At 58.3% G+C, this 47875-nt stretch carries 31 protein-coding genes and 9 pseudogenes (1 of these 40 cut by a window edge); 18 read left to right on the forward strand and 22 right to left on the reverse strand.

The features are described 5' to 3' along the window. On the forward strand, window positions 1-277 hold the final stretch of the coding sequence (locus XI06_RS25405; protein ID WP_271606792.1) for a pyridoxal phosphate-dependent aminotransferase. It extends 842 nt beyond the left edge of the window; only the last 277 of its 1119 coding nucleotides appear in the window; its start codon lies beyond the left edge, outside the window; its stop codon occupies window positions 275-277. A gap of 371 nt (window positions 278-648) precedes the next feature. Here XI06_RS25405 and XI06_RS25410 read toward each other — a convergent pair whose 3' ends face one another. From XI06_RS25410 to XI06_RS25445, 8 genes are all read right to left on the reverse strand, one after another. Continuing rightward, the gene (locus tag XI06_RS25410; RefSeq protein ID WP_271606793.1) at window positions 649-2133 is read right to left on the reverse strand and encodes an alkaline phosphatase family protein; all 1485 of its coding nucleotides are present in this window, start codon (window positions 2131-2133) and stop codon (window positions 649-651) included. Between the two features lie 546 nt (window positions 2134-2679). After that, entirely contained in the window at window positions 2680-4101 is a 1422-nt protein-coding gene (locus XI06_RS25415) for an MATE family efflux transporter (protein ID WP_271606794.1), read from the reverse strand. A 905-nt stretch (window positions 4102-5006) separates the two neighbouring features. Further along, a complete protein-coding gene (locus XI06_RS25420; RefSeq protein WP_271606795.1) occupies window positions 5007-6578 on the reverse strand; it encodes a porin in 1572 nt (523 codons plus the stop codon). Between the two features lie 701 nt (window positions 6579-7279). Next, complete coding sequence (locus XI06_RS25425; protein WP_271606796.1) at window positions 7280-8125, reverse strand: ABC transporter permease; 846 nt, start codon at window positions 8123-8125, stop codon at window positions 7280-7282. 27 nt (window positions 8126-8152) lie between these two features. After that, the gene (locus XI06_RS25430) at window positions 8153-9088 is read right to left on the reverse strand and encodes an ABC transporter permease (protein WP_271606797.1); all 936 of its coding nucleotides are present in this window, start codon (window positions 9086-9088) and stop codon (window positions 8153-8155) included. Continuing rightward, window positions 9088-10086, reverse strand: coding sequence for an ABC transporter ATP-binding protein (locus XI06_RS25435; RefSeq protein ID WP_271606798.1), 999 nt, complete (start codon window positions 10084-10086; stop codon window positions 9088-9090). Before XI06_RS25435 ends, XI06_RS25430 begins: the two co-directional genes overlap by 1 nt. Next, window positions 10083-11069, reverse strand: coding sequence for an ABC transporter ATP-binding protein (locus XI06_RS25440; protein WP_271606799.1), 987 nt, complete (start codon window positions 11067-11069; stop codon window positions 10083-10085). The genes XI06_RS25435 and XI06_RS25440 overlap by 4 nt, the downstream gene beginning before the upstream one ends. Before the next feature lie 600 nt (window positions 11070-11669). Continuing rightward, complete coding sequence (locus XI06_RS25445) at window positions 11670-13250, reverse strand: ABC transporter substrate-binding protein (RefSeq protein WP_271606800.1); 1581 nt, start codon at window positions 13248-13250, stop codon at window positions 11670-11672. 1268 nt (window positions 13251-14518) lie between these two features. On the opposite strand from XI06_RS25445, the gene XI06_RS25450 reads away from it, so the two are divergent. Continuing rightward, a complete protein-coding gene (locus tag XI06_RS25450; protein WP_271606801.1) occupies window positions 14519-15259 on the forward strand; it encodes a hypothetical protein in 741 nt (246 codons plus the stop codon). Between the two features lie 156 nt (window positions 15260-15415). Here XI06_RS25450 and XI06_RS25455 read toward each other — a convergent pair whose 3' ends face one another. Beyond that, a complete protein-coding gene (locus tag XI06_RS25455) occupies window positions 15416-15892 on the reverse strand; it encodes a type IV secretory system conjugative DNA transfer family protein (RefSeq protein WP_333909368.1) in 477 nt (158 codons plus the stop codon). A gap of 730 nt (window positions 15893-16622) precedes the next feature. Here XI06_RS25455 and XI06_RS25460 point away from each other — a divergent pair. Beyond that, window positions 16623-17531: a LysR family transcriptional regulator gene (locus tag XI06_RS25460; RefSeq protein ID WP_271606802.1), complete on the forward strand. Its 909-nt coding sequence runs from the start codon at window positions 16623-16625 to the stop codon at window positions 17529-17531. 492 nt (window positions 17532-18023) lie between these two features. After that, window positions 18024-18515: a helix-turn-helix domain-containing protein gene (locus XI06_RS43580; protein WP_333909367.1), complete on the forward strand. Its 492-nt coding sequence runs from the start codon at window positions 18024-18026 to the stop codon at window positions 18513-18515. 666 nt (window positions 18516-19181) lie between these two features. Here XI06_RS43580 and XI06_RS25470 read toward each other — a convergent pair. From XI06_RS25470 to XI06_RS25475, 3 genes are all read right to left on the reverse strand, one after another. Beyond that, on the reverse strand, window positions 19182-19481 hold the full coding sequence (locus tag XI06_RS25470; RefSeq protein ID WP_271606803.1) for a DUF2285 domain-containing protein: 300 nt from the start codon (window positions 19479-19481) through the stop codon (window positions 19182-19184). 187 nt (window positions 19482-19668) lie between these two features. Continuing rightward, window positions 19669-19926, reverse strand: coding sequence for a transcriptional regulator domain-containing protein (locus XI06_RS43985; protein ID WP_442869474.1), 258 nt, complete (start codon window positions 19924-19926; stop codon window positions 19669-19671). Window positions 19927-20075: 149 nt separating this feature from the next. Then, window positions 20076-20354, reverse strand: a complete 279-nt coding sequence (locus XI06_RS25475) for a DNA -binding domain-containing protein (protein WP_271606804.1) — start codon at window positions 20352-20354, stop codon at window positions 20076-20078. A 722-nt stretch (window positions 20355-21076) separates the two neighbouring features. Between XI06_RS25475 and XI06_RS25480 the strand changes: the two genes are divergently transcribed. Further along, window positions 21077-21349, forward strand: coding sequence for a helix-turn-helix domain-containing protein (locus XI06_RS25480; protein ID WP_271606805.1), 273 nt, complete (start codon window positions 21077-21079; stop codon window positions 21347-21349). Between the two features lie 416 nt (window positions 21350-21765). Here XI06_RS25480 and XI06_RS25485 read toward each other — a convergent pair whose 3' ends face one another. Together XI06_RS25485 and XI06_RS25490 are read right to left on the reverse strand one after the other, a co-directional pair. Further along, window positions 21766-22224, reverse strand: a complete 459-nt coding sequence (locus XI06_RS25485) for a hypothetical protein (protein WP_271606806.1) — start codon at window positions 22222-22224, stop codon at window positions 21766-21768. Window positions 22225-23106: 882 nt separating this feature from the next. Continuing rightward, window positions 23107-23323, reverse strand: a pseudogene (locus tag XI06_RS25490) (transposase); the annotation flags it as partial. A 245-nt stretch (window positions 23324-23568) separates the two neighbouring features. Here XI06_RS25490 and XI06_RS25495 point away from each other — a divergent pair. Then, window positions 23569-24042: pseudogene (locus XI06_RS25495) on the forward strand (IS110 family transposase); the annotation flags it as partial. A gap of 616 nt (window positions 24043-24658) precedes the next feature. Here the strand turns inward: XI06_RS25495 and XI06_RS43990 are convergent. Further along, on the reverse strand, window positions 24659-24793 hold the full coding sequence (locus tag XI06_RS43990) for a hypothetical protein (RefSeq protein WP_442869475.1): 135 nt from the start codon (window positions 24791-24793) through the stop codon (window positions 24659-24661). Between the two features lie 207 nt (window positions 24794-25000). Between XI06_RS43990 and XI06_RS25505 the strand changes: the two are divergent. The 5 genes and pseudogenes from XI06_RS25505 to XI06_RS25525 all read left to right on the forward strand — a co-directional run. Then, window positions 25001-25590: pseudogene (locus XI06_RS25505) on the forward strand (IS66 family transposase); the annotation flags it as partial. Beyond that, a complete protein-coding gene (gene tnpB / locus XI06_RS25510; RefSeq protein ID WP_271606807.1) occupies window positions 25548-25874 on the forward strand; it encodes an IS66 family insertion sequence element accessory protein TnpB in 327 nt (108 codons plus the stop codon). The pseudogene XI06_RS25505 and the gene tnpB, both read left to right, overlap by 43 nt. Window positions 25875-25978: 104 nt before the next feature. After that, window positions 25979-27016: pseudogene (locus XI06_RS25515) on the forward strand (IS481 family transposase). A gap of 105 nt (window positions 27017-27121) precedes the next feature. Continuing rightward, a pseudogene (locus XI06_RS25520) lies at window positions 27122-27256 on the forward strand (transposase domain-containing protein); the annotation flags it as partial. Window positions 27257-27315: 59 nt separating this feature from the next. Continuing rightward, window positions 27316-27753, forward strand: a pseudogene (locus XI06_RS25525) (plasmid pRiA4b ORF-3 family protein). A gap of 349 nt (window positions 27754-28102) precedes the next feature. Here the strand turns inward: XI06_RS25525 and XI06_RS25530 are convergent. Together XI06_RS25530 and XI06_RS43995 are read right to left on the reverse strand one after the other, a co-directional pair. Next, window positions 28103-28984, reverse strand: coding sequence for a class I SAM-dependent methyltransferase (locus XI06_RS25530; RefSeq protein WP_271606808.1), 882 nt, complete (start codon window positions 28982-28984; stop codon window positions 28103-28105). 1149 nt (window positions 28985-30133) lie between these two features. Beyond that, window positions 30134-30724, reverse strand: coding sequence for a thiolase C-terminal domain-containing protein (locus tag XI06_RS43995; protein ID WP_442869476.1), 591 nt, complete (start codon window positions 30722-30724; stop codon window positions 30134-30136). Between XI06_RS43995 and XI06_RS44000 the strand changes: the two genes are divergently transcribed. Beyond that, window positions 30723-30950: a helix-turn-helix domain-containing protein gene (locus XI06_RS44000; protein ID WP_442869477.1), complete on the forward strand. Its 228-nt coding sequence runs from the start codon at window positions 30723-30725 to the stop codon at window positions 30948-30950. The genes XI06_RS43995 and XI06_RS44000 overlap by 2 nt on opposite strands. 108 nt (window positions 30951-31058) lie before the next feature. Next, the gene (locus XI06_RS25540) at window positions 31059-31403 is read left to right on the forward strand and encodes a hypothetical protein (RefSeq protein WP_271606810.1); all 345 of its coding nucleotides are present in this window, start codon (window positions 31059-31061) and stop codon (window positions 31401-31403) included. 164 nt (window positions 31404-31567) lie between these two features. Here XI06_RS25540 and XI06_RS25545 read toward each other — a convergent pair whose 3' ends face one another. Further along, a complete protein-coding gene (locus XI06_RS25545; RefSeq protein ID WP_271606811.1) occupies window positions 31568-32422 on the reverse strand; it encodes a class I SAM-dependent methyltransferase in 855 nt (284 codons plus the stop codon). Window positions 32423-35337: 2915 nt separating this feature from the next. On the opposite strand from XI06_RS25545, the gene XI06_RS25550 reads away from it, so the two are divergent. From XI06_RS25550 to XI06_RS25565, 4 genes and pseudogenes are all read left to right on the forward strand, one after another. Then, a complete protein-coding gene (locus XI06_RS25550; RefSeq protein WP_271606812.1) occupies window positions 35338-35646 on the forward strand; it encodes a hypothetical protein in 309 nt (102 codons plus the stop codon). A gap of 464 nt (window positions 35647-36110) precedes the next feature. Further along, the gene (locus tag XI06_RS25555; RefSeq protein ID WP_271606813.1) at window positions 36111-37313 is read left to right on the forward strand and encodes an aminotransferase-like domain-containing protein; all 1203 of its coding nucleotides are present in this window, start codon (window positions 36111-36113) and stop codon (window positions 37311-37313) included. An 801-nt stretch (window positions 37314-38114) separates the two neighbouring features. Next, complete coding sequence (locus XI06_RS25560; protein ID WP_271606814.1) at window positions 38115-39050, forward strand: 2-hydroxyacid dehydrogenase; 936 nt, start codon at window positions 38115-38117, stop codon at window positions 39048-39050. A gap of 700 nt (window positions 39051-39750) precedes the next feature. Next, a pseudogene (locus tag XI06_RS25565) lies at window positions 39751-40670 on the forward strand (DDE-type integrase/transposase/recombinase). Between the two features lie 1132 nt (window positions 40671-41802). On the opposite strand, the pseudogene XI06_RS25570 reads toward XI06_RS25565, so the two are convergent. The 3 genes and pseudogenes from XI06_RS25570 to XI06_RS25580 form a co-directional block, all read right to left on the reverse strand. Beyond that, window positions 41803-42949 (reverse strand): annotated as a pseudogene (locus tag XI06_RS25570) (IS3 family transposase). A gap of 435 nt (window positions 42950-43384) precedes the next feature. Beyond that, the gene (gene proB / locus XI06_RS25575) at window positions 43385-44581 is read right to left on the reverse strand and encodes a glutamate 5-kinase (protein ID WP_271606815.1); all 1197 of its coding nucleotides are present in this window, start codon (window positions 44579-44581) and stop codon (window positions 43385-43387) included. A gap of 77 nt (window positions 44582-44658) precedes the next feature. Continuing rightward, window positions 44659-45411: an enoyl-CoA hydratase/isomerase family protein gene (locus XI06_RS25580; RefSeq protein WP_271606816.1), complete on the reverse strand. Its 753-nt coding sequence runs from the start codon at window positions 45409-45411 to the stop codon at window positions 44659-44661. Between the two features lie 527 nt (window positions 45412-45938). Between XI06_RS25580 and ccrA the strand changes: the two genes are divergently transcribed. Continuing rightward, entirely contained in the window at window positions 45939-47210 is a 1272-nt protein-coding gene (ccrA, locus tag XI06_RS25585; RefSeq protein WP_271606817.1) for a crotonyl-CoA carboxylase/reductase, read from the forward strand. 315 nt (window positions 47211-47525) lie between these two features. On the opposite strand, the pseudogene XI06_RS44005 reads toward ccrA, so the two are convergent. Beyond that, a pseudogene (locus XI06_RS44005) lies at window positions 47526-47875 on the reverse strand (transposase); the annotation flags it as partial.

The raw sequence follows: 47875 nt of genomic DNA on the forward strand, positions 1-47875 counted from the left end.
CGATAGGGACAGACTATACAAAGATTTGCTCGGCATCGACGGGATGAGAGTTCTCAAGCCCGACGCAAATTTCGTCTTCTGCGAACTGCCCTCTCGTTGGCCGGACGGGGATGTGATTGCGTCGAAACTTCTGAAGGATAGACGCATATTGATCCGGCACAACGGCGGCAAAACCCTACAAAATGGCAAACGGTTCTTGCGTATCGCAAGCCGTACTGCCGAAGACAATCAGCTCTTGGTCGCAGCGCTAGAGGGACTCTGCAATGGAACGTGGTAAAATCGGCCTCTATTCGGCGGAGTTGGAGCGCTCTCATGGAAGAGCAAGGCCACCGGGCGCCCGTAGATCGACCCGGATCTGCTGACGGGGTGCAAGGAACCATGCGCGCGAGCCTGCGATACTCTTGCCCGGGTTGGAAGTGGCACCGCGAACAGCTGTAGTCCAGCCCGAGCGAAAGGCGCCGAAACGCACGTTCGTCATTCGGGAGATGTCCTTAGCCGTTCCGATCGTCGCCGTCTGGAATCAAGACCGGCTAGCGATAACCGTCCGACCAGACAGGAGCCGTGAGGACCGCGGACCGAATACCTCGCTCAATCCTTGATCCGTTAGGGGGTCGACGCTCAATCTTTTGCTCATGTGGAGGCAGCTCGTCATAGAACATCGGAAGCATCGAGATACACGGCCGCACCGACCCGCACGCGACGGAGGCGCTGCCGGTATGCGCCTTCGCGTGTTTCGTGGACCACCTCGGTCATTCCAGGCACCTCCCTTCCGACTTCGCTAAAAACCTCGGCAAGGGCACGACCCGTCATGGAAGATGGCGGAGAGATGCCAAGCAGACGTAGCACGGTCGGTGCAAGGTCGCAAATACTCGAGGGGATTTGCGAGGCGAAGCCGTGCTTGATCAGCGGTCCCGCCAAGATGCCGAGCGACGACATCTCCTTGGCGTGCAATCCGCCATGAACACCGACGCCAATCGGCCAGCTTGCGCTCCAGCTGCGGCCACAAAGACCAAATGCATCTAGACCGTCGTCGGCCCGGAACGAAAACAGGATGTCCGCCGAACGAGCATGATCGGCGAAGACAAGCCGGCGGGCGAAGCTGCCTGGTGCGATGCCGTCGAGCTCGCCGCGACCGGCTGTGAAAATCGGTCCACACCAGGGCCGCCTGATCATCGCTGCTACGACCTGGCGGATGAGAAGGTCTGTAGGCTCGGCCAGGTAAATTGCTCCGACTTGCCCTGGTATGACGATAGCGTCGATCCCTGGCCCGGTCGCTGGGCCACAGCGCAGCCCGGCCGCCTCGAGTGTCTCGATGAGATCGGCCCGCGCGTGCACCGTCACGTGGCCATGATCGGACATGGCGATCAGATGCACCCCTTCGGATTCGCCTTCGCTCTCCCACCAATCCAGCACTCGACCGAACTGCCGGTCGACAAAGCCGATCGCCTCCAGCGTCTTCGGCGCGCCGACCCCGTGATCGTGCGACGAAATATCTGGCTCGCCGAAGGAGAGGATCGCGACGTCAGGGCGAATTTGGGGCCAGATCACGTCCAGGAAAGCGGAGGTCAGAAAGGCTTGAGCGTGCAGATCCGGTGTGCCCGACGGGGGCGGCGTAGGCGTGGGTCCGAGCAGGGCCTCGACCCGCTCGAGCATCTCGGTCGAGGTCGCGACCCGAGGGAAGTGGCCCGAGAGCGTCACTTGGCCAAGCTTTCGCGCCTTATGGTTCAGCAGGCGGGTTGCACCGGCCGAGTTCGACGCGAGAACTGTCAAAGTCCTGCCGCTCGCCTGAAGAATCTCGCCGAGTGACGGCACGCCGAGCAAATGGCCACCGCTCGCCTCATCAATATCCTCGATCGTGTGCGCTTCACTCGTATCGACATGCCGTGGCGTCGGGGATAGTCGGTCGAAATACTCGTTCCCGACGATGCCGTGTCGTTCTGGCGTCGTTCCCGTGACGAGGCTTGTCAGGGCGATTCGTGTCTCGCTGGGATAGACCGTGCGCTGCCGCGCAAGCGTCGCGCCCCGGCGCTGAAGCCTTACAAGATTCGGTGTCAATGATGAATTGACGAGATCGGGCCTAAGCCCATCAAACAGCACGATGAGGACCCGATTTCGGGCCGAACGCTCGGACATGATGCAAGCCTTGCTAGCTGGGATATAGCGGGCAGTAGTCGGGGTTTCGCGCCAGATCGAGGCATTCTCCCTGAACCGGCGAACCACATGGGCCGGCTACAAAACGACCGTGATCGCGGTGAGCGCGAGCAACTCTCATCGGGCAATGCTGGCCGGGCTGATCGACGTCTGATCGACTATGACATTCAGCTGTATCTCGTGAGCCCGTCCTGGAGTTCGCAGATTCCAAGGTTCGCACATCTATCGAAATCCGGTTGGCCCTGAGTAAGCATGATCGCACCGCGGCCTGGTCGTGCCACCGTCCGCTTAAGCCCCATGGCATGCACTTCAAAGCAGAAGGACGAGGCTGAAAGCTCGCGAATTATGAATAAAGCATGCCGACGCTACTCGCCCTTAAACAGGCTAGCCAATTTGATCATCGTATTTTTTGATTCATCGATCGAAATTTGCGTTGTTTGCGTCAGGCACGGATCTCCTGGAACGTGCACGTCGTTGACGGCCCGTTGCGCTGCGATTTCTATGCAGCGGTAAAAGTTCGCCAGCCGCTCAACCGTGACAGTAAGAGCGCGTGGTCAGGTACTGAAACCGCAGTACCAGCAACGCCGCATAGAGGGTCGTCCCGCTCGACAACCCAATCCAGATGCCAACGGCGCCAAGACCGATCTTCAAACCAAGCAGGTAGCTAAGCGGAAGGCCGATCAGCCACCAAGCTATGGCGGCGAACAGAAGTGGCATTCGCGTGTCCTTAAGTCCGCGCAGGCCCCCTGTCGCAACGCACTGCAGGGCATCGGTGACAAAGAGGGTTGCGCCGACCAGGAGAAGCCTTGCGGTAAGGCTGATCGTCGCATTGGCATCATCGGCCGATCCAATGAGAAACAGCGCGGCGATCTTGAAACGGGCGGCGATCACCGCAAGCGTCAGCGTCGCCGCGATGGCGATACCGAGCAGCATCGCCGCCAGATTTGCCCGATTAATGGCGGCGCGGTCGTTGCGGCCGACCGCTTGGCCAACGCGCACCGCCGCTGCCATACCGACGCCGAAATAGATCATGTACAGGATCGCGGCGACCTGAACCGCGATCTGATGAGCGGCGAGCGCGTTCGTGCTGATCACGCCTGCCAGAAGCGATGCGGCCCAGAATAGCCCCGACTCGATCAAGGAGGCGATTGAGATCGGGGCTCCGATCGCGATCAGCTGCCGCAGGACGGGCCAATCGAAGCGCCACAGATGCGCAAAAACGTGGTAGTCACGAAACGGCTGACGCTGTGTAGCGAAATAGGCACTTGCCAGAAACGTGCCGCAGTTCACCAGCGCGGTCGAAAGACCTGCCCCGAATATCCCGAGCCGGGGCAGTCCGAAATTTCCGTAGGTGAGCGTATAAACCAGCAGTGCGTTGAGCGGGATGGCTGCCATCGTAATCCAGAAGACCGGCTGCGGCCGATTGACCGAGCCCATGAAACCGCGGATGGCCAGAAACCACAGCGTGGGCGCTGCGCCCCACACCAATCCGGACAAATACTGCTGGGCGAGCCGCGCCACGCCCGGGTCCTGATCAAGAGCAAGCAGTATTCGCTCACCTTGCAGCGCGCTCGCCATGATCGGAACGGAAAGGATCAGCGCAATCCATAGGCCCATGCGCAGCGCGCGCCGCACCATACCCGGATTATTGGCCCCAAATGCCTGCGCCGCCAAAGGCGCTATGGCTGACATCAGGCCCGCGCCGAGCGTGATGCTGATGAAATAGAACCGGCTCGCAAGCGCCGCTGCGGCCAGCGCCTCAGCGCTGATGCGTCCGATGAAAGCGATATCAGTCGTCATCATCGCGATCTGCCCGACCTGCGTCAGCACCATGGGTAAGGCGAGTTTCGCTGTTTCAGCGAGCTCTTTGGTGAATTGATCGGCGGCCGCACCTCTCGTCAGATGGTGCCGAAAAGCCGAGACCAGCTTTGTTTTGATCAACTTGTACATGGAACTTGAGCTGCCCTGCTTGTGTCGCCAAACGAGGGACGGCGTTTTCCCACAAGACATCTCGTGCCGCCTGAAGTCGGGAGGCCTCTTTGTGATGCGAACTGACGCGCAGCCTTGGTGCACGCACGCGTCACAGAAGCTGATCGCGCAATCGGCTTGGACCTACCCGGGCCCACCAGCGCCTTCGATCTTTTCAGCGCAGCTCTGAGCGCCAGGAATATGCACGCAGTGGCTGGCATCTTCGATTTGCCAACTGGACCATACGGCGAACTGAAGAATGATTGTCATGCGGCCATGGCTGCGATCCTTCTCGCGCGTCTTCCCTGTTCAAGGTTTGTGCCAAGCGAGAGGGATTGATGAAGGAGGTTCGCTCAAAATCGGACCTGTCGCGGCTCCGACGACGTCGGAAGGCCGACACGATATCAGCTACTCTTGATTTGCACCGTATTCTCGCGCTAATCCCCGGAAGGGCCGCGCTTGTCGATGGCGACGACTTAGAGAGATCGTTCGCCTGGAGATACCCTGGCTCAGCGCCGACTGGAGCAGACCAATGAGGAAAATGCGTTCGCACGTTGATGAGCCACGTCGCCTTGAACGAGGCTTGCCGCCTTGATGTGCGGCACGGCCACTCGGCATTAGAGAGCATAGGCTATCGGCGCAAGGTGCAGCCGATTATCACTGCGCCGCCTTCGATGCCTGACAAGAAGCTTTTGCCGGCTTGTCTGTTCAATCCTTCATTCGGACCGCGTATCACGCTCGAGAGGTCGCCCAGGCCATCAGCTTCAATAACCGCGTGTCGAACCCAGAACGAAAAAGGCCCCCGACGGGCACGTCGGAGGCCTCCTTGGGAGGTTGACCTGGATTCATGGAGCCGGCTTAGCATCTTCTTTCGCCGGCTTCGACCCTCACCAGTTGCGCTGAGCTCGGAGGAGCAGGGTCAGCGTACTCTGGTCTTTCAGCTCGTAGACAGCAGCCGGTTTGGCGATCGCCGACTGGGTTGGCAACGTAACCGTGCTCCCGCTCGCGTATTTTTGGTCAAGCATGGTGTAGGCCAGGTCAACGGTAAAAGTCAGGTTCTTGAGTGGCGTCCAGCGCGTGACGACGCCAACAACCCCATAGTTGAAGTCGGGATTGCAGCCGGAAACGCCGCTCGAGAACGACAGGTTCGCGACGAAAGCGCCGCAAATATACCCTTTGGCGGTTCTCGAATACCGAACGGCGGCCCACCCGCCGTAGAAACCCGTATTCCAGCGTGGACCCCAGTTATGCGTGTAACCGCCATGGAATCCGTAGGTCGTTGTCAACTCTTGGCCGGCGCCCGCAACGAACACGGAGTCGGATAGGCCGGCCAAGCCGACGCTCTGGTAGGCGCCCGTCAGGGCGCTACCGCCATACATCGCGTAAGTCGTCGCCATCAGATCGTTGAAATTGTAGCGGGTCGCACCAGTCGTGTAGGCGCCGGACAAATTGATGGTGTCGCCGACCCCAGTCGGAATGTTCTTGAGAGACAAGGCCAACTGAGCAGCCCAGCCCCACTTGTCGCCTGGATGGCCGCTCGTCTCGTCGATGCCATAATGAGCCGCATGGTTATCATGTGCAGCAAGTGAGGCCTGGAACAGACCCCAGCTCTGATCCACGCGAGTCATCGCGATGAGATCGGGCGAGCGCGAACCGCCGATGTCATTGACGCCATACGCTCCTGTGGCAAGACCGGCGGCCGTCGCACCGCTTATGTTCCAGATGTTGGTGGTGCCATAGGCAACTTGATCCTGAGCGGAAAAGGAAGCCGTAATTCCTTGGCCGAAATCAGCGGTATAGGTCAGCTGGTTTACGCCGGTCACCCAGCCGCCGCCGCCGGGTAGATCATCAAACTCGTTCGCCGGATAATTGGTCCAAGGTGCGGAAAATTGAGAGACGGCCTTACCCAGGGTAAAGCCAGCGAACTGGATGAACGCCGAATAGACACCGAGCGATCCTTGTGCGATCGCGCCAGTGCCCTGTCCTCCGGCCACAGCTGCCGTATAGGTCGTTGCACCGCCGGCATCGCCTGCACCTGCACCAGCATAGCCACCCGAAGTCCAGCTGAATGCGGCTTGGAAGAAAGTGCGGACCACGCCATACTCGGTTGCAGTGCGCGTATCGATACCCAAGCTTTCACGAGAGCGCCAAGTGTAGGAGTTGCTCAAGCGGTTCCGCGCCCCTGCCACGCCATTGGCAGCCGGATCAAAATCGCTGTTACTGTTCGCGATCAAGTCGACGCGTAGATAACCGCCCAACTTGATGCAAGTGTCCGTGCCAGGGACGTAATAGAAGCCGGCGCCATACAGCGCGCAAGCCCTCACATATTCGATTCCCTTGGCTTTGACGGGAAGGTCCGCAGCTTTCGCCGCACCCGATGCAATCAAGCCTGTCGCTGATATCAGTAAAACTCTCTTGATCGTTCGAAAGAACTCCGAGCTCATCTTCAGGAATGTCATTGCCTCTATCCTCCGGGTCAGAACTTATGCGGGCGAGGCAGTAGCGTCGGGGCGCAAACATCCAGTGACAGAAATCAAATAATGCGATGGGATCTCTCCGATTTGATGATGGACTGGATTCAAACCGCGATCGAACTCTCACCGTTGTACCAATCAGGATCCGGCCGCAGCAAGATGATCCAGCAAATCGTCTTTTGCCCGCGATATCGATCACGTTTAGCAATGGCGTGACTGACGGCGCATTCTCAAATCTTTCTTGTAACGCAACACCGTTCAGAGATTTCTGGCGGGCGACTGCACCACGATGTATTTGCGGCCAAAGTCGCGTCTAGCTTCGCGGCGCGCTCGCCATCACGGCGGAACGATCGGTCAGCTCGAACAAGATCGTGTTTGCGCCATGCCTCGATTGGATAGAGGACCGGCGCTGAGTTCCCTGCTGGGCTCATAGCAGTGAAACGTCGAAGTGAGCGGGAGAGAGAGCCAATCATCGCTCAGACGACCACTTAGCATTGGCCGCGCGATCGACTTCGTTCGTGTGCCCAGGCAAGAGCACCAGCCCTTTCTCTGGCCGGCCGCTTCCGTCCAGCGTAAGGCTAGCGTGAGGCAGCTCCGAATGGGATCACAGGCGACCTTGTCGTTGCCGCACTGACGCGGACGATCGCTCGCTTTGCCGCGGGCTGATTGGCATGGCCGCGCAGACCTCAAGCCAACGTTTTGTCGATCCGGTCGCGCAGCCAATCTCCGACGAGCGACATCGATAATGTCGTGAGCGAAATGACCAGCGAGGGAAGGACAAGTATCCAGGGCGCTCGCGCCAGATAGTCACGACCGTAGCCGACCATGTTGCCGAGGGACGTAAGCGGCGGCTGGACGCCAAGCCCAAGAAAGCTGAGACCGCTTTCGAGCAGGATGATGTCCGGAAAGGCGATCGTCATGGTCACTATCAGGGTCGACGCGATGTTCGGCAGGACATGTCGCAAATAGACGCGCCATGGTCCAGCGCCAAGCTGGCGCACCGCGATCACATAGACTTGCGCATTCGAGCTTATCGCGAGCGCGCGCGTGATGCGGGCGTAGCGTTCCCAGCCGTGCAGGCCGACGAGCGCCACGAAGAGGAACAGAGAATTTCCGAAAAACGCGAGAACGGCAAGCGCCAGAACGAGAAATGGCATGCTTGCCTGGAAATCGACGCATGCGAGGATCACCTGTTCGACGTAGCCGCGGAAATGAGCAGCGAGCACGCCAAGCGTGGTCCCGAGAGCGGCCCCGATCAGCGTAGCTCCGAAGGCGATGAGAAGGCTGACGCGGATCGACATGACGAGACGCGCCAGCACGTCGCGGCCGAGCTCATCCGAACCGAAAGGATGCGCGAGGCTCCCGCCGAATCCGAGAGATGGAGCGAGACGATGACGAAGGTCGAGGGTTGAATAATCATGAGGGGTGATCCGATCAGCCAAGAGCACGATGGCGAGCATGAGGGCGAGCCAGACGAGTGCCGCTACGATCGCGCGATTGCGCCACCGCTTGCCCGTCCTCGACGAGGGCAAGACCCGTTCTGCAGAAACGTGGGACAATTATGCGCCTCCGGCCGAGCGTGATTCGCGCAGGCGCGGATCGAGGACGCCATAGAGCAAATCGACAGTGACATTGGTGGTAATCATGGCGGCCGCCACGAGGAGCATGATGCACTGAACGACGGCCAGATCCCGGCTTGCGACCGACACGATGAGCAGGCTGCCAATGCCTGGCCATGAAAAGACGCTTTCGACGAGCACGGTTCCTGCGACAAGGTTACCAACCATGAAACCTATGATGGTCAACAACGCTATGGCGGCGTTCGGCAAGGCGTGCCCCGTCACGACGCTCCGCCATGGCACCCCCTTCGCGCTGCCGGTCCGGATATAGGGCTGCCCAAGCACCTCGAGCATGGCGCTGCGGGTGAAACGAGCCAGAACGGCAGCACCAGAAAGCCCGAGCGTAACGACCGGCAGCACCATTTGGGGCCAACTGCCCGCACCACCCGAAGGAAACCAGGGGAGCTCGACGGCGAAGACCAGGACGAGAACGAGGCCGAGCACGAAAGACGGCACGGTGAACCCAAGAACCGCCACCGTCATCACCAGCCGGTCCGCCAGGCTATCGCGTTTCAGGGCGGCGTAGATGCCGGCGGGGATGCCGATGCAAAGATTCAGGATGAGAGCAGGCATCGTCAGCATCAGCGTGACGGGAATGCGCTCGGCAACGACCCTGATGGCGGCCCGTCCGTCACGCATGGATTGGCCGAGATCTCCGTGGGCGACGGCACCCAGATATCTGACGTATTGGACCCAGAGCGGCGCATCGAGGCCCCATGATTTCCGGAACGCCTCGACCGCCGCGGCGGGGGTCTCGGGCGATAAAAGCGCCCGGGCGGGATCGCCAGAGGCACGCAGCACCACGAACGCGAATGTGACCACGATCGTGATGGTGAGCACCGCGCGTACCAAGCGGACCGCGACGAAGCGAGCCATCACCCTTCGCCTCCGCGCTCGGCACCATCGCCGACGAGATGGCAGGCGACGCGGCGCCCGTCAGGGACAACGGATCTCAGCTCTGGCGCGAACCGCGCACAAACCGGGCGGGCGGCAGGACAGCGGGGATGGAATGCGCAGCCGCTCGGCCGCGCAGCTGGATTGGGCGGATCTCCCTGAAGGATCGTGCGTTCGCGATGGCGTCCGGGCGTCGGCACCGCGGAAACGAGTGCTCGTGCATAGGGGTGCAAAGGATCCAGCAGAACCGCGTCGGACAAGCCTTCTTCGACGATGGCACCGAGATACATGACGGCAATACGGTCGCAGATCTGCCGGACCACGCGCAGATCATGGCTGATAAAGATCATCGCCATGCGGCGACGCTCCTGAAGGTCATGTAAGAGGTTGATGACTTGCGCCTGAATGGAGACATCGAGAGCCGATACGGGTTCATCGCAAACGAGGAGATCTGGATCGGTCGCGAGCGCACGGGCCAAGACGGCTCTTTGTCGCTGGCCGCCTGACAGCTCATGCGAAAAGCGCTTGATGTGGTCGCTCCCGAGCCCAACATCGGCGAGAAGCGTATGGACCCGATCCTCGCGCTCGGATTTGCTGCCGAGTTGATGAATGTCGAGCGGTTCGGCGATCTGCGCACCGATCGTCGAGCGAGGATCAAGCGCGCCCAGCGGATCCTGAAAGACCATTTGGATTCGCATCCTGAGACGCCGCCATGGAGCATGGCCAATAGGAGGTAAAGCTTCGCCGTCGAAGCTGACCACGCCAGAGTCAGGTCGTTCCAAGCCGATCAGGAGCCGGCCCGCCGTGGACTTACCGCAGCCGGATTCGCCAACTAATCCGAGCGTTTCACCGCGAGCCAAGGCCAGAGAGAGCCCATTGATGGCGTATACCTTCGCTGGCCGTTGGAACAGGCCCTCTCGCAAGTGATAGTGGCGGACAACCTTGTTGGCTTGGAGAAGTGGTGGAGTGGTCCTCGTCATGCCGCCACGATCTCGCCTGCAGAGGGTTCCTCGACGGCACGCAAACAGGCAGCCCTGTGTCGGGCCTCGCCACGGAGCGGAGCGAGCTCGGTCACCCATTCACCACAGCGTTCGATCCGCAGATCACAGCGGGGAGCGAACGGGCAGCCTGGCGGCAACTCGGCCGCGCTTGGAACAACACCACGAATGGCCGGCAAACGGCGCCGTGGTGCCTCCAGGTCGGGAAGCGCCGCAAGAAGACCTCGCGTATAGGGATGAACAGGCTGATCAAAGAGACGGTGGGCGGGCAGCTCCTCGACGATGTGCCCCGCGTAAAGGACCAGGATGCGTTCGCACATCTCGCCGACGACGCCAAGATCGTGCGAGATCAGGACCAGCGCCATGCCTGTTTCCCGCTGGATCTGCTGCAGAAGGTCAAGGATCTGCGCTTGAATGGAGACATCCAACGCGGTGGTGGGCTCATCAGCGATCAAGACGTCAGGCTCCCCCGCAAGTGCCATGGCGATCATGACCCGCTGGCTCTGCCCACCGGAGAACTCGTGCGGATAGGCTCTCAGCCGGCGCGCCGCGTCCGGAACGCCAACCTGGTCCAGCAGACGCCGCGCTTCGGCCAAGGCGGTGTGCCGGTCCATGCCGCGATGGAGCCGCAGGGCTTCGACGATCTGATCACCTACCGTGTGTACCGGGTTGAGCGCGCTCGCCGGATCCTGAAAGATCATCGCGATTCGACCGCCGCGCACCTTGTCGAGGCGAGAGGCCGAAGCATGGAGGAGCTCCTCGCCGGCCAACCGTACGCTGCCCGTTATCCGGGCACGGCGGGTCAAAAGCCCTAGCGCCGCAAGCCATGTCACGGACTTGCCGCAACCGCTTTCGCCAACCATGCCGAGCGACTCGCCGCGCGCGAGCGTGAGATCGATTCCGCGCAGCATCGGGACATTGTCGAACGCCACACCAAGACCGGCGATCTCGAGAATCGGCTCCATTTGAGATCTCTGTCCTTGTCGCGTCATGGCGGCCCCTACGGTTCAAGGCGAGCGGCATCGTCGCGGCCGCACGGACGGAACAACGCGATCGCATCGCTGACCGCGCCGAGAAACTCCGCGGCAGCTCGTGTACCGGTCGCAAGGGCCCCTACCCGCAGACCGACTCCACGAAGCGTGCGTCCATGCGCCGGACTTTGTCGGCGTCGCTCAGCCCGATGGCGAGAGCCCTCGCCAGGCTGCATCGCGCCGATAGCTGCATGCGATTCGGATTGTCTTGCACTCGCGCTGATCTCACGCGACGGCACCGCAGTTCCAGCCGCCAGCGCCTTGGTCTCGCTGCCCGTCATGAAGGGATCTGACACCTGCCGCTGCCCTTTCAGATCGACGGCAACGGTCGGAACTGCGCCGCTACGTATGCGCCGCGGCTTCCCCGCCCCGGGAAGAGCGCAGTCATCGCGTCGGATCCCCCGCGCAAACAGGATTGCAGGATTGCCGGCAGCGATCGTGGTGCCTTGCGAAATGATCCCGACGCTACTCGGTTAAGGCAGGCCGCCAAGCTGGGGGCGCGGGATCGCAGATTAGAGCGACCGATCATGACGATCAGGTCCGGATCAGAGCTTTGTTGCGCGGCCCGAAATCGAGATCGAGCGTCAGCCCTGGCAACCACGGCACGTCGCGGCGCTTGCCGTAGAACTGTCCGGACACGTGCAGGATAACGCAAGGTGGATCGACCTCGTTGATGATCTCGAGCATGCGACGGATGATCGGTCGCCGCTGGTCGGGCTGGACGGTATCCTGAAGCTTCGCGCCCAGGGAGAAATATTCCTCGTTGTGCCAGACCCCGATCGACTTTGGCAGGGAGCCGCTGGGACCGTATTCACGCCAGGGATGACCGAGATGATCGAGAAAGAGCGCCGTGTTGGAGGTATCGAATATAGCCCGCACCGGCTGACCTTGAACTTGCGCGAAGTTTTCCATCATCTGGATTTTGACGTTCAGGCCGACAGCACGCCACATCTCGATCATGATCTGCGCGGTGGAGACTTGATTTGGATAGTAGTTGTTGAGCAGACGATACGTGATCTGCTCTCCATTGTAGCGCGCCGCCGCGAGCAGCTCTTTGGCTTTGTCGGGGTCATAGGCAAGCGCCGGGAAGTCTTGGATATAGCTTTCGCCATAGCTCGGCAGCTGGTAGCCGTTTGGGATAGGAAGGCGATTCTCCCATAGACTCTCCACGATCAGCCTGCGATCGAGCGCGAGGCTGATGGCGCGGCGAACGCGTACATCCTTCAGGACCGGATCGGTCTGATCGAGGACGAGCGAGCGGATATTCTGCACGGGGCCACCAACGACCTCGAGATCGGCGCGCTTCTGGATGCCCTCGAACTGATCCGGCGGAATATCGGTGACGATGTCGAGCTCGCCGGCGAGCAGGCCGTTCACGCGCGCGGAGAGTTCGGGAAGGATACGATATTCGATGCCTTCGAATGCCGGCCGGCCACCCCAATAGCCATTGTGCGCGGCCAACGTGACATGGATGTCGAGCTTGTGATCGACCAGCTTGTACGGCCCGCTTCCCACGGGGGCGGTCATCCAGCGCTCCCACGAGCCCGCGGCCGTGAAGGCGCGCTTGCTGACGATCTCCGATCCCCAGGCCGCGAGCCGCTGCTCGAGGAGCGCATCACCGCCCTTCGCATGCACAACGACGATGTAGGGATCAATGATCTCGACCTTCTCGAGGCGGTCGAGCGACTGCAACGCCTCCGACATTCCGCTGCGCCCAGGTCCCAGCAGATGGTCCGGACCCAGGCTGAAGGCCACGTCTTCCGCGGTCAGCGGGGCTCCGTCATGGAAGGTTACGTCCTTGCGCAAGAACAATCGCAGCGACCGCGCATCGATACGTTCCCACTTCTCGGCCAAGCAGGGCCGCAGCGTCATGTCCCGGCCGTGATCAAAGGTGATGAGCGTATCGAAAAGCTGTGGCATGATCCGGCGAATGGCAGTGTCTGTCGCGATGACTGGGTCGAATGCGCGAGGAAAGCCGGACATGCCGACCGTCAGCCGACGACGCGGCAGCTTCCTGAAATCGTTCTTGACAGCCCCGAGGCCCGTGCTGGCCAACATGCTGGCCGAAAGAGCGCCGGTGAGAGCTTGTCGTCGCGTCAGATCGTAACGGGTCATCACTGCCTCGGAATTCAACTTCAGTTTGGATCAAGGATGTTACTGCCGTGACTTCGAGATCGGCATGAGTCTGGTGTAGGCAAATCCGAATGTGCGCGACCTTAGAAACCCGAACTGCTACGGCGGAATGACGTTCATCGAATAAGTCGATGCAAACTTTCGAATATGCGATTGACTATGGGTCTCCGAGGGAGACCGAAGCCTTGATTGCGGGTATTGGCGAAGCAGAAGTTCCGCACCGGTCCGAAGCCTACAGGGAAGCTGGACCCGACCCGATCGGTCCGCTCGCAATCTTGCGAAATCGAGAGCCGTCCGCGCGCTTGGACCGGATCGGCGCGGTTCTTTGACCTTGCCGAAAAACGCTCACCCCATCCCGATGCCAAGCTCGTCGGGACAAGAGCGATGTATGCGCAGAGTGATCTGGGACAATTATGGCGATCACGCCTCGGCCATGCAGAGGACTTCGTGGCAAATCATTGCCGACCGTGCTGTCCAGAACGTCCACGAGGACATCCTGCCATGGAGGAGATTCTCAGACTTAAAATTCTTATCATCCAAGAGCTAAGATAAATTCCCTCGAAATCATCATCTTAGGCGATTGACGGAGCTCCGAAGCCTTAGCACGATGTTAGGCGAAGGTTTCTTTTAGCGCCCTGGGCGGGGGTCGGCCACGAGCGGACGAAAGACAAGCGTCATGGACGACGTCGCGCTGCATAGGGCTGGACGGGAGGCGGGCGGACTTCAATAGCGTTCGCCTTCAGCAGAACGCGGGAAGGTTCGGACTCGACCGCTGCGAAAACGCGGAAACATATCGCGCGTCTAAAGACCCGGCGTGCCCTACTACGCCGCGGGCATCCGCGACTCTGAACCGATCGGGGCAGCAGCGGCGGATCGGGCATCGGCCTCAGAGCGCCCCCTTCACGCTGCTCAGCGGGCCGCGCAAGTCCACATCACGGAGCTTGACCGGTTGTTTTTCGAGCTGCTCGGTTTGCGTGAGAACCAGCTCGTTCGCCAGGCGGCTTGGTCAAACCGCTTTCGATACGGCCGCCAGGATCTCACGCACCTTCACGTAGCAGATCGTTCGCGCCCGCGATGACACGAAGGGCCCCTAACAAGCCGATGGTGTCTTGGACCAAAGCAATTCATCGTCGACCCGAGATTGCGGACGTCCAAGACGTTGATTTATAATCTCTGACGATATTAGGCCATCCCCCTGGGAGAAGGGCCACAAGCAAGTTCAAACGCGAGTTCATTGGCGGGAGGAGATCATGAGCCACAAGGCTTTGATGTTCGCTGTTCTGAGCTTCCTGGTCACTTTGCTACCCAGCCACGCTCCCGGAGCCGGCCCAACGAAGTACGCGATCCTAACCCAGGGCACGTCATGCTCTCTGGATATATCGGAGGTATCGATCAAGTCCTTTCGATTGCTTGCTCCCGTCAACCAGATAGACAAGCTCGCGGGCAAGGGCATCATCAACGTTCATGTCTGCGAGTGCTACCTGATGGCGGGTAATCTGCAAAAGTGTGTGCTCGACACCATAAGAAATGCCGAGACCCCTCAATCTCTCACAAAGGAACAGGCAGACCTGCTCGGCGGGAAGATGTTCTTGCTCCTCCCCGACAGGGACGAATTTGTCGCCCTTTACCTCGCCTTGCAGTCAGAGTCGTCTGCTGCGGCTTTTGAGCTTGCCTCCCGCCTGCTCCAGCAGGCTGCCGTAGCGCCATCGCCAGATGCTCCGCCCCCACCTGCTCCACCGCCACCACCGCGAGAGCCCGCAAAGAACGTCGATGCCGAGGGGGCAAAGCGCCATCGAAGCTGTGAAATTGAGCCACAGATTTGCGTGAAGCCGAAGAAATCCGCGGGAAAGGAATCCAAATCGTCGGAAGGCCCCGATCTAGTGGCTGAATACGAATTGAAATGCGAAGGTTTCCCGCCGATCATCGTTTCCACCGAGGGAAAGGCTGGCTTTAAGGTCGGTCCGCTGGAGGTCTCTCTTTCAAAGCCCTAGTTGCAGATCACGGTCGCACCGGGCTGTCGCGGGAACGGCATCGTTGGTCAATGCTGGCCAACCATCGTACTTTTTGCACCAGCGCCAATGCCGCCGCGAGCGATAGCTGACCTTTGCGGCAGGCACCGAATAGCAGGATGTCGCTGCGGAAGAGAATTAGGCGCGCCTGCCCGGCAGGCGCAGCACCTCGGAAAGGGTCAGCAGCCAGTGGCCGGTCTCGGAGAGACCCGTCGAATGCTGCTGGCGCATCATGTCCATGTTCGACCGCGAGGTGCCCTGGTTCTTGGCCAGCGACGTTGCTTGGCCGATGATTTCGAAACGAATCTCGCCGCCTCGAACTCGACAACGACACGTCCAAGTCCCGTTCGCGAGGCACGAACCTGACGGTCGGTATAGCTCGCGCAGCTGGCTCATGTCCTGGGAGACGAGAAGGTGGGTACAATAAGCCCGCAGGCACCCTACTCCGCGCTCAAGCGGCTCAAGTCTCCCCAAGGCGGCCGCCTCATCAGGAGTACCTTGTGTTTGGGGCACGGCAGGTGCTTGCCGCGCGTCAACGCTTAGTGACGCACCCCTCATGACGCGCAGGAATCCAGCGTAGACTGTGAGTTTCTCCTCGTCGACGATCTGGTAGATGCGTGGAGACTTCGCTCAGCAGCTCGGTGAGCCGGAAGGTGGAGGTGGTGCTGATCTCGCCGGCTGGGCTTGCCCAACATCAGAGGCAGGTCGGCTTCTCCGCGTTGGACTACACGCTGCGGTACCCTCGCTGCCTTCCGTCGCGCAGAAACTGCCGGCCAGTTCTCGGGCGCCCTCGCTGGCCTGGTGCGTAGCAGCTCCCTGAGGCTCTCCGGCGGTCGCGTCGAGAGCGTACGCAATTGCACCATGGTGCGCAGGTACGGCCCAAGCCGCACCAGGTCCAGGATGAGGCAGGTCAGCAGGTCTTCGGCTTTGAATATCCATGAAGTCAAGGCTGCTGAAGCTCGCTTCCTTTGAACGCTGCGCGTCTTCCACTTGAGCCAGCGAGATCTTGCGCGAATTCAGCCGCTTGATGGGGGCTCGGCGCCGTCCTGATTTGTGGACACGCCAAGTAGAAGACCTTCGTCGAGAGGACGTGGGCTGCTCGTCGGCCGTGGCCAAGCAATTGCGGCCAGTTCGCGGCGCTTAAATATTCTCCGAAAGCTGCCCACGATCATGAAATCTCAAACTGGACCGTACACATAGTACCAAAGACCGCCGATCTTGCGCTCAAAATGTCGTCGATCAGCAGTAATCCGACAACCTACATTGATTAATGTGATGAAGCATTCACTTTTGGCAAAGCCTGCCGCGTCACTAGCGGACCTTCAAGACTCTACCGGAGCAGAAGATGCCTGCCGAACACGATGACGTGCCCCTCAATGCAATCAGAGTGTTCGTGACCATTGCGCGAGAAGGAAGCGTAACACGCGCAGCTCGCACCTTGGGAACGACACAGAGCTCGGTCAGCCGCTATCTCTCGGTGTTGCAGGATTACTTTGGTACGAACCTCGTGGAACGGAAAGGCCGGCGCAGCGAACTGACGGAATTCGGACGGCTGTTTGTCAACACCGTAGCCGAACCGCTTGATACGGTGTGCTTTACCGCAAAGAGGATGCGGCGCCGCAATCGACCGGACGCCAATCGGATCGTGGTCCGCACGTCGCTTTCCACTTTCGCGTACTCCTTTCTTATTCCGAATCTCCAGGCGTTCTCCGCCGAGATGGGCGGCGTCATCGTCGACGTGATCAGTTCATTGTCGCCGCCCACGTCCTCCGACGATTTCGATATCTTGATTACCCGTGATCTTTCGGTCATTGAACCGGCCGATGATTGGGAGATTTATAATGAGACACTCGTATGTGTCGGCTCTCCAAATCATGTCGCGGGAAAAACACTCTCGATCGTTCGCTCGATGCCCGTCCTCAACATCACATCCCGACCCGACGTATTGCCGACATGGCTGAGGGCGATGAACTTAACCTCGAACGACATAAAGTCGGGAGCGCGATATGATCACAATTATCTTGCGCTGCCGGCCGTTATAACGGGCAAATGCCTGTTGGTGGCGCCTGAAATCATCGTCAGCGATCTCGTGCGCGGGGGTATCCTGAACGTGATACCAGGATCGCGAACTCCCAGCGGCATGCAGTACCGGGCCTATGCGGTCGACCGCAGCGGCAATCCCGAAATCGCTCGTGCCTTCTGCCGATGGGTAGCACGGCTCTGTAAGAAGGCAGCAATCCCAGAGGCGGCCTGATATCGTTTGGACCGTGTCGGAACCTTGGTGATCGGATCGAGCGTAGGCCCCCGGTACCAAACGATAGCGAGAGCTCTTCCAAGACGAAAAACCAAAATAACACAAGTTGGTGGCACTGCTCGCGTCCGACTAAATGCATCTTCTTCGCCGCAACGCTGCTAACGGATTCACGGCATCGTGGTAGGGAGCCTTGCGGCGTCCAACAACGTTTTCCTGCCAGAACGTCGATGGTCGACCGCCCTCGAATGTGCTTTGCCGAGAGCTTCCTATCCGGCATGGTCCGCTTTTTGCTCGTTCGGCGGGATCGAGCCAGCGGAGAGGTAAGCGCCTGCCAGTTGAGCACCGGGTTCTCACGTACGAGATTCAAGACAACGGATTTGGCATCTCGAGCGACCGCAATGCACGCCGCGGCAGCTTTGGCTGGCCCATCGATCTTTTGCAGCGTCACGGCTCGCTGACAGCGCTTCGCGATCACGCTTGCCCGCGATCTGGATGGATACATTTGAGCAACTTTCGCGCAGTCGGCGCTCGCGCGCCGCCATTAAGCATCCGCCAACATTATCGGATGTTTCTCGTCAGGAGCCGAGAGCATTGGATATTACCCGGACCAAAACGAGCAATGACAGGGGTGCGGGGGAATGCTCAGCATGGACTTTCGAATGCGCGATCGACGTAGTTTCCGTTCACAACGCGCATGCGACGTCACTTTGTCTGGTATATCGAGGTGCAGTATACCGAGCAACCGGCATCCTCTCCTGCATGGACTTGCGGGAGACATTCGCCACCAATTTGCGCCGTCTGCGCAATGCCAGGAGATGGTCGCAAGACGAACTTGCCTTGGAAGCAAAGATAAGCCGGAGCTATTTGAGCCAGCTTGAGAAAGGCGCGTACTACGTCAGCATAAAGATCATAGGCCGCCTTGCTGACAAGCTCGACGTCGAGCCGGCTGAATTCCTGAAGCGGCCCACAAAGAGAGTTCGCTAGATGGACCAGCCCAACACATGTCGTACTCCCAATCCATTTTTTTGGTCGCCGTAGCCTTTGCTGGTCCAGGTCTATCCATCATAACGGGCCTTGCTGAGAACGGGGGCTCGAAAGCAGGAGCGGGCCGATCTCGTGGGAATGGTCGCGAAGACCTTGATGGCGGTACTGGAAACGACCGCGGGCGGGCCGACACTAGCATCTCCTGAGCCATCGTTGCACAGGCATCGCGTTGACTTGGAGCCAGTCGCGAAGGGAGAAAACCGGTAGAGGGGCCCGCCAGGATCGGCATCTGAAAAATTGCGCTATGCGGAGACGAGGGAGCACGCTTCCCAGCGCGCTCCATCTCGTGCCGCTCGATCTCGGCGCGATACGAAGTGCAAAAACACGAGTGCCGCACCCAAAACCGTCGGCATTGGTCAAGCCGCCAGCTAAAGGCCAAAAGAGCGCGACGCGATATCGACCGGCCGATGCGTCGTAGGCGATTGCTGTCGGAAGGAGCCTTGATATGTGCATCGACGGGTTTGCTCGACAGCGCCGTAGCCTTTATGTCGGGTGAAAGCGCAACGGTCTGCGGACCGTTCAGGCCGCCCGGAGTAGCACGGGAGGATCTGGCCGTGAATTGCGCCTAAGCACAATACAATGTCGGGCAGCCCGCCCGTCAAGAGCTCAGGAGGTGTCCTCGTTGTCTTTTGCCTTGTGACGCAGCCTGCGCAGATCGTGTGTTTTCCAGCCTCGATCCGGAATGCGAGCTTTGCCAAACAGGCCTTCCGCGATTTTGCGGTAGCTATTCCCTTCCAGCCATCCATCCAGCGCACGCAGAGCGAGGACGAGGTGAAGACGGGCTTGGGGCGGTAGAGCAAGAGGGGGCGGTCCGAGAGGGCGCTGCTCGAGCGCCAACCAAAATCGATCTGCTGCCTGCAAGCGGATGTCGAACTCGCGGTCAAGCGGTAGCTCGACTGTCGCCAATGAGAGGCTCGACGGAAGCTCCTTAAGCCAAAGGCGATGCTGCACACCTCCGAGGAGGACGATGCCATGCCATCCATCTGGCGCATGCCGAAGATTCCCGCCTGCTAGTTTGGCGAAATCAAGCTCATATGATTCGGAGTTCGCCGAACGGAGGGCCGTGCGAACGGCTAGCACGGTCGACAGCGTCTCAGGCGCCCAGAAAACGGCTTGCTTGTCGAACGCCTTTTTCGGATCGGCTGCAAAACGTCAGCCCCCACTTTCGTCGAAAGTCATCGCTCGCCGCGCTGGATAGTTCGCTACCGGCCAGAGCCGTGAAGGCCTTCTGATACGCGCGGTCCCGGCGAAGCCACTCCCAGGCTATGCCGGCAGTTTCTGCTCGTCTGACTTCACGGTATGCGCTTTCTGATCTCCAATCGGCACCCGGCATCACGCTCATTTCCCCCATGTTCTCGATGCGTACGCAGGAGAATTGCAGCCCGACAATTGTGACGGTTTCTGGTCGTGCGCATGCAGGTCTCTTCTACTGATGCGCTTTCGCGATGGAATGATCTGCTTGTGCGATGGGAAAGAAGGTCGCGTCGGTTTCAGCCCCCTTCACTCTTCACTTTTGGGCCACCCTCGGCGCAGGAGATCACGATAGCCGTGACTCGCAGCCCACTTGGCGCGAGCCAGATGACTTTCGAACGCACGGCGTGCGCGATCTGGCTCAACGCTCGGATCGAAGCCAAGAACAACGCGCGCGACTTCGCGCCAGTCAGCGTTGTCAGCTTCGGCATCGAGAAGGCGCATATACGTGACGGCGTGCTGCTGGTCGTACGACGTGAGCTCGGGCGCACTCGGCGCCAAATCTGTGATCTTGGAATCTTGCGGCACGCCTGGAACTCCTACGAACCGAAAAACCTCGATAAATCCGCGCGATGGTAGCCGTATTGACGGCATCTTGGCACCAGCCCGATTGTCGCGGCTTGCAGGAACCTTTCCTGCAGATCGTCGATCGGAGGCTGCTATCGGACATCCTGGCGGTCCCCGTCCGCCGTTTGTTTCGATTACGATGGCTCGGTTTCCCTTGTTGCCGACCAGCTGGCATCCGCTTGTGCTCTGGCGGACGAACCCGTTGCGTGCTCGCTGGCCGACGGTCCGGCTGCTCGGTCCAGCCGCGGTAAGAACTTCGTTCTCGGTTTCGACGCCACATGACCCATTTTGCTATTTGGCCGCGCGACCGCCACGAAAGCCGCAGCAAGCTCGGTTGTCCTTCCATCCGGCGCCCACCAAACGGCTACCGGCCGTTCGCGAGCACGCACGGGTCCGCGCTGGACCGATATGCAGCACGGTCCGAGTAACCTCTTCCCCGGGCGACGCCCGCGGTTTCCCGGTTGAAAAGTCCGCTATATGTCAGGGGCTCATCATAGACCATGGGCATCGATTTTAAGCGGAGCAGCATCAATGACGACAGGATCAAGAGGGGGTCTGCATGATCTTGCGAACGGACGGGAGACTGATGCGCAGCCCCCTCACAACGTGCATGAGCGGCACTTTGTGAAGTATATCGGGGTACGGTATATTGAGCAAGCGTCATCCGTTTCCCGCATGGATCTGTGGGAGACATTGGCCACCAATTTGCGTCATATGCGCATGTCAGGGGATGGTCCCAAGATGAACTTGCCTACGAGGCCCGGATCAGCCGGAGCTATATGAGCAAGCTCGAAAAGGGCGCGTACTACGTGAGTATCAAAATGATAGGTCGCCTTGCCGACAAGCTCAACGTTGAGCCTGCTGAGCTCCTGAACGGCATTCAAAGAGAGAGCGCTAAGTTAGACCCATCCCAATACAGGTCCTTGCTCTCAATCCATTCCTTTTGGCTATCGTAGCCCTTCAATGCTGGTTTAGGAGGTGATCTCCGCCGGATGATCGTGCGCACCTGCAGCAGATTGAGCAGTTTCTGTTTTCAAGGCGCATGAGATGACGTTGTGTGAATTATGTCGAGGTCCGTATGTCGAACAAACGGCTTCCTGTCCCGCATGGATTTGCGGACACATTCGCCACTAATTTGCGCCGCCGTTGAACCTGCTGAGTTCCTGGATTCCCGCAACGACAGCCGGCAGGTAATCACATCCCAATACGCGTCCTACTCTCGATCTATTTCTTCTCGATCGAATGGCTCTACCGCTCGCGAACTCCCACATTGTGATCGCCCCGATCAGAACGTCTGCCAAGCTCAAGGCCGCCACTATGAGGAATCTTGCTGCATCATTGGCGCATTCTCAACCTTATCAGATTCCAGCCTTTAAGAAGGAATGGTCTGTTCCGCGTACAGAACTCGCGCGTCAAATTCGTCCGAACCGTACGAACGATCTGCCTTCTCCGGGCGGCATTGTCCCTGCTTCTGGTCGCGCCAAGTGAAATTCCTAAACTTGATAGTCAATGAGCAACAGCGAGCCTGTACTGCAATGGCGCACGAGCATTTCCCCTTCCTTGCGGCCCTGTCGGCGAGATCTTGAAGGCGGCGCGTCAGAATCTGGATCCGCAGTGGGACCTCGCCTGTGCGCGCATAAGGCGACAAGTTTCTTCGTCCGCCGGCTGCCGTCCGACGAGCTGAGATTTCGATGACTGCGGCCAGGCGCGCGCCGTGCCGGGTGCGGTCTGCGCCGAGGATGCACCAGGAAAGATCGACTGCGAGATTACGCGTCCAGGTCAAAGACAGTGGTTGGATTTCCGAGATGCCGTACGCGAAGATACGCTTCATTGCAGGCGACACGTCGTCGGGCTGATCACAGGCCGGAAATAATGAGAGCGCTTTCCCAGAACTTCAATACTGCCCACGCCATCTGGGCCACCGCGCGTTTAACTAGAACATCGCGATGCGAATTCGTTAAATCGAGAGCGACGAGGAGATCGGCTTAGTGATGCCTCGAATTCGTATTCACGAGGTAGATACTCGGAGCGTTTACGCCATCGTTCATCAACTCGCGTCGCTGTTCGGCGTGCGTGATGTCCGGCGTCGCCGCCAAAGCTTCCAGAATTAATTTGCAGGTCGCCCCGATGCTCCGCGACTTGCCGTCTCTTCCTTGCTGTTTGGGAGACGGTGTTGGCAGCCTCCTTCGGTCTGCCCCGCCGGCAGATTGCGCGATTCCGAAGCTCACCGCTGAGGCGACAGACCGCCATAGAGCGGCGAATACTTTTGGCGGAGATCAACGGAACGTGCCCCGGCCATTCATGTCGGGCGCATTTGCCAAGAAGCGCAAATCTGATTCGAGCCGTCCTGGGAATCGCAGCCGATTCATTCAATTAGCAAGCCCGGCGCTAAAGGTGGCAGTCGCGACCATACGGGCCTGAGCGGTCCGTACTTAACTTTGGTTTCAACGGCAGCCTCTAACCGAACTTTTGTCGCGCTTCACGCGCGTGGCATGATACTGAAACTACGACTATGAAGTCAGAGCTCTCGTTGGTGTGGGGCCGGCGTTACGAACGGAAGTTGCGACCGGACTTGTGAAGATTCAAAAGAATATTCGACGACAAAACATCATCAAGCCACCTGGCAAGTGATCGCCGGCAACGAGCTATGATTGGCGGTGACGGGGTTCATCGCGACGATCGTGTCCCGTGACGTAGTGTAGCTGATTGCGGGTCACCGCATTTGCCGGCAAGAGGTGGCGATTGCCGGGAAGCTGACGGGAGGATCATCGCCCAACGGCGCGATCGTTTCCAGTGTCATGTAGCGGGCGCGCTGGACCGCCCACTCATCGTTCTGCTCGAGCAGGATCGCGCCGAGCAGACGGGTGATGGCATCCTCATTGGGGAAGATGCCGCTTGATCGAGCCGTTGACCCGTTCGAGCGGATTGGTAACCGGTATGAGATGTCTCGGTGCCAACGTTCCCGCTGCGGTGTTCTACATCGTGGCGTATGGTGCGACCGTCGGGACAGAGGCACCGGGAGCACGAAGTGCGGGCAGGCCGATGTTATTCGATGAGCCGAGAGCTCGAGTTAGTAGCTGGCCGCCTCTGCGACTCGCCCGGTTGCGCTGGGAGCGCGAATCCGTAGTTGTCGTGTCGCCGCAGCTCCCGTCATATGTCTGGGCAGGAGGTGCGAATGCGACGGGTGATTGGCATCGACATCCACCGAACTTTCGGCGAGGTGGTGTCTTGGGAGGACGGCAGGCTCCGACGTGCGGGCCGCATCGATATGACGCGGACTCGCTGGAGGGATTTAGCAAGACCCTGCTGGCCAGTGATGAGGTGGTGGTCGAAGCGACTGCCAACAGCATGGCGGTGTCGCGGGTTCTGGTGCCGTTCGTGGCACGGGTGATTATCGCCAATCCGCTGCAGGTGGAAGGCGATCGCCCAGGCTCACGTTAAGACCGACAAGATCGATGCCGGAACGCTCGCCAGTCTGCAGGCGGCCGGGTACCTGCCGCAGATCTGGACGCCTGACGCGGAGACCGAACGCAAGCGTCGGCAGGTGACGCGGCGCTACCAGGTCGTGCGGCATCGCACGCGGCTCAAGAACGAGGTGCATTCGATCCTGCACGCGCACCTAATCCCGAAGTGCCCGCATGCCGAGATGCCATCGACGATGCGATTTGCCATCACGCGCTCACTCTCACCCTACTAGCGCCCATTGCATCCAGCACCGCATCCGCTCCTAATCTCTGCGGGGCTTGGCTTGCGAACCCGGCGTTGATGCAGTTATAGCCATTGGCCCGGAAAACCTACTACACAATGTGTCCCTCATGAATGTCGCCGGTGTGAGGGCGCGCCAAGCGTTTGCAATCCCGCCTGCGGCTGGGAAGGCGCTAATCGCTACGACAGAGCGGCAGCAGATGGCTGATGAAGATTGGATTAAGGATATTTGGGATCCATACCTGGTTTCTGAACTACGCCCGGTGGATGCACTCGCAGACGTGCTCATTGATATTGGCTTGGACTAGGGAACAATTTGCATCTCGAGTACCTGCCGATCACGTCGGATGCACAACTTGCACGAACGTTTCCCAATGTTACCACTAGCAAAAACATTGCTCCAATTCGCGCGGTCGTTACAGAGCGATCCTGTTCCTTGAGAAGACGACGAAGCAGACGCATCGAGCGGTGTCGTGGGCCAGAACGAACTTCAAACTGGATTAAGCCCATGGGGCAAGTCACGAGCGTGCGCATACGGCGTAGGCCGCAGGCTGTTTGGATCAGTCCCGCTGCCAGCACGTGAGCAGCTTGGGGATTTCTTTGTAGAACCTGACGAGCTCGATCAGGTTCTCGATTCCGAAGTCGGTGAACGCCTGGACGCCGTCTTCTCCAGGCGCCATAGACCCTGACGCCATCCTCGATCTCCATCTCGTTGGCGATGTCCCACAGCCAATCTTCATCTTCGCCGAGGTCTTTGGCGACCTTGGCCGGAGGGATTTCACCTCCCAATCTCTCGCAGAACCGGGCGTGAGACTCTCGCCTCGCCCGGCTGGCATCAGGCAAGCTTGCGCATTCGAAGTCCAAGAGATGGCGGCCAAGCGCCTTCATGCCGATGGTAGGACCGGCCCGGACCGCTCCGAGAGGCTGCCTGCTGGTCGCATGGAAGACGCCCGTTCTTTGCTGACGGCTGACATCGAAGAGAATAAGCGGCGCAAGGGCGCCGGAAAATGGACGGCTCGCTCCGATTGCGATCGAGGTCGTGCGGCGGATCGATGCCCTGTTCGAGATCGAACGCTTCATCAATGGCAGGAGCCCCGACGGGCATCTGGAGGTGCGACAGACGCTGAGCCGGCCTGTGGTAGAGGACCTTCAGGTCTACATGCGCGAGCAGCGCGCCAAACTGTCTTGCGGTCACGACCTGGCCAAGGCGTTCAACTAAGTCCTGAAGCGATGGGGAGCTTCACGCTGCTCCTGGAAGATGGACGCGGGTATCGGGCGCTCGCGAGGCATCGCTCTTGGACGTAAGTCTTGGCTGTGTTCTGCGGATCTGATCGCGAAGGGCGGCGCGCCGCAGCTAAGTATAGTCTCATCACCACGACAAAAAGGTGTGGCCCTCGCCTCGATCGCCGCCCATCCGGCTCATCGGCTGGACGAACTTCTGCCCTGGAATTGGACGCCAGCATCAGCGCCCTGCGCTCGAGCGGCCGGCTGACGCCGCCCGCGAGCCTCATGATTTACGTGGCGACGCAACCTGTGGACTTCAGAAAAGGTGCGGAGGGCCGGGCGCTGTTGGCGAAGGAGACGCTGGGCCATGCCCCGATGAAGGGCGTGGCGGTGGTGTTCCGTGCGAAGCGCGCCGATCGGGTGAAGATTATCGTCTGGGATGGCAGCGGCCTTGTGATGTATTGGAAGCGGCTCGATGGCAGCGGCTTCAAATGGCCTCCCATCGTGGCCGGTGTGATGCGGATAAAGTGTAGAAGTTTCGACTTAATCTGACGGCAAGGTTTGAACTGGCAGGGAATGGAGCTGCGGGCGAGCAGGAGCGCTCACCCAAAGGGCGCTCCCGCGCAGCCCCGCAGCGTCTCACAGGAGACATTACCATGACCCAGGAACAGAAGGTCATTCGCGCGAAAGTCGGAATGCTGGAATTGGCCAAGCAGCTCGGCAACGTCAGCCAGGCTTGCCGGATGATGGGCTATAGCCGCGACAGCTTCTACCGGTTCAAGGAACTGTACGACAAGGGTGGCGAGCTGGCGCCGATTGAGATCAGCCGCAAGAAACCGATCCTGAAGAACCGTGTCGCGCCGGAGGTCGAGGCGGCCGTTGTTGAGCTGGCGATCGACCAGCCGGCCTGGGGTCAGGTGCGAGTCAGCAATGAGCTCAGGAGCCGCGGCCTGTCGATCTCCCCGTTCGGCGTGCGGGCGGTGTGACTGCGTCACGACCTCGCCAACGTCAAGAAGCGGCTGACGGCGCTGGAGGCCAAGATGGCCCAGGACGGCCTGGTGCTGACCGAGGCCCAGCTCGTTGCGTTGGAAAGGGCCAAGTCCGAGAAGGAGGCGCACGGCGAGTTCGAGAGCGAGTGCCCGGGCTATTGTGGTGCGCAGGACACCTTCTATGTCGGCAACATGAAGGGGGTCTGGCGAATCTATCAGCAGACCTTCATTGACACCTACAGCAAGGTGGCGTTCGCCAAGCTGTATGATCGCAAGACGCCGATCACGGCGGCCGAACTGTTGAATGATCGCGTGGTACCGTTCTTCGATGCGCGGGGCATCCCGCTGAACCGGATCCTGACCGACCGCGGCACAGAGTATTGCGGCAATCCGGAGCATCACGAATACGAGCTCTACCTCGCCGTCGAGGACATCGATCACACCCGCACCAAGACGAAGAGCCCACAGACCAACGGCATTGTCGAACGCTTCCACCGCACCGTGCTCGAGGAGTTCTATCGCGTCGCGTTCCGCAAGAAGATCTATCCGCGCATCACTGCGTTGCAGAGCGATCTCGATGAGTGGATCGCTGCCTACAATGAGGTGCGCCCGCATCAGGGGCGCTGGTGCTACGGCAAGACGCCGATGCAAACCTTGCTTGACGCAAGTGCTCTGTCGAGAGAGAAATTGTTGCCGGCTGCGTGAGGTCGGCCATGAACTCTTTGTCAGACACCTGCCGCGACAAAGCACCCACCGTCAGCCCAAGTCCCTTCTTTTACAGATAAAGCCGCGCAGCTCTCCGCGCTTGACATCAGTGCCGAGCACTGGCTCGCTGATGTTCTCGCGAAGCTCGTCAATGGCTGGCCTGCGGCGCGACTGGACGAACTGCTCCCTTGGGCATCGATCTACACGATGCATGCACACGATCCGAGGTTGGCGGCATGAGCCTGAATACGACCGCGGTCCGGATCAAGGTGACCCTCAAGGACGTGAAACCAGAGGTGATGCGATGCCTTGTCGTGCCGCTCACGCTGCGCCTTGATCGGCTGCATCTGACGCTTCAGGCCGCGTTTGGCTGGACGAATAGCCGTCTCTTCGAGTTCCTGGCTGGCGACGGACGTTCGGGTATCCCTGATCCCGATGCAGTTGGCCCTCAGCCCATCGATGCTCGCAAGACACGGCTCTCCAATATCGTTCAAGAGACCAGCGCGAAGACGATCTATTATCTCTAGGACTTCGGCGACAGCTGGGATCACGTGATCAAGCTCGAAAAGTGGTTCGACAACACGACAACGGAGGGACTTCCCCTCTTGCTCGAAGCCACCGGCCGTTGTCCTCCGGAAGATGTCGGCGACGCGTTATGCTATGCCGAATACCTTGACGCCATCAGCGACCCTACCCATCCGGAGCACGAACAAATGCGCCTCTGGGGCCCCGAGTAGTTCGATCCAACGTCCTCGACCGTAAGGCGCTCGAGGCCGCCGTCAACGCATTGTGGAAATATGGAAGCGCGTGGGCGCACCATACGCTCAAAATAGACATCAATCGCCAATCAAATGAGCCTCAGAGCTACGCTTACGTTTCAGTCCCTCGTGCCCTCATCTTCAGCGTCTTCAGCCGCTTGGCTTGGGAGGCATCGATCGCGACGAACTTCGCTTTCCAGGCTGGCGTCGCAGGCAAACGTACTTCCGGCGCGGTCAGCGACCCAAGCCGGCCTCACGCTCCTTCAAAACCTCCGAATGATCTGCAAGATCAGCTGCGCGTCAAGCTATGCCTTGTCGAGCGACTGGATTAAGCCCGTCGGGCAAGATCACATGCGTTGCTATTGGGTTCAAGCAGTACGTAAGCACTCGTTCTGAGCGCGCCTCCATCTACCTTCTTGCGCACAAAGAGGCGCACCACCTTCACCCACCAGAGCATCGGAACACGTCGTCCGACACGAACCGATTCTTCTCCAAGATAACGAATGTCCGCGGCCTTCCAACCGACTCCGGCAAAAAAGCCGAACCAATCCTCGGGACAGAATTGGTAAGGCGCGTTCTTCGTTTCCTCTTTATTTATTAGAAGGTACAGCGCTATGCGCGGAGAAAAATAGTCAGCGATCCAAAAACGAAAATTGTTTTCGCCGCGAAGATCTTTCGCAAGCGACGCCACCTGTGCTTCCGTCAGATAGCAAATGACACCTTCAGTGAGAACCGCGATCTTTTTCGCCTCGCCATTGACCCTGCGGAAGAAATTTCGTCTCGACTGTACGTTAGTAAGATCCATTTCCATCCTCTCGAGATGGCATTTCGGCTTTTCGCTGCCCAATTTTTGTTCCTTTAATCGGATGATCTGAGGATAGTCGACCTCGATCCAGCGAAGCGACGAAGGCAGATCGAGACGATACGGGCGCGTATCCAACCCCGCCCCAAGATTGACAACCGTATCCACTCCCCGATCGATCAATTCGTGACAATAATTGTCGATGATATGCGTTTTGAGCACTGTCGACCATGATACGTAGTGCGAGCGGCTCATCTTCGATTCGATGTACCTTCCGCGCTCACCGACCAGCCGGTCTGCTAATGGATCATGAAAAAGCGCATCTGCGCGCTTAGTTTCGTTGGCACGATAAACTGCGACCCACAGCGCCGTGTCCGACACATCTTGAATGACCACTTCACCCATCATGATCCTCTAAACCGTGAGTGAGAACGCTGTCCAATTTTGGTCTTTTTGAACCCGCTCGCTAAGGGCTCGAAGGCCCGCGCAGCGTGACACGCGTGGGGAGCTGACTATGCACACCAATAACATTGGTCGGGCATGATCTGGCCCGAGACAAGAAAGATCGGCCATGCGGAATCGCGACCACTCCCCAATGAGCAGTTCAAAACGGCCGTGCGGATTCTCGCGGTAGCAATCCGCTCCATAAAGCGAAGAGCCACCAAACTTCATCGCCCCGGTCACGGCACGTTAGACAAAACGAAGATGGACGCACCTACTAGTACTGAGAGTGCCTGAATTGGACGAGCAGGTATCGACATTTGGAATTGTGACTGTGGAATGCGGCCCGGTTCGACAGCGCCGAAAAGAAGACTGCTTTGCCCGAGCTTACGCGAGGCGTCGACGCCAATGTGGTCGAATGATGGGCCTGCAGTCTACGAGAGTCAGGGCGTCTCGTGCCATGAGTAGCGCTAGCGCGCTTGTGCCTTCGAGCACTACTTCTGCATCAACCGAAAGACATGTCATCTCTCCGCTCGAAACCGAGTTCGAAGGGATGACAAAGAGATTAGAATTATAGTCACCACTTCCTGCTTGATTCAGAAAGACTTGGTCACGTACCCGTGCACTGCCTTTTCTGCCATTTCCAGGAACAATACTCCTGAGCGTCCCCAAGAGCCTGTCACCACCTCGTCGAACACGGCTGCCAATTCACAGTGCCCGTGAAAGGCACCATCGAATTTTCGCAATTTTGCTGCGTCGCACCTCGCCAGCCGAAGTGCATAAAAGTTGGCCTCCGCTCTATCGCTACAAAATCTCACCGACTGCAGGGCGCCAGCTACAAATTCTGGCCACAAGCTCCTGCGCGGGTATATTTACGAGAAAGTAGTGAGTCCTCCTATGACGGCCTGCTCGCGGTCGCGCCAGAACCATGGCCCCTTACCGCTCGCAACGGTGAATGCCACTTCGTCTGCACGGTGTATCTTCCGAGAGCAGTTCCGGCGAGATAGCTATTGTTCACCGTTGTATGCATCAGGTCTCCTTGAGCATTGTTGATCATCTGTATCTGGTATAGTATCGGAACACGCGCACGTTCTCTGGCGGCATACCTGATTGATTTCATCCTCCTGCGCGCGGGGCTAAACAAACTGAGCAGCTGATCCTTGTGTTCGCTACTGAGCCAAGCCCATTTTCGGCGCCCTTATGCTGACGGGCGCCAGCTTCATCGCGGAGTTGCATCGTGATCTTAGCAATCTGGCCAACGCCGGTCGATCCGAGCGGATGGCCCATGGTAACCAGGCCTCCGTAGGGACTTACAACCATCCCTCCGTCGATATCGAAGGCACCTTCCTTGAACAGGTGGATGCTTGTCCCGCTTGGCAGGCTTCCATCGCAGAAGAAGCTGAGCAAACGGCGATGTCCGCCGCTACCTGAATCGGAAGCGTTTTCAATGTGCACGAGAGGTTGATCGGTGGCACGGAGATGCTTCAACATCGCCGAGCCCTCCGCCATGCCGAGACGACCTGTGCTGATATAGGACGACTCGATGTCTGGCCACGCAATGGCATCTGCCAGTGTCGGGCGACACGAAAAAATGACGGCCGCCTGAGGACACGAGAAAATTGCCCCCACGACAAGGTCACAACGGGGGTTTGTGCAGCGATTCAGTTCAGCTCGTCTGCGGTTCAAGGACCCGCGGAGGGAGGCCATGCTGGAGCCGGACGAGGTTTCGGCGATACTCCGGCTCAACGAGCTGGGGTGGAGTAGCAGGCGGATTGCCCGAGAGCTCGGGATTAGCCGCAACACCGTGAAGGACCATGTTGTGGCCGGCGGCTGGACACCTCTATCGACAGCCGCAGCGCATAATGGCTCTCGCTGGCCAGGGGGATCTGGCTCAAGGAGCGTCTGCGGCAGCACTACGGCAATGCTAACGTAATCCACAGAAGCTGACGGTTGAGAAAGGGCATCATCGTCAGCCTGCGCACAGTCGAACGTGCGGTGCAGCGCTATCGCCAGGAGCGTGCGGCGGAAGCGCGCGCGACGCGTGCGGTTCGAGACGCCGCCGGGCAAGCAGCGGCTGATCGATTTTGGCGAACGACTGGTCGAGATCGGCGGCAGCAAGGTTCGCACCAACCTGTTCGTCGCCACGTTGGCTACTCGCGCCGGCATCATGTCAGAGCATTCCGCAACGAACGGCAAGAGAGCTGGTTCGATGGCCTGGGACACGCCCGTTCGTGACGCTCGGTGCGTGCTCGAAGAGGTGCTGCTTGATAGTACGCGTGCCTCATATCGTCGCGGGGTTAAATCCGGGCGTCGCTTGACAGCCAGAGACTGTCGGATCGCTTGCAGCCCAAGCGCCACGTATGCCGTCTCGCGCTTGAAGGACTGATAACTCCACAAAGTCACTGCGAGCTTCTCTCGCGACTTCGAACACGTCATACAAAGCTCTGGCCGGCCCTGCCCCGATGGCCACCGGGCAAGCGAAAATAGTTTTGCGAAAATCGGGGATACTTCGCCGCAAGCCGTTCTCGGGATTCCAATAGCATGGCCTTGCTATTTGGGTTCAAGCAGTACGTAGGCGCTCGTCCTGAGTGCGCCTCCATCTACCTTCTTGCGCAGAAAGAGGCGCACCACCTTCATCCACCAGAGCATCGGAATACGTCGCCTGACACGAATCGACTCTTCTCCAAGATAGCGGATGTCCAAGGCCTTCCAACCAACTGCGGCAAAAAAGCCGAACCAATCTTCGGGACAGAATTGGTAAGGCGCGTTCTTCGTTTCCTTCATCCCTTTCCTGATTAGCATATACAAGGCGGTACGCGGCGAAAAATAGTCGGTGATCCAGAAACGGAAATTATTTTGAGCGCGAAGATCTTGCGCTAGCAACGCCACCTGTTCTTCCGTTAAATAGTAAGTCACGCCTTCGGTGAGAATGGCGGCCTTTTTTGTCTCACCATTGATCCTGCGGAAGAAACTTCGTCTCAACTCCCTGTCGGTGAGATCCATCGCGACCCGCTCGAGGCGGCACTTCGGTTTTTCGCCGCCTAATTCCTCTTCTTTTAATCGGTTAATCTGAGGATAGTCGACTTCAATCCACCGGAGCCGCGAAGGCAGATCGAGACGATATGGGCGGGTATCCAGACCCGCCCCAAGGTTGAGAACTGTGTCCACTCCCCGCCCCATCAGTTCGCGAAAGAAATTGTCAATTATGTGCGTTCTGAGCACGGTCGACCATGATACGTACCGCGAGCGGCTCATCTTCGATGCGATGTACCTTCCTCGTTCACCGACTAACCGGTGTGCGAACGGATCGCGAAAAAGTGCATCTGGGCGCTTAGTTTCGTTGGCACGATAAACTGCGACCCATAGCGCCGTGTCCGACACATCCTGAATAACGACTTTACCCATCGTGATCCCTCTAAAGTAGGTGAGTGAGGACGTCTGCCCATTTCTCGAAGTTTTTACGCCTGCTCGTTATAGGCTTGAACCTCCCGCAGGGTGAATCCACGTGGGCCCGACTACACGCACATCAACAGCATTGATCAGTCGTTGTCTCACCTTGATAATAGCCATCTACCATGCATATGGGCGACCGCCCCCCAACGGGCAGGTCAACACGGCCGTGCGGACTCTCGCGAGCAGCAATCGCCCCCCAAAATCGAAGCGTCACCAGACTTCAACATTTTTCCTCTCATTGAAATCGCCTCGGCTGACGAAGTCGCCTCGGCCACGGCCCATTAGACAAGACGCAGACGATGCTCGCACCTATCAGAAGTGAGAGTGCGCTCGATTAACCAAGCAACTTGGTTGCTCGCGAACTCGCGTCGTGCGCATCATTTCAAGTCGAGAGGCTGCTATCATGCAGCGGTCGTGAGCGTGCTCGCGTGAAGTCAAGATTCGTGCATCGAAATGGCGCGCGCTCGGCTAAGTCCTGAATAGGACGAACCACTCGATCGACGGAATGCTCGAAAAATATCGAGCGAATGTGAGGAAGCGACTCCCGCTGTCCCTTCGGAACTGGCAACCCTCATTCAACCAAAATGTCCAAATGAGGATGACGGGTCTCTCTGGTCACTGAAGAAGACGTCCATCGCGAGAACGAGCCGGTCTCGATCGAGCAGCCTATCGCAGAACTCGCTAGTAGCCCAAGAATATCATATAAAAAGCGGCCCGGACTCGGTCGCTGCATTCAGGCACGGCAGCATTCTACGTCGCGCTACTGATCAAGATTCACACACGGTTATGCGGACTATCGGCTCGCCGATCAGTTTAGTCCTTTTAGAGAACCGACAACTCGTCGCGGAGGCACCGGCGCACAGGCTGCTGATCGCCGACTCGCGAGACCGAATAGACCCATTGACAGGTCGCCCAGATCCGATCGCAAGTCCAGCACTAGCGCGGATAGAACCCCGTTCCGAGGTTGATTACATCAGCAAGGCACGGCCTCCGTTGATAGTATAAACCACGCCGCCCTCATGGCTACCGTAGAGCCACCGATTTGTGCCGTAGCACACTCACGTCGTCGCTCACTCACTCAACTAGCCCATCAAGCTCGGCTCTTGTCGGCAGAATATCAACCCGTACTCAAGGAGCATAAGAACGACTTTCACGATGCAGCAGCCATCGTGGAGGCACCCAGCGCCCGCATGCGCTTCATATCGGTCAAATCGCCCGAACAACTCGCCTTGCGGGCGGTTCACAGAGTTCGCAGTCGTGAGGGGAACGAAGCGATCGCTGCGACTGTGCATTTCTGCCGCATGGACGTCCTTCTTGCAGGCGCATCTCGCAGTCGGCTCGTTCTCCTGTCGGCGCGAATGGTCGCGATCTTGCCAGCGTCATCTACTTGGAGCGAGACTCCGCATTGAGCCATACACAACGAGATCGCCACACGCGCCGCTGCCGATCCCCATCGACGTTGACGAAGTACTCGGCGCCTAGTTCGGGCAGGCGACGATTTGCAGGTACTTTGCTTCTCATGCGCGTCGAGTCAAAATTGGTGGGCGCGCTCGGAGTCGCCGCCCAGGGGATAGGGCCGCTCCCCGAAAGACGACCTACAGTACTACAGCGACGCTAAAACGGGGACACGACACGTGGCCGGCCCCTCGGCTGACCCGGGCTAAGAAATCGCCAATGCGGTGCAGCGAGGCGCCCACTGCGCAAAATCGTGATGGCTTACTATTGTGGCGTCACACCGCCGCGGATCATGCTTGCACGCGATTCGGCGACCGATCTCACCCTTACTGTTCTGCTGCTCACACTAGCCGCTTCCGCGCGATGATTGAACGGAAATTCTCGGCGCTATGCTGGCGATGCATGAAATTTGCTAGAAGCGCCATGGGAAAGTGTTCGCGCAGCACGACTAGGCAGGTCGCGTCGCCTTCGCCCTTCCACTGGGTTGCCATTGCGACCCAGGCCGCGCCGGCGGCTACTCCGCCAAACAATTGAACCTCCGGGCGCATCGCGGAAGTTCAAGCAACTTGGAAGTTAGAAAATAGTTCTGTTAGGATCTCCTCTCGATCAGTTCCTTGACCATCCGCGTTTGAACGATTGTACCGCAAGCTCTTAAGCTCGGTTACGGACCAATCTAGGCTAAGTCGGCGATCTTAGAGCTTTCAGCTCGCATCATGCACATCAATAAATCCTCGCTACACCTTGACGGCGGAAACGAGTTGCCGGGCATCGTCATTGTTCGTCTCTGATCGACGTTCGGGCCGTTGACGATGATCACCACCGACGATGTTTGGCCGACGGTGCCGCAAGGCCAGCCACACCCAAGCGGCCGCGTCCTTCGGAAGTTCTGCAGACCTTTTTGGAATGGGAGAGTCGCGCGCCAAGCTCATCGAGTAATCCATCCTGCTCGCGTACAAGTTTCCCCAACCATTGCCCAGAGGATCGCGTTCTCAGCGAGATCTTACCGCATTCGTTCTGCCTTTCGCGCGACCGATAACTAAATCGAATTTTAGGCTCTCGAAGGTCGTAAGGCCGCCGAATTGTCGGTTTCGATCCGCGACTGCTTCCACACCCAGCCGCGACCGTTGAGATGTCTGCGCCCCCCGGCCGCGGGATCATCCGTTTGCCGTTCACGGTTGAATAGGCCGGAGAATAGTTGTTCGTGGGCGAGGCGGACATTGACGTGATTGATAGCGATCCTGGATTGAGCGGCGCTGCGGCAACCCACAGGAAATGATAAGGATCTGGTCGCGCGGGTCACTCTGCGTGAGGTTGGCCTTCTATCGATGGACGTGACGCGGCTGGTGCGCATTTGTTCGGAATGGTAGCCGCTGCTTGATGTCTGCGGGCACCGCCGTTGTTTGATCCCCGACTTGGATGGGGTCTATGATCCCGCGACGGCCAATGGGCGCCTGCTGCTCGGCCTGAAGGGGACGATCTCAAAGCTGGAACTGCACAAGATCAAGAGCCGGGTGACGACTGGGCGTACGGCGAAGGCCCAACGCGGTGATTTGGTCGCGCAGCGGCCGGCGAACTCCGCGCCCCTTCGGCTTGGTCACGAAGGATCCCGATCTCGAGGGGCAACGACGCCTGTCGCTCTTCGAGACCTTCCTGAAAGTGCGGACGACCGCGCAAGCTACGCGGGCCTTTGTGGGCCGTGGCTTGACACTGTCTCGCCGTGACCGCCATGGCGGTCTGCGCTGGCAGCCTACGACGATATCGTCATCACAGCGATCCTGAAGAATGCGGCCTATGCAGGCGCCTTTGGTTATGGGAGGACTTGGCAGAAGCCATGCCAAATAGCGGGAGAGCGTCCACAAAATTCTACGACTCACTTCTCATTTCAGGAGCGGTCAACTTAGAATGTCCGTAGAAACGCAAGTCTTGGCATCGGAATTGCACCCGTTCCATTGAGCCCCGTGAAAAAACTGAGCAAACAATACGATCTCTTGGGAGCGGCGGAGCCGCACTGGGTCATCTCGCGCCTGCGCAGCAAGCTGTTGTCCTGGACGCAGATGTCATTGCACCTGAGTTATCCCGTGCTAAGGCCAAGGATGGGTTTGCGGTACCCGCGAGGTCCCCCTCCCGCAAAAGGCTTTCGAGTCGGTCAAGTCTACTCAATTCATCGATATCTGAATGATAAGCCATGAAATCGCATGCTTCCAAGCGCAGCTCTGTAGCTCAAGTTTTTGCACCCTTCGATTACTCGGGAACGAAGCACGCTATCCATTTTAGTCTTGGATTGCCAGACCCATCGATGTTTGAAAAACTTCCCTGGCCGGATGCCTTTGACCAAAATACCGGCGTCGCCGCTTCCGATCTACCTCAGTACACAGATGCGGTAGGCTTGCCTGAGCTAGTTAACAGTCTCGCACTGCGCTACGGTGTGCGGGATAATCAGGTCCTTATCACCGGGGGCGCTGCGCAGGCCATCCAACTAATCGCCGAAGCCTGGATCGATCCGGGCGATGTCATCCTGACAGAGGATCCGTCCTACCTGGGCGCACTGCGCACTTTTTCGGTGATGGGCGCCACAGTCATTCAGATCGGTATGAGCGCTGAAGGTCTCGATTTGAATGAACTTGAATCAACGTTGCGTTCTAATACACATGTAAAACTCTTCTATACGACGCCCGCTTTTCACAATCCGACAGGGCGCGAGTTGTCGCGCAATCACATGGCGCGACTGGCGGCACTATTAGCACAGCACGGCTTGCCGCTAATCCAGGATCTAGTCTACGCGGAGCTACCTTATGCACAAGCAGTTGACTGGTTAGCACCGGCTGATAACGTAATTAACGTCCATAGCGTTTCCAAGGTTGCCGGACCGGGCTTACGAGTCGGCTGGGTTCTCGCAGAGTCAGACATCATCAATAGACTCACACAACTCAAATACGATGGCGGCGTAAGCCCAATTGTCAGCAACGTCGTCTTGGGCTTGCTGCAATCCGGGGCTCTTGATAGGCACATAGGCCGTTTACGCCAGCATTATCGCGCCAAGCGAGACACAATGCACGCAATACTGCAATGTAGCCGCCTCTGCGACCCGGAATATGTGGTCCCATCCGGCGGGTTCTCGTTCTGGGTACGGCTCTCCGGCGGCATTGACCTTGACACATTCATCGAAGCCGCGCGGCGCAAACACAATGTGCATCTTACTCACGGCCGACAATATGGCCCGCGAAGTGGTGATCATGTGCGGCTGTGCTTTAGTTATCTCCCCATATTCGAAATTGAGCGAGAACTAGCCCACTTGGATGACTTGCATGGCAAGCTCTACACGCCCAGTCACTCTCCGATTTCGACGCTTGAGAATTTACGCGGTAGCGTGGCTCGATTTTCCGTTTGATGCCTGTGATCTGACGGGGTGGATTGGTCCCGGGTTCAATGCAGCTCTAGCCACCCGGTGACAGCTCGCGGCTCAATCGAGGGTGACCGACGGCGAAAGCGCTATTTCGACTCAGCTCTCGCACGTAGTTGAAGGTGGAAAAGTGCGGACGCAACTGATACGCGCTTACCGAATGAAGCGGACGCGCAGCGTCATGCAAAGATATGCGACGGCAAATAGTTGGTGTGCATGCCGAGCGATTCCGGATTCGCTGCTCCGGACGCCCGGCAGCAGTGCGGTGCCTGCGATGGCCCCATCATGTTCCTATTCCTAGCGATGGCCTGAATAGAGTACTGAACGAACAGGTGCCTCCCCGGGAAGAGCGCGAGCTCACAAAAGGATGCATCGGTCAGTGAGGATTGCTTCATCGCTGCGCAATACCCTTGCTGAATGGGATAGTGACCTTAAAGCCAAAAGGACAGGCCTGCCGCAGCCTCGCCGAGCGCCGGAATGATCGCTGGACGTGATGCGTGGCGCGCTCTCAATAAAGGTAGGAGCGCTCGCAAGGCGACTAAGTTCGTCGCAGGTTTGTTCGCGCCCCTGTTTGCTTTGCGACATGTGTCGGATTTCCGACAAGACGGCTGTGGCTCAGCGGAGCGGGCACTTCCCGTTGTCTTAGGCCGATGGACGGTCGCGGCGTCTGACGGCAAGCAATTTGCATTTCGTGACTGGCCAACCGGCATGCTGCACTCAACTTCAAGGAGGACGCTCATGAACGCGAGCCGGAATACGTCTGCCCACCCATCAAGTAAGGAAGGACCTATGCGGTGCGTCCTGATCTCGAGCCGATTGGATCTACGGCGCTACCTTGGCCCGGAGATATCACTTATCGCCGATCAAGTGGAACTTGTTGAATGGAAGAAAGATGGCGACCCCGATGTTCGCCTCGCGATGGCATGGCATCCTTCCAATGACGCGTTTTCTGGCTATCCAAATTTGCGAGCGATCTGTTCGATTGGTGCGGGAGTCGACAACATAGTCGGTTGTCCGAGCCTCAAGTCCGAAGTCGATGTAGTCCGTGTCGTTGATCCTGGTCAGGCCCAGATGATGTCGGGCTTCGTCGCGTGGCATGTGATTGGCCATCAGCGCAACTTTGCCGGATACCAAGCGCAACAGCGCGATCGTATCTGGCACTCCGGCCCCCAGCGCCGTGCCGATAGCTTGCCTGTCGGCATTCTCGGCTACGGCGCAATCGGCCGAAAATTAGCCATTGATCTCGCATATCTTGGATTTTCCGTCATGTGCTGGAGCCGCACTCCCAAGCGCCCCGCGACTGCTGCGATCCGGAGCTACAATGGACCTGCAGGACTGTGTGAGATGCTCAACAACACCGAGGTACTGGTCAACGTCCTCCCGCTGACGCCGGAGACCCGCGGCATCCTAAACGCGCAACTATTTGCGAACATCCGACGCGGCGGCTATCTCATCCAGGTCGGTCGTGGTGAACACTTGCTGGAATCCGACCTGCTCGCGGCGCTTGAAGACGGCCAGCTGACGGGCGCGGCACTCGATGTGTTCCCGAGCGAGCCATTGCCCAGGACGCATCCATTCTGGGGCCACCCAAAAATCATCCTGACGCCGCACAATGCAAGCGACGTCAGCGTTCGCGCAGTTGCAGCTACTCTTGTCACGACCGCGGATGCTATCCGCACCGGTCGTCGACCGCCACATGCCATTGACCGTACCCTCGGCTACTAAGGCCGTCCAGTTTAGGACTGGCAAAGGCAGCTACTCCAAAACAGTTGACACATTCGGCCGATGGGACGGTCCCGAGAACCGGAAGGATAGCGCTCGTGGAGGGTCTACGCTGTCAATATTTGAAGCTGGCGAAGGACTGATCAATCGGACTTAGATCGGCTAGTGTAGACGTAAGAGCCCGGCCTCTCATAACGGATGGGACGCCCCACCTCGTTTGCCTTTTACTAGCCGGAATACTCTAAAAGCTGCACTACTGGAAGAGTTGATCAGCCTTAAAAGAGATACGATGGAATGCAGCGGGCCGTCACTGAACGTCATGTTCCGCCGGCGCCCCCGCGGCACCTCAGATCTTAATGCGATCAACTCTCTGGAGACTAACCTAGAAGCTGCGCCATAGTGCTTTTGATCCACGTCTGATCATTTATTCCCACTCTGGAAGTGTCGGAACGCCTCTGCTCGACCACAATCGGAGCCTCTCGTTTGAGATAATTTTCAAGAACACCGATGCTACACGATACTATCCCTCGAGGCCAAGCTCAGCGAGTTTGACCTCAGTCAGCGTATGCTGCATCGAGTTCATTGATTCCCGGTCCATCCGTTCCTGGGACCGCATGGCTTCGGTTGGACTGGCGCTTGGCTCTACGTGTTTAGTCCCAAGCTTTGATGGTGCATTCTTATCACACGATTCGAAGGATGCGCTATGGGACAGGTTTTACACGGCTGCGCCACCACGACGGAGGCAGTCCGTCGAGCAATACAAAATAGTCAAGAGAGCCTGAAAGGTCTCGCCAAGCGCTACGGGATCAACCAGAAGACTCTTGCGAAGTTTAAGCAGCGCGAGACCGTCGCCCATCGTTCGACTAGCCCTAAGGAAGCCAAGTCGACCATCCTTTCCATCGAGGAGGAGGCTATCATTGTCGCTTTCCGGCGGCACACGCTGCGGCCACTCGACGATACCTCTATGCGCTGCAGCCGACCATCCCGCATCTGACGCGGTCATCCCTGCATCGTTGCCTCCAGCGTCGAAGTCGGAAAGCCCTCGAAGAAGAAGTTCAAGGCTTATCCGATTGGCTATTTCCACATCGACATCGCCGAGCTCCAGACCGCTGAAGGCAAGCTCTACCTCTACGTCGCAATCGATCGCACCACCAAGTTCGCCTTCGTGCAACTGGTTAAGAAGACGGGAAGGACCTCAGCCGCGGCCTTTCTCGAAGCCCTGATCGCGGCCGCCCCCTACAAGATCCACACGGTGCTCACCGACAATGGGATCCAGTTCACCTTCCCGCCGCGCTATGCGGACGGCCCGACGCGAGATACGTGACGCATATGTTCGATATGCGATGTCAGGAAAACGGGATCGAACATCGGCTGACCAAGATCAAGCATCCCTGGACCAATGGCCAGGTCGAGCGCATGAACCGCACGATCACCGTCCAACGCTACCATTATGATCGACACGATCAGATCGAAGCTCACCTTATCACCGCCTACAATTACGCTCGGCGGCTGAAGACCCTGAAGGGCCTCACGCCCTACGAATACATCTGCAAATTCTGGACTTCCCAGCCAGAACGATTAAAACTCAATCCGCTCCAGCAAATGCCGGGACTAAACACCTAGTCCACATTCCAGCCAATAGACTCGATCCCGGCATAACTTGCGCAAGCTTCTCAAGTTGAGAAGAGGCAATGAGCTAATGTGTTCCCTATTCCTGCGGTCCGTGCGCCTCGAGATCTCAACCTTGCTCCGGCTTTGGCCAGCAGGGTGCGCGGGTAAAGGACAAACATTCTGCACTCGCGCACGATCCCAATTTGGTAAAGCGGAGCGATTCCTACCACAAATGGGAGGAGCGCTTCCTTGCTCTTTGTCCTATTGTCTATCAGTGTGATACTCGCAACTGCATCCAGGTGCGGGAGACGATGCCTAAGCCAAGAGTTGTCAACGCAATGTTCAAGGAATTGCGCTGTTGATAAACTTTTATGGAGACTGGGTCGAGCGAAACGAAATAGAACTCAGTCGTTCTCTCACAGGTTTATAGCTACCTATGATCAACCACCCTCATCCCTTTCTTCTTAAAGTACCTGCTCGCGCAACAGTTCGCGAGCTCCCCCGCCAGCCGGTCCTTCGAAGCTCCAAACAGGGCCGCGCCGCTGGCCACAATCAGTCCGCAGTCAGCGCTAAGCGAAAACAACTCTTCAGCATTATCGACTTACTTCGCTATGTAGAGTCCCAAGTAGCCGAGATGAATCTTGAAGCGTCAACGGTCCTCATTAGCGCCACAATCGCGGATATCGCTCGACGTCTAGAATAGTCGCGTTAGGCAAAGAGTAGCGTCGCAATGTGCAAGGACAGAAGCACCGACTGACAACTGTCATCAGCGCGGAAAGGTCCAAAGCCCTGACCACCAATCAAGCTGCGGCTGCTGGTGGCCTGAAAGACTTGCCAACCTTTTCCTCACATTTGAATGCCAAGAGTGATCATTTTTATGCGTCAGCAACGGTAAATGGGGTGATCCAACAAGATCTACGCCGCGAAGGCATGCTCAAGCCGGCTAGTCGGACCCTGCGAAACTCCTTCGGTCCATGCGATTAGCGGGATTGGGCTTCGACAACGTTGCTACAACCGACCTGTTCTTCAAGTAAAGTTGCAGACACAGACTAGCTCGGCTGCCCTCGCGGCCGACAGCACGCCATCTTACCATTTCGATGACCAGTGATCTGCCACTGAATTTTCATCCGGCAGCGGTTAGAGTCTAGGGGCTTTGTACGCGAAGTGGCGCGGGTGGAGCAACGGACCATCGGCGGAGCTGGTCGGGGTGGCGCCGCCGATCGTGCGTTGCTGTGAGGTGGGCGGCGTAGGCCGCGGGGGTCAGGTATTTCAGCGACGAGTGAGGCCGCCAGATATTGTAGTCGGCGACCCAGTTGGCGATCTTGGCGCGGGCGTCATGCAGATCGAAGAACAGGGTCTCGTTGAGCAGTTCATCGCGCATCCGGCCATTAAAAACTCTCGATGAAGCCGTTCTGCATCGGCTTTCCGGTGCGATGAAGTGCCAATCGATGGCTGCGTCCTTGCACCCAGCCAGTGTGGCAGGTGAACTCGGTGCCATGGTCGGACACGATCATTCCTGGCTTGCGGTGTCGCTCGACGATTGCCGTCAGTTCGCGCGCCACGCGCCGCCCCGAGATCGACGTGTCCGGAATGGCGCTCAGGCATTCCTTGGTGACGTCGTCGACGATGTTGAGAATGCGGAAGCGCCGGCCGTTGGCGAACTGGTCGTGGACCAAGTCCAGCGACCGGCGCGCTTTGGGCCTCGCCTCGATCAGGATCGGGGAACAGGTCCCAACAACTTTGCGGCGAGCCGGCCGCTTGCGGAGGGTGAGCCCCTTCCTCGCGATAAAGCCGGTAGATCCGATTGATCCCCGAGGGCTCTCCCTCCCGCCGCAGTAGGACGAATAGCCGGCGGTAGCCGAACCGCAGTCGCTCGTTGGCGAGGTCGCGCAACCGGCCGCGCAGAGCCGCGTCCGCCGGTCGGCTGGAGTGATAACGGATCATCTTCCGATCCGCGCCGACGATCGAGCAGGCCCGCCGTTCCGACAGGCTCATGACGGCCTGTAGATGCGCGACCGCAGCGCGCTTGGCGGTCGGCCCTACCACTTTTTTGAAGCACCGCGAAGGGTGCCCGCGTCGAGCATCTGCTCCGCCAGATGCTTCTTCAGCTTCGCGTTCGCCTTTAACCGCTTGGCCTCAGAGACATCCATGCCGCCGAACTCGGCCTTCCAATTATAGATCGTCGCCTCGGGGATCCCATGCTTGCGAGCCAGGTCAGCCGTCTTCGCCCCAGCCTCATGCTCCTTCAATACCGCGATAATCTGCTCTTCTGTGAACCTTGCTCGCTTCATCTGTCCGCCCTTTTTCGGGCCGGACTCTAAACTCCTTCTGGAGGAAATACTCAGTGGCATCAGCCATTGGAGATGACCACCACAAAGCTAACTATCCGGTTCCGTCCAGCCAATACAATCCAGGTCGCGGACGGCGCCTGCCACGGACATCAGGCGATCCGTTTTGTCATTGGCAGCGCGCCATCATTGAACCGCGACTGCCGCGATGGCCCCCTTCTCCGGCCCATCGTAAACCAATCAGTATTCGAGGGTGAGCAACATCTGATTTCCGGAAAGCTCTTCGCCAGAAAAGCCGCACACTGATGGCAGAAATCGGGCTATCAAGAGTCAGGAGCACGCCGACGGACGTACCCATACGACTTCGCGGCCAACCTCTGCGAGAAGGGTTTCATCCGCTTGTCGGACTGAGACCAGCATTCCCCAAATGAACCGAGTTCATTCCGTAAGTGCCAAGTCCTCACTATCAACGATCTTATCGGGTTCACGACAAACGCTCCTACCCGGTGTCCCCGATAGCTGAGCCATACGGCGCAACTCTGAGCTGGAATAAACAGAGAGCCCCCGAGCAATTTCGCGGCGCCTCAAATCCTGTAGAATGACGGCATCGCCGCGCGAAAAGTCTCCCTCGAACGATATGAGCCCTCCCAAGCGAAGACCGCCACCCAAACGCAACCGCGTCGTTGAAGCACTGTCAACCATGAGGGTTCCGGTCGGCTTCATGGTGCCGGCAATCCATGTTTTTCGGCTGGCGCGCGCTGTGGCGGGGGGACGAAACCAGGTGCACGGCTCACCAGCCTCGATAGCCGAGAGCGGATGCGCACGGCGACCATCTGCAATAATCATGTTGAATCCGGAGGCAAGTGCCAATCGCGCGGCAGCGAGCTTGGTTACCATGCCACCAGTGCCTTGATCAGACCGGAACCTACCCGCCATCAACTCAATTTCCGGTGTAACCTCCTGCACTTCCCTGATGAGAGTTGCGTTGGGCATTTCATGCGGATCCGCCGAGTAAAGACCAGACACGTTAGAAAGCAATACTAAGGTATCACTTGCGACCAACTTTGCGACGCGCGCGGCAAGCTGATCATTATCGCTGAAGCTTGGCTCCGCGCCGATGGCGTCGTTTTCGTTGAGCACGGGAACCGCTCGCAAAGTAAGGAGTCCGTTCATTGTCACACGGAGGTTTCGCATGCGCCGCCGTTCTGTGGTATCTTCTAAGGCCAGCAGGAGCTGCGCTGTCGTCAGTCCATGTCGTGCGAATATTTCCCGGTGGGCCCTTGCAAGCTTCATTTGGCCGATCGCCGCGGCGGCCCGCCGTTCTTTCCCCGACAGCTTTCCGCATTGCAAATCGAGAGCATGTCTCCCAATAGCAACGGCGCCGGATGAAACGAGAGCTATATCCAGCCCGCGCCTCCAGTATCTGGCTATATCGTGGACTAGCATCTCAAGCCATCGCTCTCTAGTTGCGCCAGTCGCTCGGTCGACAATAAGATCCGAACCAATCTTCACGACGATGCGCCGCGCCGATGCAAGCGCGCGCGCAGGGTGAAAGTAATGCGACTCCGCGCCTATGGTTTTTCTCCTGCCCTCAGATTGGGTTGTCAGAGCAGATTGAAGATCCTCGCTGGTCATATTTTGCCTGTATAGCTCGGATCAAGTTGCAGTCGCTATCTGCAGACCGTGACGCTTCTCTCGTCGAAATTCGGGAATTATCGTCGTAAGATTCGTGCAAAATGCGCTTGAGCGGAGCGGCCAAAAAATCCTGCCACGTTGATATTCTTCGCGGTAGGTGTCAATGCTCGCAGCCCCGAAATGAAGGAGAGGTTCACAGCTTCCTTCGTTTTGCGATAGGTGACGTCGGGATAGGAACCAAGCAGCATGGCTCGGGAAATAGCTGTCGAGACGACATCCTTCGCCTCGACAATCTCGTTGTAAAACCTGCGTTCTGTTGCCCACCCAATTGGCATGATCTCGCAACCAAAAATAATGTCGGACATTGCCGCGCGCCCTAGGGTTTTTCTCAGCATGTAAGCGCCAATCGGGCAAGCGAGGCCGTGCTTGAGTTCTGAGCCCAGCGCCATAGCGGTCGGCGTTCCCACACGCCAATCGCAGCAGAGCGCCATGTCCAGACCGGCGCCGATTGCATATCCGTCAATTCCGGCAATCGTAGGCTTTGTTACGTTTAGAATCGCAATATAAAGTTCGATCAAGCGATCTATGAATGTCTCGATTTCTGTCACTGTCTTAAGTTCGCTTGCTTCGTTGAAATCATCACCCACGCAAAACGAGCGACGGACCCCGCCAGTAAGGACAATCGCCTTTACGCTGGATTCATCGTTGGCCAGTTGGCAAGTTTCCACGATGCTTCGCTCGAGTTCCCGGTTCAACGGGTTTACAGGTTTTTCACGATTGAACTGCGCCACAAGGATAGGGCCGTTTCTATAAACGTTCATCACCGCCATTGCACGGCTCCCCGTAATTGCGGAACGTCTCCGCCGGCCATGTCCCACGGGTTCATGCCATCACCTTGGTCCACGTCGGTTGCGGCAGAGTATAACACTTCCTCGAAGAGCGACAATGAAGATTTCTTCATTTCGTTGTATTTTTTATTGTATTATTCTCCCTATTGTTGTACGCTTGGTTCGGTCAAAATGTTCAAAGGCTTGGTCATGCAGAGCAACCCCGCAGCGCGATTTTATGGCGATCCGAAGGAGCCATGTGGCGGACCGTTATCTCGCCTTGAGGAAATTGTCGGTTGCGTCAATCGCAGTGTGGATGAACCGCTCCCCCGCCTCCTCATAAAATGCAAGACTCAATTCGAACAGAGCGGAGGAAGCCAACCGCGGGGCAGCGGCTCGCGACCGTTTTCCGCTTTCCCGGAACTGGGCGCCGCTCTCGCGCACTGGTGAGTACGACTCAACTCGTCACAGGCACTGGGCGGCGTTCGTCTTAATGACCCCGCCTGTTCAACTTTTTTGCCGAGGTACGCATGAGCGGAATGATTCAGCAAGGCTGCGACGGTACGACCCTGAACAATCGTGCTGGGACACCAGAGGGGCTTCTTTACGAGATTGGAGAAATTCCACTGCTGGGGCGGGTACCAAAGCGCATGTATGCATGGGTAATACGCCGTGAGAGGCACGGGGACCCTGAGGTCGCAATGCAGGTGGAGACCGTTGATACGCCCGCCATAAGATCAGATGACGCCTTAGTTATGATCATGGCTGCCGGCGTGGGCTATAATGGTGTTTGGGCGTCTCTCGGGCAACCGGTCTCGCCCTTTGACCTACATCGTGACTGTCGTCACGTCGCCGGCTCCGATGCTGCCGGTATCGTTTGGGCGGTCGGGGATCGCGTAACGAAATGGAAGGTGGGGGACGAGGTCGTTCTCCATAGCCACCAGGACGACGGCGAAGATTTCGAGTGTAATGGGGGCGATCCCATGCTGTCCCCCTCTCAGCGAATTTGGGGATATGATACGCCCGACGGATCCTTTGCGCAGTTCGCCCGTGTTCAATCAACTCAGCTATTGCCTCGGCCAAAGCACCTAAGTTGGGAGGAGAGCGCCTGTTATTCTGGTACCCTGGGAACTGCATACAGAATGTTGTTTGGTCATCCGCCACACGCCGTACGACCGGGCCAGTACGTTTTGATTTGGGGTGCCGCTGGCGGGCTTGGTTCGATGGCCGTTCAACTCGTAACTGCGACGGGAGCCAACGCGATCGGTATTGTTTCGGACGAGTCCAAGCGCGATCATGTAATGTCACTGGGAGCTAAAGGCGTAATAAATCGGAAAGATTTTGATTGCTGGGGGCGGCTCCCTGATATTCGTGATCAAACAGTATACCGCGCTTACATGAAGGAAGTGCGCCGCTTTGGCAGAGCCATTTGGGATATGACGGGAGGACATGATGTCGACATTGTCTTTGAACACCCGGGAGAAGTGACATTTCCAGTGAGTTGCTATGTCGTGAAACGGGGCGGAATGGTCGTCTTTTGCGGCGGCACCTCCGGTTATAATCTTACGATGGACGCACGTTTTATGTGGATGCGACAGAAGCGAATTCAGGGCAGCCACTTCGCGAATCCACATCAGATTTGGGAAGCAAACCGGCTTGTTATTGAACGCCGCATAGACCCGTGCCTGTCTGAAGTGTTCGCCTGGACTGAGATTCCGCGCGCTCACGGAAAGATGTGGAGAAACCAGCATCAGCCCGGAAATATGGCGGTTCTTGTCCAAGCCACGGCACAGCATCCCTAGCTTGGTGAACGATGCTGACAGTGGCTAGCGTAGGCACGGTGCGGGCATCGTCGTTGCGCAAGCTTGCGCGCCGCGGCCTGCGCGGCACCAAGCTGGTTGTGTCTGATGCTAATGGGGCATCAAGGCCACCGTCGCTAAGGTGCTCAACGCCAGCTGACAGAGCTGCCGCGTGGGAGCGTTGAAGAAGTGGCCAATAGATTTCGCGCGATGCAGCGACCGGACCCGTCATGGTCCTCACGTCAAAACCCACGCTGCGGCGCGACCTGAAGCCGCAAACGCGCTATAAGCGACAATCCAAGGCAGAGTAAGCACAACGAGAGCGGCTGCCAGTCGCTTGAGGTTGATGGCGGAGGCCGTCAGGTAGGCCTGGACCTTTATATTCGGTAGACCACGCCGTATGGCGCGCGCCAGTCCATGCCAGGTGGATTCGCCGTGGAAGCCCTCTGAGCGCCAGCGATGGCGCTGATAGAGCGGTGATCCTGCTTACTGCATCGCTCGCGACGGCGGCGGGCGCGGAGCAGTCAGGATAATCGTCACCGACAACAACTGCCTCGTTAACCTGCCCTTTGGACAGGCAATCGCCCTTGAGCGGACACCGGGCGCAATCCTTCACCTTCGAGCAAAAGAAAGGGCCGTGCTTGATGGGCCGCGCAGGGCGCAAGATA

The organism is Bradyrhizobium sp. CCBAU 11434, assembly GCF_028128895.1.
Taxonomy (GTDB): Bacteria; Pseudomonadota; Alphaproteobacteria; order Rhizobiales; family Xanthobacteraceae; genus Bradyrhizobium; species Bradyrhizobium zhengyangense.

Excerpts from the sequence above, each read along its gene's own strand:
- XI06_RS25435 (WP_271606798.1), bottom strand. The coding sequence starts at position 10,086 with ATGACGAGGACCACTCCACCACTTCTCCAAGCCAACAAGGTTGTCCGC.
- XI06_RS25415 (WP_271606794.1), bottom strand. The coding sequence starts at position 4,101 with ATGTACAAGTTGATCAAAACAAAGCTGGTCTCGGCTTTTCGGCACCAT.
- XI06_RS25410 (WP_271606793.1), bottom strand. The coding sequence starts at position 2,133 with ATGTCCGAGCGTTCGGCCCGAAATCGGGTCCTCATCGTGCTGTTTGAT.
- XI06_RS25485 (WP_271606806.1), bottom strand. The coding sequence starts at position 22,224 with ATGAAGCGTATCTTCGCGTACGGCATCTCGGAAATCCAACCACTGTCT.
- XI06_RS25555 (WP_271606813.1), top strand. The coding sequence starts at position 36,111 with ATGAAATCGCATGCTTCCAAGCGCAGCTCTGTAGCTCAAGTTTTTGCA.
- XI06_RS25545 (WP_271606811.1), bottom strand. The coding sequence starts at position 32,422 with ATGGGTAAAGTCGTTATTCAGGATGTGTCGGACACGGCGCTATGGGTC.
- XI06_RS25460 (WP_271606802.1), top strand. The coding sequence starts at position 16,623 with ATGCCTGCCGAACACGATGACGTGCCCCTCAATGCAATCAGAGTGTTC.
- ccrA (WP_271606817.1), top strand. The coding sequence starts at position 45,939 with ATGAGCGGAATGATTCAGCAAGGCTGCGACGGTACGACCCTGAACAAT.
- XI06_RS43580 (WP_333909367.1), top strand. The coding sequence starts at position 18,024 with ATGGATACATTTGAGCAACTTTCGCGCAGTCGGCGCTCGCGCGCCGCC.
- XI06_RS25430 (WP_271606797.1), bottom strand. The coding sequence starts at position 9,088 with ATGGCTCGCTTCGTCGCGGTCCGCTTGGTACGCGCGGTGCTCACCATC.
- proB (WP_271606815.1), bottom strand. The coding sequence starts at position 44,581 with ATGACCAGCGAGGATCTTCAATCTGCTCTGACAACCCAATCTGAGGGC.
- XI06_RS25420 (WP_271606795.1), bottom strand. The coding sequence starts at position 6,578 with ATGACATTCCTGAAGATGAGCTCGGAGTTCTTTCGAACGATCAAGAGA.
- XI06_RS43990 (WP_442869475.1), bottom strand. The coding sequence starts at position 24,793 with ATGGCGTCAGGGTCTATGGCGCCTGGAGAAGACGGCGTCCAGGCGTTC.
- XI06_RS25440 (WP_271606799.1), bottom strand. The coding sequence starts at position 11,069 with ATGGAGCCGATTCTCGAGATCGCCGGTCTTGGTGTGGCGTTCGACAAT.
- XI06_RS44000 (WP_442869477.1), top strand. The coding sequence starts at position 30,723 with ATGCTGGAGCCGGACGAGGTTTCGGCGATACTCCGGCTCAACGAGCTG.
- XI06_RS25560 (WP_271606814.1), top strand. The coding sequence starts at position 38,115 with ATGCGGTGCGTCCTGATCTCGAGCCGATTGGATCTACGGCGCTACCTT.
- XI06_RS25445 (WP_271606800.1), bottom strand. The coding sequence starts at position 13,250 with ATGACCCGTTACGATCTGACGCGACGACAAGCTCTCACCGGCGCTCTT.
- XI06_RS43985 (WP_442869474.1), bottom strand. The coding sequence starts at position 19,926 with ATGGGGGAAATGAGCGTGATGCCGGGTGCCGATTGGAGATCAGAAAGC.
- XI06_RS25450 (WP_271606801.1), top strand. The coding sequence starts at position 14,519 with ATGAGCCACAAGGCTTTGATGTTCGCTGTTCTGAGCTTCCTGGTCACT.
- XI06_RS25530 (WP_271606808.1), bottom strand. The coding sequence starts at position 28,984 with ATGATGGGTGAAGTGGTCATTCAAGATGTGTCGGACACGGCGCTGTGG.
- XI06_RS25580 (WP_271606816.1), bottom strand. The coding sequence starts at position 45,411 with ATGGCGGTGATGAACGTTTATAGAAACGGCCCTATCCTTGTGGCGCAG.
- XI06_RS43995 (WP_442869476.1), bottom strand. The coding sequence starts at position 30,724 with ATGGCCTCCCTCCGCGGGTCCTTGAACCGCAGACGAGCTGAACTGAAT.